This is a genomic window from Sphingomonas sp. IC4-52 (assembly GCF_020707225.1).
In the GTDB taxonomy this organism is placed as follows: domain Bacteria; phylum Pseudomonadota; class Alphaproteobacteria; order Sphingomonadales; family Sphingomonadaceae; genus Sphingomonas.
This window is the reverse complement of the sequence record NZ_JAJFEU010000001.1, coordinates 1,241,486-1,297,116: the sequence shown is the minus strand read 5'-3', so window position 1 is coordinate 1,297,116 and position 55,631 is coordinate 1,241,486. Positions and strand designations below refer to the sequence as shown.

Sequence of the window (55,631 nt, the reverse complement as noted above, 5' to 3'; positions counted from 1 at the left end):
GCGCGGGCAGCCGATCGACCGGATCGCCAGCGTTGCCAGCTTCTTCATCAGCCGTATCGACAATGAGATCGACAAGAAGATCGACGCCGGCACGGGCGGCGAGGAAGCGAAGGCGCTGAAGGGCAAGGTGGCAATCGCAAACGCGAAGCTCGCCTATGCCTGGTATCAGGAGTTCATCGCCTCGGACCGCTGGCAGGCGCTCGCTGCCAAGGGCGCGCAGCCGCAGCGGCTGCTGTGGGCCTCGACCGGAACGAAGAACCCGGACTATCCGGATACCCTCTACGTCGACACGCTGATCGGCCCTGACACGGTCAACACCATGCCGCCGAAGACCCTGGACGCGTTCCGCGAGCGCGGAACCGCTCGGGTCACGCTAACCGAAGACGTTGAGGGCGCCCGCCAAATCCTGGCCGATGTCGAGCGGCTCGGGCTTGATCTTGCCGAGGTCACAGAACGGTTGGTGGAAGAGGGCGTGGCATCGTTCAGCAAGTCTTTCGATGACCTGCTCGGCTCTATCCAGGCCAAGCATCCCGCGGAGGCTTGATCAGCCTGCGGAACGGAAACCTGTCCTCCACCGTTCGCGATGAACCCGGCGAAAGGCGTGCAAAGGGCCACGTGGCCCGGCTTGCGCTTTTCGGTGGATTTGGCCCAACCGGCAAAATCACGTGGAGCCTGACAGTATGAAGATCGGCATCATCGGCCTCGGCCGCATGGGCGGCAACATCGCGCGTCGCTTGATGCGCGGAGGCCACGAGGTGGTCGTATGGGATCGCAACACCGATGCTGTTGCCGGTCTGGGCAGCGAAGGTGCGGTGGCGGCAGAGTCGCTGGCCGATATGAAGAGCAAGCTCGACACCCCGGCAATCTTCTGGGTCATGCTGCCCGCTGGCGCGCCGACCGAGGAGACGATTGAGGCGCTGTGTGGCGGTGAGTGTGCCGCGGGCGATATCATCATCGATGGCGGTAACACCTTCTGGAAGGATGACGTCCGCCGCGCCAAGATGCTTTCCGAGAAGGGCGTGCACTATGTGGACGTCGGGACGTCCGGCGGTGTCTGGGGGCTTGAACGCGGCTATTGCATGATGATCGGCGGCGACAAGGAAACCGTCGACCTGCTGGATCCGATCTTTGACACGTTGGCCCCTGGTCTTGGCAGTGTGCCACGTACGCCCAACCGGGGGGACGCTTGCGATCCGCGGGCGGAGAAAGGCTATATTCACGCCGGCCGCGCTGGTGCCGGGCACTTCGTTAAGATGGTGCACAACGGGATCGAATATGGCCTCATGCAGGCTTACGCTGAGGGCTTCGATGTCTTGTGGGGACGCAACGTTCCGCATCTGCCTGAGGACGAAAGATTCGATTTCAACCTGGCCGAGATTTCCGAGGTGTGGCGCCGCGGTTCGGTGATCTCATCCTGGCTGCTCGATCTCACGGCATCTGCGCTGGCCCAGGATCAGAAGCTGGAACAATTCTCGGGCAAGGTGGCGGACTCCGGCGAAGGGCGCTGGACGATCGAGGCGGCGATGGAACAGGCGACGCCCGTCGCCGTGCTCACGACGGCGCTGTTCGCGCGCTACCGCAGCCGGATCGACGAGATGTTCGGGGACAAGCTGCTATCAGCCATGCGTTATGGCTTCGGCGGCCACGTCGAAATTCCGCAGTGAGGGTGCATCAGTGACGCTTGTCATCAGCGATGTCGACGGCACGCTGGTCGACAAGGAGAAGAGGCTGACCCCTGGTACGATTGAGGCCGTGAAGCGCCTGCGCGAGGCCGGTTTCGGCTTCACGATGATCAGTGCGAGGCCGATGTCGGGGCTCCTGTCACTCGCGGACCAGCTTTCGCTGGACGTGCCGATGGGCGCGTTCAACGGCGGCCTTGTCTTTCGGCGCGATGGCGAGATTCTGTGCCGCCACTTCGTCGATGAGGCCGTCGCCCGCGGCGCACTGGATCTTGCGCGCGAGGTGCTCGTCGACATTTGGGTGTTCGCCGACGATCAATGGTTCGCCACGTCGGCCAGTGGGCCGCATGTGCCAAGCGAATGCATCGCCTCCGCTCAGGAACCGACGATTTGCGGCGGCTTTGCGGATCTGCTGAACCGTGCCGACAAGATCACCTTCGTCTGCGACGACACCGCGGTGCTCGATGGTCTGCGCGATCGCATCCTTGCCGCGCATGATGGTCAGGCGACGATCGTAAAATCACAGACCTATTACCTCGATATCACGGCGACGACGGCCAACAAGGGGGATGGTATCGCGCGGCTTGCCCACGCGCTTGCCGTGCCGCTCGAGCGCACGATCGCAATCGGGGATCAGGCGAATGATCTGGCGATGTTCGGCCGCGCGGGGCGCGCAATCGCGATGGGCAATGCTCCAGACGATGTGAAGGCCAAAGCGGCCGACGTGACGCTGGCTAATGACGCCGACGGCGTTGCCCATGCTATCGACAAGTTCATTTTGGGGAGAATGATGTGAAGCAACTGGTGGCGTTCGATCTCGATGGTACGCTCGCGGAGAGCAAGCAGGCGATTCAGCCCGACATGGGTGACGCGCTCGCAGACTTGCTGACGGTCGCTCACGTCGCGGTAATTTCGGGCGGGGACTGGCCCCAGTTCGACAAGCAGGTTGCGTCGCGGCTGCCGGAGCGTGCCGACCGATCGAAGCTTTGGCTGATGCCGACCACGGGTACGAAGTTGTACACTTTTCGGGACGGTCAATGGGGCACCGTCTATGCGGAGCTGTTTTCGGACGAGCAGAAGCAGAAGATCCTCAAGGCTTTCGATGAATCGCTGGAGGCCACCGGCTTCGTTCCGGAGCAGACCTGGGGCGAACGGATCGAGGATCGTGGCAGCCAGATCACTTTCTCGGCTCTGGGGCAGCAGGCGCCTATCCACGCAAAGGAAGTGTGGGACCCGGACTTCGCCAAGCGCAAGGTGATCCAGGCCGATCTGAAGAAGCGGCTGCCGGGTCTGTCGATCAACATGGGCGGCGCCACGTCGATCGATATCACGCAAGAAGGTGTGGACAAGGCGTATGGCCTGAAGCGTTTGCGTGACGAGAGCGGCATTCCGCTCGACGCAATGATGTTCGTAGGCGATGCCATCTTCCCCGGCGGGAACGACTATCCCGCGAAGGAACTGGGGCTGGATATCGTCCGCGTTCGTGATCCACAGGATACGCTGAGCGTCATCGCCACGGTGGTCGCCTGCCAGAAATGAGGGACGGCGCCGGTTCTTGCCGGCGCCACCGCTTCGCGACGACTGGGCCGGCCGTCGGGTTTGTACCAATCGCGGCAACCCGGACACGCGACCAGGATCATGGGCGCGACTGATGGTGACTTGCGCCCCTGATACATGCACAGGCTCTTCAGGAGCTCTTCGGCGGCCCCATCACCGACTGCGCGCGCGCTGATAGTCTCTCCAGCGCAGCCGGGTGAATGCCGCGGCTGCTGGTGATCACGCCAAAGGCGCAAGGATCGGGCTTATTGAAGGCAAGATCCGCGCCGAGCGCATCGGTAACCATGCCGCCAGCTTCCGTCGCAATCAGGGCTGCAGCGGCGATGTCCCATTCGTTGCCCCAGCGCAGCGTGGCGACCAGATCGGCACGGTCGTCCGCGACCATGGCCATGCGCAGTGCGATGGAGTTGGGCTTTTCAACCATCGTCAGGTCGCGATCTGCCTTCGGCAGTGCATCGGTGGGTACGCGTGCGCCCGCGAATTCGTCGCGGCGGCTGGCGACGAGCGGTCGCCCGTTCAGTGTTGCTCCGCGCCCGGCGCTGGCCTGCCACACTTCGTCGCGCACGGGTGCATCGAGTACCCCGATTACCGGGCGCCCGTCCTCAACCAGGGCGACTGACACGGCCCAACCGGCTCGACCGCGAATATAGTCCCGCGTCCCATCGATTGGGTCGACCACCCAGATCCGACGGTGAGCGAGGCGATCGGAATTGTCCGCGGTTTCTTCGGAAAGCCAGCCGGCATCCGGCAGGAGCACGGACAGGCGCTCGCGCAGCATCCTGTCAACGGCAAGATCAACCTCGCAGACCGGGTTACCCGGCACCTTTTCCCACCGGGCAAAATCAGTGCGGAACCGCGCCATGGCGAGTTGCCCCGCCTCACGCGCGATATCCGCAACCGATTGCGCCAAGTCATCCACCGGCGACGGTCATCCCATCAATTCGCACGGTTGGTACGTTCGTCCCGTAGCGGAACTCAAGATCGTTCGCGGGGGTGAGGTTGGCGTACATTTCCTTGAGATTGCCTGCGATCGTGAACTCGGCGACCGGCGAGGTGATCTCACCATTCTCGATCAGGAAACCGGCCGCGCCGCGGCTGTAATCGCCGGTGACGCCATTGACGCCCTGTCCGATCAGCTCGGTGACGTACACGCCCCGAACGATGTCGCCGATCAATGTCGCCACGGGGACGTGGCCAGCGTGCATGTAGAAGTTGCTGGTAGTGACGCCGGGCGCACCACCTACGCCACGCGCGGCGTGTCCGGTGGGGGACATCCCCAGTTGCCGTGCCGACGCGCTGTCAAGCAGCCAGGTCTGCAGAACGCCATCCTCCACCACGGCGCAGGGCGACACCGGCAGGCCCTCGCCATCGAAAGGGCGGGAGCGAAGGCCGTGAGGGCGATGCGGATCGTCCGAGATGGCGATGCCGCGCGCGAATACGGCACTGCCCAGTGATTCGAGCAGGAAGGACGTGCGCCGGGCGATCGCCTGGCCGGAAATGGCGCCGGTGAGATGTCCGAGCAGCCCCGACCCGACCCGCGGGTCGAACACCACCGGCAATGCGGCACTTTCCATTCGAGCCGGGTTCAGGCGGGCGACGGCGCGTTCGCCAGCCTGCGTGCCGACCGTCTCTGGCGAATCCAGCCGATCGCGGTGCCGCGCCGAGTGGAAGCCGTAGTCGCGCTGCATGCCGCTGCCCTCGCCGGCAATCACGCTCGCCGAAATGCCATATCCGGTAGTGGCATAGCCGCCCGCGAAACCGTGGCTGGTGGCGAGCGCCCACACGCTTCGCGATGCGCTTGCGCCGCCGCCCTCGCTGTTGGTGACGCCGCGAACCGCGCGAGCTGCTTCCTCAACCGCTAGCGCGGCTTCGCGAAGGTCGGCAGGAGAAACTTCGCCGCCGTCGTCGAGATCCAGAAGGGGCGGGGCACCGTGCATCAGGCGATCCTGTGGTGCGAGCCCGGCCCACTTGTCCTCGGGTGCCTCACGCGCCATTGCCACGGCCCGCTCGACCAGCGCGTCCAGCGCTTCGGAAGAGAGGTCGGATGTGGAGACAGTGGCCGAGCGCTGTCCGATAAAGACCCGCAGACCCAGATCCTCGCTTTCGGAGCGGCCGACATCCTCCAGCTTCCCAAGGCGAACGGATATTTCGGTGGAAGCGTCAGCAGCGAAAACGGCATCTGCGGCGTCGACCCCGGCCTTCCTGGCGCGGGCGACGATGTCTGCGGCGCGCTCTTGCGCCTGGGTCGGAGTCAGCATGGAAGCGACTTAGGAGGGGTACGCTTCGGTTGCTAGAGTGCAACTTCGGGGTTGGCGCCGGCCAAAGCCGGAGACCGGCCGAGAAATGGAGCCGGGCGTTAGAGTGGTGTGCCCACGACCAGGCAGGCAAGGAACATCAGCAGCCCGGTGAAGCGGTTCGCGCGAAAGCGAGCGAGCGCGCCGGCTCCGTCGTTCGGACGGAGGGTCATAACTTGCCAGAGCAAGTGCAGCGCGGTCGGAAGAAGCGCCAGCCAGACGAGCGGATCGGGGCGATGCAGCCACAATGCACTCGCCCACAGCAGCAAGGCGGAGCCGTAGCAGATGCCGGTGCCAGCGCGGACATGGCGACCCATCCGCAGGGCGGAGGATCGCACCCCGACCAGCGCGTCATCTTCGCGGTCCTGCAATGCATAAATGGTGTCATAGCCGATCACCCAAAAGATCGATCCCGCATAGAGCAGGAGGCCGGGCAGAGTGAGAGTGCCCCAGATTTCGAGCCAGCCGACCAGCGCCGCCCAGGAGAAGACGAGGCCGAGCCAAGCCTGCGGCCACCAGGTGATCCGCTTCATGAAGGGATAAGCGGCAACGAGAACAAGGCTCGCGACGGCAAGGATCGCGGTATCCACGCGCAATTGGAGCAGCACCAGAAGGCCGATGAGGCAGAGGATAGATAGCCAGAGCCACGCGGCCTTCACCGATACGGCGCCCGACGCAATCGGGCGGGAGCGCGTGCGTGAGACGCTTGCATCCAGGTCACGATCCACGATGTCGTTGTAGACGCAGCCCGCGCCGCGCATCGCAATGCTGCCGAGCAGAAGCCAGCAGACCAGCGGCCAGCGCGCGATCGCGCCGCCTGCCAGAGCGACCGCCCACGCACCCGGCCAGAACAGCAGCCACCAGCCAATCGGTCGATCGAAGCGGGCGAGCAAGGCAAACGGGCGAATGCTGGCCGGCAGGGCGGCGACGAGGCCGCGGTGCTCGCTGTCCGGCGTAATGTCTGGAGCGGTCGTCACCCGTCCTGCGTACCGCCGCTGCCGTGGTTTCGCCACAGCGCTTTGTTACAAGCTGCGGTGAGGCCTTTCTCCCCGAGGCGCGGTTAGACCGCGCAGGTGGTGGGATCGGGAAGCATTTGACACCAGCGGAGTTAAGCAAAGGCTATGTCAGTGATGCGCGTTTCCCTAGCTGCCGCCCTCGTGCTTGTTGCGATGCCGGCCAGTGCACAGCGCGCAAGCGGGTGGGAAGGCACCTGGCGCAATGCCGCCGATAGCGTGCGGATCAAGGTTGCCCGTTGCGGCCGGGGGCTTTGCGGCACCGTAATTCAGGCGTCCGCCAAGGCCAAGGCGGACGCGGCGGCGGGCGGCACGGATCAACTCGTCGGCACCCAATTGTTCCACGACTTCCGCGAGGGAGAGGATGGATTGTGGTACGGCGAGGTCTATGTGCCGGACATCGGACAGACTTTCGACGGCACGATTGAGCAGGTTGATCGCGATACGATCGTCGGCACCGGCTGCCTGTTTGGAAACTTCGGCTGCAAATCACAGACTTGGCGACGCGTGCGCTGAATGATTCACCTGTCCGTCGCCATCGGCCGCTTCGTAGAGGCGCTGTTCTACGCTATCCTCCGCGTGGCGGGGGTGGTGACGGGAATCGTGCTGCTTGTTGCATTTGCCGGGCTGATCCTGTTCCTCATCGCCCGCTGGCTGATCGCACGTGGGCGGCGTAAGGGCCCGCGCTGATGATAGCCACTCCTGCCTGGCCGCCGCGGTCGACCCCCCGCTTGTTCGTGGATCAGCCATTGGCGGCCGGCCCGCTGCGGATCGAAGGACCTCAGGCGCATTATCTCGCCAGCGTGATGCGCGTGAGGGCGGGCGACCCCGTGCGGCTGTTCGATGACATAACGGGCGAGTGGTTGGCAGTCGTGGCCGCTACGAGCCGGCGCGATGTTGCGCTGGACGTTACGGAGCAGCTGGCGGCGCGTGAAGCGGTGCCCGACCTGTGGCTGGTCGCGGCGCCGTTGAAGAAAGGGCGGGTAGACTGGATGGCGGAGAAGGCGTGCGAGCTAGGCGTCGCCCGTCTCGTCCCTGTCATCACGCACCGAACGGTCGTGGATCGTCCCAAAGTAGAACGGCTGCGCGCCCATATGATCGAGGCGGCGGAGCAATGCGGACGTACCGCGTTGCCGATGGTGACCGAGCCATTGAAGCTTCCGGCGCTGCTGCGCGGCTGGCCCGTTGAGCGCTCCCTGTATTTCGCCGATGAGCTTGGTGGGGCGCCCGCGCAGGCGGTGATGAAGCCGGGTCCGGCGGCCATTCTGATCGGGCCGGAAGGCGGGTTCGACGACGCCGAGCGCGAGGCAATCCGCGCCTTGCCGCAGGCGGTGGGCATGGGGCTGGGGCCGCGGATTCTGCGTGCCGATACCGCCGCTGCAGCCGCGGTGGCAATCTGGATGGCAAACGCCGGCGACTGGTGAAGGGTGACCGCTGCCGGAGCATCTAGCACCGTCAGCAATCCCCCATTAAGGCCGCGCCATGACGACCAAAACCGTTTCAGACAGCAACTCGCCTGTTATCGAGTCGCGCGACCAGCTGATTGCCAGTTTTGCGCGTGGCGAGAAGCCGAAGGAACGGTGGCGGATCGGCACCGAGCATGAGAAGTTCGTCTATGCCCGGAATGATCATCATGCGCCCAGCTGGGACGAGACGGGCGGCATTCGGGCGTTGCTTACCGAGTTGCAGCAGCACGGCTGGCGACCGGTCGAGGAAAACGGCAAGTTGATCGCGCTGACTGGCGCCGATGGGTCAGTCAGCCTGGAGCCCGCCGGCCAGTTCGAGCTGTCCGGCGCGCCGCTCGAGAACCTGCATGAGACGTGCGCGGAGACTGGGCGTCATCTGGATCAGGTGAAGGCCGCGGGCGAGAAGCTGGGCATCGGCTTCCTCGGTCTTGGCATGTGGCCGGACAAGACGCGGGCCGAGCTGCCGATCATGCCCAAGGGCCGCTATGCCATTATGCTGCGTCATATGCCGCGGGTGGGCAGCATGGGCCTCGACATGATGCTGCGCACCTGCACGATCCAAGTGAACCTGGATTATGCGAGCGAAGCGGACATGGCGCAGAAATTCCGCGTCGGCCTGGCGCTTCAGCCGCTGGCAACCGCGCTGTTTGCCAACTCACCGTTCACTGAGGGAAAGCCCAACGGCTATCTCAGTTATCGAAGCCACATCTGGTCGGACACCGATCCCGCCCGGACTGGCATGCTGCCGTTCGTGTTCGAGGATGGCTTCGGCTATGAACGTTACACCGAGTATATGCTCGATGTGCCGATGTACTTCGTTTATCGCGATGGCCAGTATATCGATGCCGCTGGACTTTCGTTTCGCGACTTCCTGAAGGGGGAGCTTTCGGTCGCGCCCGGCGAACTGCCGACGCTGGACGACTGGAACGATCATTTGTCCACCGCTTTCCCCGAAGTGCGGCTCAAGACGTTCCTTGAGATGCGCGGCGCGGATGGTGGCCCGTGGAACCGTATCTGTGCGCTGCCTGCTTTTTGGGTTGGGCTGCTCTATGATCAGGGCGCGCTCGACGCCGCCTGGGATCTGGTGAAGCACTGGACGCTCGATGAGCGGCAGGCGCTGCGCGATGCTGCGCCCCGCCTGGGCCTGGATGCGCCGGTGCCGGGCAGGGGCACGTTGCGCGACATTGCGGGTGAGGTGCTGGACATCGCCAGCGGCGGGCTGGCTGCGCGGGCGAGACTGAACAGCGCTGGCGACAATGAGACCGGCTATCTCGATCCGCTGCGCGAGATCGTGCGTCTCGGGAAAGTGCCCGCCGAACAACTTCTCGATCGCTACCACGGCGCGTGGGGCGGCGATCTGTCCAGGGTTTATGCTGAGCAGAGCTTCTGATTCTCGCCAACGGACCCCGGCGTCCGTCCGTCGCGCCGGGCTTGTCCCGGCAGCTATTGGACCACAGTGGCGAATGATGCTGAGTGCGCCACGGTGTGGAGCCCTGAACAGCTTTCGGGCGACGGAGTGGGCAAGGGCCGCCGCATCCGCGGCTGCAGTCGCTTACCGGTGACTCGTCGCCCACATCGCATCGGTCTGCTCGGTGGATCATTCAATCCGGCGCACGGCGGCCACCGCGCGATTAGTCTGGCGGCAATCGAGGCGTTGGACCTCGATGAAATGTGGTGGCTGGTGTCGCCGGGCAATCCGCTGAAGCCCGCAGCCGGTATGGCGCCACTTGCGGCGCGACTCGCCTCGGCACGCCACGTGGCCCGTGCTGCTCGTATTCGCCCGACCGACATCGAGGCGAGACTGGGTACACGATATACCGTGGACACATTGGCGGCACTCGTCCGCCGCTATCCCAGGCACCGCTTCCTCTGGGTGATGGGCGCGGATAATCTTGGCCAGTTTCATCGCTGGCGCGAGTGGCGGCGGATCGCACATACGGTTCCGATTGCGGTGATCGCACGACCAGGCTATGATGCTGCTGCCCGCGCGGCACCCGCGATGGGTTGGCTGCGGCGCTTCCAGAGGCCCGCACGCCAGGCGAAGAACTGGACCGAGTGGAGTGTTCCAGCCCTGGTGCTGTTACGTTTCCGCCCTGACCCGAGATCCGCGACGCAGCTTCGCGCCGCAAATCCTGCCTGGCATCAGCGCTATGCGCTTCCCATATCAGCAGCCAAACCTTCCACCCAGGAGTGAACTTGCCCGTTTCCGCCAACGCCTATCGATCGTCGGACGCTGACAGCGTCGCGGCATTGCATAAGCTTGTCCTCGACAGCCTGGACGACGATCAGGCCGCCGACACGATTTCTATCCCGCTCGCCGGGAAGTCGTCGATCGCCGATCACATGGTGATCGCCAGCGGCCGTTCGACGCGTCAGGTCGCGTCCATGGCCACCAAGCTGGCCGAGAAGATCAAGGGCGAGACCGGTCGCTCACCGCGGATCGAGGGCCTGCCGACGGCGGATTGGGTGCTGATCGACGCTGGCGACGTGATCGTCCACCTGTTCCGCCCGGAAGTCCGCTCGTTCTACAATCTGGAGCGTATGTGGTCGTTCGGCGATGCGCCGGCTGCTCCGGCCCCCGGGAACGCCTGATCTGATCCTGCACATTGTGGCGCGCGGGCGGATCGGGCGTTCGCCCGAGGCCGAGTTGGTGGACCGCTACCTCAAGCGGATTTCATGGCCGACTCGTGTGACCGAGTTGCCGGATCGCGGCGGCAAGATCCCGGAGGTGGCGCCTGCCATCCGCCGGATCATGCTGGATGAAACCGGCAAGGTGCTCTCTTCCATGGAGTTCGCCCGCATACTCGAGCGCTGGCGCGACGACGGGGTGCGCGAAACGCGCTTCATGATCGGCGCTGCGGACGGGTTCGACGATGCCGAGCGTGCCGGGGCCGACTTGCTGTTGTCGTTCGGCCGCGCCACCTGGCCGCACATGCTGGCCCGCGCCATGCTGGCGGAGCAGCTGTTCCGCGCCACCTCTATCCTTGCCAACCACCCGTATCATCGCGAAGGCTGATCCGCGATGCGGGTGGGGCGAACAGCGATGCTCACGGGAGCGGCGATGCTGCTCGCCAGTGCGACGTCGGCGCCCAGCCCGCTGGCGATCGAGCGCGAGCGGCTGAGGGCGGCGAAGGCTGAGGCCGCACAGGCGGCCGCCCGCGCATCTGATCTGGCGCGCCGCGCCGCTGCCGAGCGGGATGCCGTTGCAAAGGCGCAGGCGGAAGAAGCGGTGATGGGCGCGCGCATTGATCGTGCCGAGGCGACCGTCGCGGCGGCGCGGGCGCGCGTTGCAATCGTCGAGGCACTGCTGGAGCGGCAACGCGCGATCCTGGGGGAACGGCAGAAGCCGGTAGCACGGCTGGTTGCGGCATTATCCTCACTTGCGCGCCGGCCAGTAGCGGCGGCGATCGTCCAACCGGGCTCGGTGACGGACCTGGTTCATGTCCGCGCCGTACTGGGCAGCGCCTTGCCCGCGATCCGACAGGAAACAGCGGGGCTGCGCGAGGAACTGGCGCAAAGCCGCAGGTTGCGCGCTGGCGCGGCAGCGGCAGCCGAAGGGCTGGAGAGGAGCCGGCGGGATCTTATTTCCGAGCGCCGCGCGCTGGCGGCGGTGCGGGCGCGACATGCCAGCGCCGCCGTGCAGCTCAATCGGGATGCGCTTGCCCAGTCTGACCGCGCCATCGCGCTTGGCGAGGAGGCACGTGATATCATCGACCGGATGGCGTTGATCGGGCAGTCTCAGGCGAAGTTGGAAGAACTGGCGGCTCTTCGAGGGCCGCCGCGCTCCATCGTATCGCCCCAGCCGAGCAATTCAGCCTATCGCTTGCCGGTGGGCGGAAGGCTGGTGACCGGGTTCGGGGAAGTATCGGAGAATGGCGTGCGATCACGCGGGCTGACGTTCGCCGTGGGAAGTCGCGCGATCGTCCGCGCGCCTGCAGCCGGCCGAGTGATCCTGTCGCGGCCCTTCCGGCGCTACGGAACGATCGTGATCATCGATCACGGCGCCGGATGGAACAGCCTGGTCACTGGAATAGGCGATCCCGCGGTAAAACGGGGCGACGCGGTTGCCGCGGGCGATCCCGTTGGACGGGCCCCGAATTCGGCTGATCCACTGGTCACAGTGGAACTGCGGCGGCAGGGGCGCCCGGTCGATATGGTGGCCCTGATCGGATGAACGCTGGCCGCTCGCCAGAACCATCGATTTCGCCGCGATGACGAATTTGGCCGCTCAGCCTCCATTCACCTCGTCGCTGCTTTGATCGGCCACGAGAAAGCCGCTAAAGGCGATCAATCCGGTTCGCCCGAGGACGTAATCCACATGAAGTTCCCGCTGCTCTCCGCCACTGCCTTGGTCGCGACGCTCGCGCTGGCGCCGCTTACCACCGGCGCCATGGCTGCCGTGGATGCGAGTGCCTATCGCGAGATGGAGCGCTTCATGGACGTGTATAATCGCGTGAAGGCCGATTATGTCGACAAGGTCACTGATGAACAGCTGATCAAGGGCGCGATCGAAGGGATGCTGGCGGCGCTCGATCCGCATTCGGGCTATGTCGATGCGTCCGATTTCGAAAATCTTCGTATCCAGACGGAGGGCAATTACGGCGGGCTCGGCCTCACCGTCTCGCTTGAGGACGGCGCCGTGAAGGTGATCGCTCCGCAGGAGGATTCACCCGCGTGGCGCGCGGGGGTCAAGACCGGCGACTACATCACCCATATCAATGGCAAACTGATCTACGGCGGTACGCTCGACGAAGCGGTGGCGCAGATGCGCGGAAAGCCAGGGTCCAAGCTGAACATCACCATTATCCGGCCTGGCCGCGACAAGCCAATGGAACTGTCGCTGGTGCGCGAGCTTATCGTTCAGCGCCCGGTGAAATGGGAAGTGAAGGGCGACGTCGGTTACGTCAACATCAACACCTTCTCGGAAACAACGGGTGCCGACACGCGCGCGGCGATGATGGCGATCGAAAAGGCCCTGGGCCATCGTCCGCTAGGCTATGTGGTGGACCTGCGCTCCAATGGTGGCGGGCTGCTGACGCAGGCCATTGAGGTCGCCGACGTGTTCCTCGAGGGCGGCGAGGTTGTGTCGCAACGCGGGCGCGAGAAGGGCGACGTCGAACGTTACTATGCCAAGCCGGGCGACATGGCGCATGGGCTGCCGATCATCGTGCTTACTGACAGTGGCACGGCATCAGCTTCCGAAATCGTCGCTGGTGCTATCCAGGATCATCATCGCGGCCTCGTCATGGGCGAGCGCACCTTCGGCAAGGGATCGGTGCAGACGCTTCTTCAGCTTGGGCCGACCACTGCGCTGCGCCTGACCACGGCGCGTTATTACACGCCATCGGGCCGGTCGGTGCAGGAAGGCGGGATCGAGCCGGATATCGCCGTGCCGCAGATTAGCGATCCTGATTACAAGTCCCGCCCCGTGTTCCGCGAGGCAGACCTGCGCCGTCACCTGATCAATGAAGTGAAGGCTGACGACCGCATTCTTGAAGAAGATACCAAGGATGATCCGCGCTTCACCGCCACGGCGGAAACCTTGAAGAAGGACGGGATCGAAGACTTCCAGCTCTGGTATGCGCTGAAGACGGTCGCCCGGTTGGGTGGGCCCGCGCAGGTAGCGGCGGTAACGGCATCCATGAAGAAGGATCTTGCCGCCAAGTGAGCTCGACTCAATCACGCGCGCGGCTCATTGCGCTGCTGCTGCCATTGCTGTTGCTTGCCGGTGCCTGGGGATCGCAACTCATCGGTGGATTGGTGCCGTGCGAGATGTGCCATTGGCAACGCTGGCCGCATTACGCCGCCGTGCTGGTGGCCGCATTCGCCTTCATTGTGCCGGGCCGGTCTAGCAAGGTAACCATGATCGTCGCGGCGGCATTGCTGGTGGCCGTGTCGGGACTGATCGGTTTCTTCCACGCCGGTGTGGAATATCACTGGTGGCACGGCATCACGGCCTGTTCGACCATGGCGACCGGTGACGGCGTGTCGACGGACGAAATGCTGCGCCGCCTCCTTGCGGCGCCGGTTATCCGTTGCGACTCGGCACAATGGACTTTGCTGGGCGTTTCCCTGGCTGGGTATAATGCGATCCTGTCGCTTGGCGGCGCGGCGCTGATCCTCTGGCTGATCGGAAGAAGGGCGAGATGAACTGGAAACCGGGCGACCGCCGTCACGACACCAAGTCAATGATCCGTGTCGACCAGGCAGGCGAATATGGTGCGACCCGCATTTATGCGGGTCAGCTCGCCATCATGGGGCATCGTTCTCCGCTGGCTCGTGAGATTGCCGGAATGGCGCTCCAGGAAGAGCGGCATCGCCGGTTTTTCGACCGGCTGATTGTGGAACGCGGCGTGCGACCCACCTTGTTGCAGCCGTTCTGGGACGTGGCAGGCTTTGCATTAGGGGCCGTAACGGCGACCATCGGACCGGAAGCGGCCATGGCTTGCACCGCCGCCGTCGAGACCGAGATCGACAAACACTATGCCGATCAGCTGGTCGAACTGGGCACGGAAGAGCCCGAATTGCGCGAAGCTATTGCGGAGTTCCAGGCCGAGGAGTTGGAGCATCGCGATACCGCGCTGGCCAGCGGTGCGGAGAATGCGCCGGCCTATCCGCTGCTGTCCGCCGTCATTCGGCTCGGCTGCCGCTTCGCCATCGCCACGGCAAAGCGGATCTGAGAGGAGGGGACAAGCGTGCGTTTCATCGGATCATCGGTGCTGGCGATGTTGGCGATCGCAGCGCCGCTTTCCGCGCAGAATACTGCCGAGGGAGTGGTCTCGCCGTCCAAGGTCGTGATCCTTCCGCCGCCTTCCAAGCCGGTCGCGCTGCCCGGCGCGCCACGCACCAGCCGCCAGACCATCTCGGCGGAAACCTCCCGCAATGCGCCGGTGAACGGCGTTGTCGTGCTGTACGGCAATGAACGCTGCCCGACCAACAGCAACGGCGAGGAGATCGTCGTCTGTCAGCGGCGCAGCGCAGAAGAGCAGTTTCGCATTCCCAAGGAAGTGCGCACGCTGGAGATCACGCCCGAGAACGAGAGCTGGGCAGCACGCGAAAAAGGCAACCAGGACGTCGGCAATGTCGGGATCGGTAGCTGCACCACAGTTGGGCCGGGCGGCGGCACCGGCTGCTTTGTTCAGGGGGCGAAGCGTGCAAAGCGTGAGGCTCAGGCACGTGATGACGCAGCGACGCCCGATCTGAGCCCGTTCTGAGCGGCCTTGGCGCACCCGGCGAACTGAGCGCCGCCGACCCTCTCTATTCGGGCTATTGATACCCGCGGCGAGCCGGCTAATCCTGTTGCTGGTCGTGTGACTGGCGCAAGCGGAGCACCGCGAGGAAGCGCGACCGCTGTTGCCGCGCGCCTGGGCATGTCATCTCGGATAAGGAGAGGCCCGATGCGTGTTGCGTTTCTGCTGTTCCCATCGCTGACCCAGCTTGATCTCACCGGACCGGCGCAGGTGCTCGCCCGGCTTGGCGGCGATGCCAGGCAGGATCTGGTGTGGCGTAGTCGCGATCCAGTCATGACGGATGCAGGCTTCGCCATCGTACCGACCGCCACCTTCGATGAAGTCGCGTCCGTAGACATCCTGTGCATCCCCGGTGGAGTGGGGGTGAATGCCGTCATCGCCGACGATGAGGTAATGGGATGGGTGCAGGAGGTCGGCGCCAAGGCGACCTGGGTGACGAGCGTATGCACCGGATCGCTCATCCTCGGCGCAGCCGGCCTGTTGCGCGGCTATCGAGCGACTTCGCATTGGGCGTGGCGCGACATGTTGTCCCTCTTCGGCGCAACACCCACGACAGAACGAGTGGTGATCGATCGAAATCGCGTGACCGGCGGGGGCGTCACCGCAGGGATCGACTTTGCCTTGTCACTCACCGCTTTGTTGCGCGGTGAGGCACATGCACGCGCGGTGCAATTGAGCATGGAATATGACCCTGCGCCGCCGTTCGATGCGGGATCGCCTGACCGTGCAGGTGAACCTTTGGTTTCGTTGTTTCAGGAACGGATGGAGCGGCTGGCACCGGGACGTGAGAAGGAACTGCGCGCTCTGGCAATCAAGCGGGGCTTTGCCGCTGGTTAAAGCGATAATCAGCCGGCGCCGGACACGGCATCCGTCCAGCGCGGATTGCTGCAGAACTCGGCCCTCTTAGCGGACGATTGCCGCACAAGCGCGCGGAAACTCGGGTAAATACGACAAGGCCAAGCCGTTCGGTGGTCTGTTCCATGATCGAAGCTTGTGGAAAACCCAGTATTGCCCTTCCGCATTGCTCGGCTAAGCCGTGGTGTTTGATGGAACAGCAAGCACTCCCCCGCCGTAACGGCAGCGCAGATGGTCAGGTGACGCATAGCAGGCAGCGCCCTCTATCGTCGCTGGTGACGGTTCCGGTTGTGACCGTGGGCGCTGTTTGCCTGCTGCCGGTTGCTGTCGCAGCTTTCGGCATCAATCGCCTGGCGAGAGGGCGAGTGGATGGGCTCGGCGCCGACTCCGTGGCAGCAGCCCGATCATTGTGGCGGGCGACCAATGCGGCTGTAGAGGCCCTGACTAGCCCCTCTGCACCTCGGACCTGAGCGCGCCGGCCGAACTCCGACTGCGTGCGGCTGCCCAACTTGTCAGAAGGCCGGTGAGGTACCGCCGGAGGGCAGCAGGCTCGGTCGTTGCCATCACTGGCTCCTGAGCGCGGACCTTTGCAAGCGCAGCCGCGAAACTGTGGTTCTGATCCACCACTGCCAGCAAGCCTCGCTCCGCAAAGGCAGAAGTGATTTCCAATTGGTGATCGTCATAATGTTCACCCAGGTCGAACAGTCGGGGCACTGCGATAACGCGGCATCCGTTCTGCAAGGCCGTGATCAGTGAACCAGTGCCCCCATGACAAACAACAATGTCGGCGCGCCGCAGGATCTCCTTCACCTCGGCGAAGGGGAGTGATGCATGTACCTCCTCAATACCTTGAGGAATGTAGGTCGACTCCCCAACCTGCAGAATGACCCGTTCCGGAAGCAAGCCGTCCCGCTTGGCTTCCTCCACCATCCGCACCAACCGGTCGAACGGCAGGGTGGCTCCCACGGTTGCGAAAACCAGAGGCTCCTTCGCCGGACGCGGGCCGTCCAGCACGCGCAGGGGATCAAAGGTTTCCGTTGCGTTCCACAGCCTGGCCGACGCCGCCGATTGTGACACGCGCACATCCGCCAGCGGTCCCGCGATCCGGGCAAAGGCGGAGGGCGCGCGAAAGCGCGCGAAGCTGTCCACCAGCACGATCTTTGCGCCCCAGAGTCGCGCAAACAAGAGCACGAAAAACATCGAGCCCGCGCCCGTAGTGAGCACCACATCTGGACGCTCGCGGAAGATGATCAGGAAGGATTGCAACAAGTTTCGAAGAGCAGCGAAGAGCATCCGAAAGGGAGCGCCAAGTCGCGCTTGGCCAAGAGCGTAATGAGCGACAAAGAAGGTGCGATGTTGTTCGGCAATCGAGCGTCCAAGCGCCAGATCCTCTGACACGAAGAATGAGTCGTGCGGACGCCAGACATCCTCAAGATCTAGAAGCTGGCGAACATGTCCGCCACCCGAAGCGCATAGAGCTATTCGCAGCCTTTGCGGTGTCTCGCCGCTGTTTCGCGTTGATCGAGCAGACGCCAATGACGAAATGTCGCGAGTAGATGCGCGCAGTTGCAGCACGAGAACTACACTCCTCCAGAAGTATCGCGGGAGATCACCGTCTTGACTGGCGAATATCTCGTCATTGTCATAGCGGGGGTCGGTGGCCCGGTGTACGAAGAAGCGTCCGAAATGGTGACGTCGAGGGTAAGGAGTATTGCTCTCACAGAGAACAAGCGCCTTTGTTTACGTGGAGGGCGCTCATCGGCGCAGTTAACCTGTTCGCTGTGAGGACCGATTGGTTGCCATGAAAAGCTGGGCCTCAGGCAGCACTGATCACCGCCTCGCGCCCATCATGCCGCTGCTTCGGCGTACATTCCTGGGCATAGGGGTCGTTAGCGCGTTTCTGAACGTCTTGTTGCTCGCGGGCTCGCTCTACATGATGTTGGTCTATGACTTCGTCATACCCGGCCGGAGCATTCCCACGCTGATCGGGCTGCTGCTGATGGTGGTGGCAGCCTATGTGTTTCAGGGATTGCTCGATGCAGTCCGCGGACAGTTGCTGGTCCACCTCGCCAGCAACGTCGACTCACAGCTGGAGGCGAAAGCGCATGATCTGGTGGTGACGCTCGCCCGTCTTTACCCCGCGCAGGATCCCGCCCAGCCAATCCGGGACATTGATCAGGTTCGCGGCTTCCTTGGCGGTGCTGGGCCAACCGCGCTGGTGGATCTTCCGTGGGTGCTTTTCTTCGTCGCGGTGCTGTTCCTGCTGCATCCATGGCTGGGCGTGACGGTGCTCGCCGGGGCGGCGGTGCTGATCGCGCTGACGCTCCTTACCGACCGTGTGACACAATCGACCATGGCGGAGATCGTCCGACTGAATCGGGAGCGACAGCAGGCGATCGACACCAGCAGGCGCCACGCGGAGGCAATCCATGCCATGGGCATGCAGGATCAGCTCAAGTCGATCTGGCGAACTGCTAACGGTGCTTACCGAAATGCCCAGGTGAACCTGAGCGCCAGAGCGAGCTTGCTGGTGACGGCAGGGCGGATATTCCGCCTGTTCCTTCAATCAGGCGTGCTCACGGTTGGCACGCTGCTGGTGCTCAGCGGTAAAGCGAGCGGGGGCGTGATCTTCGCGAGTTCGATCCTTTCGTCGCGTGCGCTCGCGCCGATCGAGTCGGCGATTGCGAACTGGCGCGGCTTTGTCGCGGCCCGGCAGAGCTGGCAGCGGTTGGGTGACATCATGTCCTTTGACGGGGAGCGTCGCCCACAGCAATTACTGCCGCTGCCCAGCCAGTCGCTTGCGGCCGAAGCCCTGACGCTTGCGCCCCCTGGCAGCAGCGAGCCCACCGTGCGGGGTGTCTCGTTTCTCGCCTATGCGGGTGAGGCGGTTGCCGTTCTCGGCCCGAGCGGGTCCGGCAAGTCCACGCTGTTGCGAGGGTTGGCTGGCGGCCTTCCGCCCGTCAGCGGCGATGTGCGACTGGATGGCGCGACCATGACGCAATGGTCGCGCGACAGGCTCGGGCGAGACATCGGGTATTTGCCGCAGAATGTCGAACTGCTGCCGGGAACGATCGCCGAGAACATCGCCCGCTTTGATCCGGCCGCGTCCACTGACCTGGTTCTCACGGCGGCCGAGCAGGCGGGGGTGACTGGCATGATCCAGGCGCTTCCCGAAGGGTACAGCACCCAGGTCGGTATCGATGGTCGCCGACTGTCTGGCGGGCAGCGGCAGCGGATTGCGCTTGCCCGTGCGCTTTACGGAGCGCCCTTCCTGATCCTGCTTGATGAGCCGAATGCGAACCTGGACGCGGATGGAGAAGCTGCACTCATCAACGCGATTCGCGGTGTAAAGGCGCGGGGCGGCATCGTAGTATTAGTCGCGCACCGGCCTTCGGTTCTGGTCGCTGTGGACAATGTGCTGGCGCTGCGAGATGGAAAGGCTGTTTCTTACGGACCACAGCGCGTCGTCCTGCTTGAAAAAACATGAAGGCATAAGGGCTGCCTCGCTCAGGCCACATTGAGTTCTCCCGCAGTTAATGTAACTCGCAGAGAGTTGATCCATTTCCGTTTAGTCTCGTGATGCTCCGTAACCGCTTCCTCTCCATAGTGCTTCTAGAGACTCGGGGCAGGCCGGGCCTCGAACGGAGAACCGTTCATTTGCATGGTTCAGGAGGGCGGAATTATGGATTATATTGCAGGAAGCAACCAGACGGACGATGATCTTAGCGCGACCTCCACGGGCGCTATGCTCGTCGGTGGCGGGGGGAACGACATCCTTCGCGGTGGGAAAAGCGACGACATTCTCATCGGCGGCAAGGGAGATGATAAGCTGTACGGCGGTGCCGGTGCCGATCAGTTTCGCTTTTTCGGCGACCAGATCGACGGATCGTCAGATGTTGACGCGATCTACGATCTGAATTTCAGTGATGGCGACACGCTGGTCTTCGGCAAGTATAACGGCTTGTTTAGCTCGGACGCGCCCGGCCTTGACGGCTTCGCTGCTGGGGACTCAGCGATCATCTCGAGCTTCGCGGGCCTCGCTGCTGCCTATGAAGCATCGGGCGGCCGCATCAGCTTCACCGGCAACGCAAACGCGGATCTGCTGGTGATCAGCTTCGAAAATGGGAGCGGCGCTACCCAGACCATCCGCATCAGCCAAGGTTATAACGCCTTCGTGAACGAGCTGTCGCCCATCTAAGCCACGATTGGTCCCCCGGGGAGGGTCGCTGTCTCGGGCAGCGTCCCTCTTCGCTGCGTAGACGACACGGCTTCTCCGAGGCGCGGGAGTTAAAGATTGCTGATGTCGCGGCTGGATAGGCCCGGACTTGAAAGTGGATCGTCGGAAATCCCCGGCGTGCGCGTCGCGTTCCGCTCCGCTGTGTTCGCCTTGGCGATCCTGGGCCCGGCCCTTTGGGTCATCCCTGTCGCCGCTTGCTTGTATCTGATGCTGCTTCTCGATGTTGCGCTGCCCGGGCGAAGCGGTGAGACGGTAGCGGGGCTCTTCGCGATGTCGGCTGCGCTTGTGGCCTTTTACGCGCTGCTGCTGAGCAAAAGGCAGCAGGTGCTGACGGCTTTCGCCGACGCCTGCGACGCCGCCGGAGAGGAGCTGCACAATCTGGAGCAGGACTCGTTGCGAGCCGTCCTGCTGGACGGCGGAGTGGCTGCCCTGAGTGATGCGGCTTCAGTGCCGCTTCTGATCTGCACGCTCGCGCTGATCACAGGTTGGTTAGCGGTCATCCCGCTCTTCGGCGTCGCCATAGCGCTGGTGATCCTGACTGCCGAGGCGCGCGCCATGAAGCGTCAGCCGACGCCGTACGAGGACCGTCGCGCGCGCGATGTCTCGACGGCAGTCATTACCGCCTGGCGTGAACGGCTCGGACTGCTTCGCCTCGCCGGTCGCGCCGAAGCGTTGATCACCGCTCAACGTCATGGGGCCGCGGTCTCCGATGCAGCGTCTGCCAGCCGAGCGGCGAAAACGAGACTCGCCCTCTTTGTGCTGTCTGCCCTATGTTTGGCCGGCGTCGCGGGGGCGGCGACGTGGTTGGCCGCTACCGATGACGCGAGTATCGGTGCTGTTGGCGCGGCATTGCTCCTGACGGCGTTCATTTTCCATCCACTCTGTCGAATTGGTGGCGACATCCGCGCGTTCGAACTCGCTGCCGGCGAGTGGCAGGCGCTGCTGCGGGCGCTGGACCAAAGGCGTGCTATCAACATGCTGGTCGCTCTTCCGGCACCGCAACGCGACCTAGACGTGACTGGCGTCGGGGTTCCGCTGGCCGGGACGCGACAGCCGCTGTTTCGGGATCTCACGTTCAAGGCCAAAGCGGGGGATGTGCTGGCAGTGATCGGGCCAGCAGATGCCGGAAAATCTACGCTGCTGAAGGTGCTGGCAGGGCACGTGCCGGAGTCAGTCGGCACGGTTCGGCTCGACGGAGCTGCGCTAAGCCAGTGGGGGCGGGAAGCCCTCGACCGGCACATCGGTTACCTCCCGCAGGTACCGGAGCTGATGCGTGGAACGGTAGCACAGAACATCGCCGGCTTCATTTCGGCGCCAGACGCTGCGGCGATTACGCGCGCGGCGGAGGCGGCTGGCGCTCACGACGCAATCGTCCGGTTGCCGGCGGGTTACGACACGATGGTAAGCATTTCGGGGCACCCATCGCTCGCTCTGTCCGTGCAACAACGGATCGCATGCGCACGCGCCCTATATGGTGATCCGTTCCTCGTACTGCTCGACAATCCCGGAACCTTTCAGGACAATGACGGGCATCTGGCGCTGCGCCGTTGTCTCTCCAGCCTCCAAGCGCGCGGCGCCGTAACCGTTGTGGTGGGAGATGCCCCCTCCATTATCGAAAGCGCGAACTTGGTCCTCGTCATGCGCAAGGGCGGAATGCTCGACTTCGGGCAGAAGGAAGAGGTGAGAGCCCGGCTTTCCGAACGGCAGCGTCGTGAGGCCGAGCGCCTCGCAGAGATGTCGGTATATGCCGAGCCGCGGAACGCGCCGGCCGACGCGCCAACGGTGGAGTGACGATCGTGTCGCAGGAACTCGTGCTGGATCTCGGCCAAGCGCCGCTGTTCGAGGCTCGCCAAGGACATGATCCGCAACAAGCGCTGGATCGCACCCTGCGCCACGCCGTGATGCTGGTGTCGACGCTGGCCGTGGTGATCGTGCTCATGGCATCCGTGATCAAGGTCACGGGCGCGGTGATCGGCAGCGGGCGGCTGTCGGTTGAGTCCAGCGTGAAGCGGGTGGCGCATCCAACCGGCGGGGTAATCGCGGAGCTCTTCGTGCGTGAAGGCGATCGGGTGCGAAAGGGGCAGCCGATCATGCGCTTCGACAATCGGGTGAGCGGCGACAGTGCTGCCACCTTGGGCCAGTCACTTGAGCAACTCCTTGCGGCGCAGGCGCGGCTGGCGGCAGAGCGGGATGGGGACGCGGTGATCCGCTACCCGCAGGCTCTTACGTCGAGCACCGCTGCCTCAGCGCGCCTAGCGATGGCTGAGGCGGATCGCTTGTTTGCCGAGCGGCGGTCGCTACGGGCGACCGAGCAGGACGCCATACGCGAGCGCATCTTCCAGGCTCAGCAGGACGTAGCCGCAACCAGTGCGCAACTTCAGGGCGCCGAGAACCAACGCTCGTTCCTGACCCCTGAACTTGAGGCATTGCGGGGGTTATACGCGCGCCAGCTCGTCACCGTCGCGCGTGTAAATCAACTGGAGCGAACGGCAGCCGAGCTGAACGGGACGATCGCTTCTCTCCACGCACGCATCGCCGAGAAGCGGGCGCGCATCGCGGAACTCCGCCAATCGAGCCTTGAGGCAGAGCGCAACGCGCGGGTGCAAGCCGGGCAGGAACTGGCCGCGGTGACTGCGCAACTCGGCGATCAGCGCGTGCGATCCATTGCCGCAAGCGATGCATCCGAGCGCTCGTTAGTGCGCGCGCCCTACGATGGAATAATCGACAATCTGGCCTATCAGACCATCGGCGGCGTCGTACCAGCGGCACAGACGATCATGGAAATCGTGCCCGATTCCGAGCCCTTAATCGTCAACGTCGCGGTGAGCCCCGCAGACATCGACCAGCTTCACCAAGGGCAAAGAGCGACAATCCGCTTCTCTGCCTTCAGCGCGCAAACGACGCCCGAGCTTGAAGGCAGGGTCTTCTACATTGGCGCCGACCGTAAAAGCGACGAACGATCCGGAGCGCCGTTCTACGATTTGCGTCTCAAGGTCTCGGAAGCCGAGGCTCGCAAGCTGGGCGGCCTTAAGCTCAAGGTCGGCATGCCGGTGGAGGCTTATATGCAGACGCAGCGCCGCTCGCTGTTAAGCTATATCGTGAAGCCGCTGACGGATCAGTTCAATCGCGCCTTCCGGCAATGATGAGTTGCGCCCGATGAAGGTCAATAGAAGTGCTGAAGCACGAGCTGGCGCTCCACCCCATTGCACAAACGCAGGCGTACAAGGCGCCCGGGTTTGTCCGCGGACCAGGTTGCGAGAGGGCTGGCCGCATAATCCCTCGGGATCGGCTGCCCGTCGACTGCGCAGATCGTCTCGCCGGCGACCCAGCCTGCGCGCTCGGCCGGCCCTCCGCGCATGACGTGGAGGACCCGAAGACGATCACGATCGATGCCGACCAGTAAGCCGCTGGTAGAACGTAGTGGCGGCTGATCAGCGGTGGCGCCCGGCGCGAGGATCATGCGTCGCGCGGTGGGGTCCAGCAGCACCCGGTAGTTCTGGAGGAAGCCCGAACCGATCCTGCCCGCGGACTGGATCGTCTCCGAAAAACCGCCGGCTGGTTCTACTCGTACCTCCACGTTGCGCGCGGTCAGCTCGCCCATTCGCAGTGTTGGCACGATACCGATCGTGCTCGTCACGGTGCCCGCCAGGCCGAACGAGACGGTGGTGGTTGTCCGAACCCCATTGATCTTCGCTGCAGCCCAGCCGTCGGCGGTGACAGTGATGGAGGAGCCGTCCCCGGTATCCACGATCATCGGCCGCAGACGCGCTGCGCCGAGGCTCACCTCGCTCACATATACTAAGCGGTCCCGCGAGATGGAAAGCTGCGCGGTAAAGCCGCGAAACGGCATCCGGCCGCTCGGCAGCAGGCGGAAGCGGCTGGCGGCGAAGTCGATGTCGAGAGCAAAGCGTTCGGTAAGATCGCGGCCTACGAGCAGATCCACCGGCTCTGCGCTGCCCGTGGCAAGAGCGGGGAGGGTGGCGACGGCCAATCCGCCGCCATGTCGTATGAGGCTGCCGAAGCTTACCTTGCGAGTGGCCGTCCAGCCGATCGGCACCATGCCGCCGATTGCGGTGGCGCTGCCCCCTGATGACACCTTGAGCGCCGCTTGCTCGGCAAACCGTCGGGAAAGCACCGAATAGCTGACACCTGTGTCGAGAATGGCAGTGGCGGGGCGCCCGTCAATTTCCAGCGAGAACCGCAGCTGATTGCCAGGCGTCAACTCGAACGGAACCCAGCGGTTCTCGGCATCGGACGCCAACACCGATGTACCCCGCGGCTGCAGCGCGGGCGAAGCAGCGGCCGGCGGTGCCGCGACGATTGCGGCTGCGATGATCAGAAACAGGGACACAGGCTTGCTTAGCGGCGCAACCGGCCGCCACCATAGGGAATTCAGGGCAGGCCACAAACGTCTGCGCTGTGGCCCGCCCAACGGTGCGGCCGATGATCGCGCGAGCGAACGCCGCGCGTCATCGACGCGGGCGATTAGCCCTTGTTGGCCTGACGCTTAGCCATGAACGCTAGCCGTTCGAACAGCATGACGTCCTGCTCGTTCTTCAGCAATGCGCCGTGGAGCGGCGGGATAGCCTTCGTTGGATCGCGGTTCTGCAACACTTCCAGCGGCATGTCCTCGTGCAGCAGCAGCTTCAACCAATCCAGCAACTCGCTGGTCGACGGCTTCTTCTTCAGCCCTGGTACGTCGCGGACTTCATAGAAGATATCCATGGCCTTGCTCACCAGCATGCGCTGAATGCCAGGGAAATGGACATCGACGATCGCCTGCATCGTCTCGCGATCGGGAAACTTGATATAGTGGAAGAAGCAACGACGGAGGAACGCGTCAGGCAGTTCTTTTTCGTTGTTGGACGTGATCACCACGATTGGCCGCTCGGTCGCGCGGACGGTTTCTCTCGTCTCATAGACGTGGAACTCCATGCGATCGAGTTCCTGCAACAAGTCATTCGGGAACTCGATATCTGCCTTGTCGATCTCATCGATCAGCAGAACCGGGAGCTGCGGCGCCGTGAACGCCTCCCATAGCTTGCCCTTGCGGATGTAGTTGGAGATGTCGTGAACGCGCTCGTCGCCAAGTTGACCGTCGCGAAGACGCGCCACCGCGTCATATTCGTAGAGGCCCTGCTGTGCCTTGGTCGTGGACTTGACGTTCCATTCGATGAGCGGGGCGCCCGTCGCCTTGGCGATTTCGTAAGCGAGTACGGTTTTGCCCGTTCCGGGCTCACCCTTCACGAGCAGCGGCCGCCGCAGCATGACAGCGGCATTTACGGCGACCTTAAGATCATCAGTCGCGACATAGCTCTGCGTGCCTTCGAAACGCTTCATGCCCTCATCCCGTCTCGTTCGAATATCGGGTTTGGGATGAGCGAAAACGCCGGCAGGTGCAAGCGGCTTGCCGCCGGACCGTAATCAAAGCGCGGCGCGCGCCTCCGCCCGCGCGACGAGCAATTGCCACAGGCCGTGGTGTTGAAATGCAAGCTGCTGCGCACCAAACGCCAGTGCGCGGCCATGCGACGCAACGGCCGCAACCGCGTCTGTTTCGGCGATGATAGCGGCGCGACTGGGCAGGGTGTGCGGGAGCAGGGCGACACCTGAGCGTCCGGCCGCAGCGGCCAGCACGCGGCGGATGGCATGCCATTCGAGGAGCAAGGCCAAGGCGGCGCCGAACGAACAGCCGGCGCGGCTCGATTGCGCCAACGTGCAGAGGGCATGGCGCTGCGCATTGATAGCCGCTTCCGATTGCGCGTGCCGCGGCGTGGAAGGGATGGGCCCTACGGCGGCCGTCAGCGTGACAAGCATCGCGCGCTCTTGATCAAATGCCGCCGCGACCTTCCTCAGCCAAGGTCCGGCGGAACCAGCGCCTTCAGAGTGTGACGCCAGCTCGATGATGCTGGGCGCCGGACCGTGGAGCTGACACAAGGCATGGACAGCATCGGCTAGGTCCAGCGCGGCGGCACCGGGCGCGCATAGCGCAGCAACGCTCGGGCAGGAGAGCGTTCCCTCCTGATCAACGATGTCACTGATGGAACAGCGCTTGCTCGCGATTCCCGCACTCGAAACCAAGTCTTGTCACCCTTCCCCGCCACGCCGGGGAGAGTTTCTGCCGCATTAAGGTAAACAGCTCGTTAAGACTCGGCCGCGTTGATGATGACGGTAACACCCACGACGTGACCAGCGCTGAGTAGCGGGGCAAGGCCGATCGCTACCCGGCGCAGCGCGGCGCCGCCGACGAGCAGGGAAGCCTCCAACGATTGCGGGCTCCGCTGGTCGATTGCCGCTTCAAACGCATCTCCCAGCTTGCTGCGATCACCAACAGCCACCAGCGACACGATGCGGGCCGCGGTCAGGGCTTCTACCGTCGCTCCCGTCAGCACTGTTACACGGTGCGAGGCATAATCGATACGCCCGCGTAGATTGACGATCGCCGCCGCGCCGCCGGCCGCCTCCACCGCACGGAAGATCGACTCGTGCCTGTCCCGCCAATGCTGAAGTTCCTCCAGCGCCGTTGCGTCCTGAACCTGCAGAACGCAGCCGCTCGGCCCGCTGTTGATGGAAAAGGCGAGCAGCCGATCGGGAAAGCGGGGTGAGCGACACTCGATGGTTTCCGGAAGGCCGGAGCCAGTGACGCGCAGCACGGCAGCGTGCAGCGCTTCGTCACCAACCGCGCACAACCCGGCAAGCGGCGCGCCATTGTCCACCATCTCGCCGAAATAGCCCCGGGCCCCTCGACTGGCGCCAACCACATTATTGTCCTGGCCGAGCAGGATGATCATGTCGCCGACCGCCTCGAGCAGCGTCTTGAGATGGCTGCCATTCACCGGACGCGCCGTGTGGGGGGCGCACAAAGCATCCATGACGTCCAGCGAGGTCAGCACCAAGCGAGGGCGACCGCGATGCAGGATATATACCGGCGCGCGGGTCGCCCGATCCTGCCAGATACCGAAGTGCCGGACGAGATCGGAGGCAGTTACCTGCTGTTCGACCCCGGCGGGGTTGGAAGCGTGCTTGGCCATTCGCGCAGATTGTGGCCATGCCGCATCGCCGGCAAGTAGATCATGCCGAATTGGCAAGAGCTGGGCACGTATTTCGCGAATATCAGCCAATCTGGCTCAGAAAATGCCTTGGTTCGGACGAAAGCAGTCGTGAAGGCTCTGCATGTTTCACGATGATGCGTCGGAACGGACGTGCAGAAAAATCGTAAGCCGTTGTCGCCACATTGGTACGGGGAGCGGATCCTTACCCGCTCTCCTTGCCAGTGAACACGTCGGCCCACCCAAGTCCCCCGCCGGTCCGCCGTGTTCATCGCCAACAGAAGCGCCCTTGTAGCGGTTCTGCTTCGTTCCGGTGGTCGATGGTCCCTTCGGCTGGAACGTTTCGGCAAGTGGCGCGGCGACGATCTCCCACCCATGTCGCCGCGCCACAGGTGGCCTTATTGCCGGTGGATCACGGCCGCGATCGCTGATCTGGCGTAAACGCCCGGCACAGCAAAGAAAGGGGCGGGAAGATCACTCTTTCCGCCCCCCCTTTATATCATTTCAGCCGTCGCCTTACTGGTCGAGGAAGCTGCGCATCTTCCGGCTGCGGCTCGGGTGCTTCAGCTTGCGGAGCGCCTTCGCCTCGATCTGACGGATGCGTTCACGCGTAACCGAGAACTGCTGACCGACTTCCTCCAGCGTGTGATCGGTGTTCATGCCGATGCCGAAGCGCATGCGAAGCACGCGCTCCTCACGCGGTGTCAGGCTGGCGAGGACGCGGGTAACCGTTTCCTTGAGGTTCGCCTGGATTGCCGCATCGACCGGGATGACGGCGTTCTTGTCCTCGATGAAATCGCCGAGGTGGCTGTCTTCCTCGTCGCCGATCGGCGTTTCGAGGCTGATCGGCTCCTTGGCGATCTTCATCACCTTGCGAACCTTCTCCAGCGGCATGGAGAGGCGCTCGGCCATCTCCTCCGGGGTCGGCTCGCGGCCCTGCTCGTGCAGGAACTGGCGGCTGGTGCGGACCAGCTTGTTGATCGTCTCGATCATGTGGACCGGGATACGGATCGTGCGCGCCTGGTCCGCGATCGAGCGGGTGATCGCCTGCCGGATCCACCACGTGGCGTAGGTGGAGAACTTGTAACCGCGGCGATACTCGAACTTGTCCACCGCCTTCATCAGGCCGATGTTGCCCTCCTGGATGAGATCCAGGAACTGCAGGCCGCGGTTCGTGTACTTCTTGGCGATCGAGATCACGAGGCGCAGGTTCGCCTCGACCATCTCCTTCTTGGCGATACGCGCCTCGCGCTCGCCCTTCTGCACCATGTTCACGATGCGGCGGAATTCGCCCAGGGCCATGCCGGTCTGCTGCGAAATCTCGGCGATTTCGCTGCGGATCCGCTCGACGGCAGCCGCCTCGTTGGTCGCGAAAGCGGTCCACTTCTTGTCGAGGCCATTGACGGTCGCCAGGAACGTATCGTCGAGCTCATGGCCCATGTAGCGATCGAGGAAGTCCTTGCGGCTCACCTTGTGCCGCTCGGCCAGGCGCAGCATCTGCCCGCCCAGCGCGGTGAGGCGCCGATTGTAGCTGTACAGCTGGTCGACGAGATATTCGATCTTTGCGTTGTGGAACTGGACGCTCTCGACCTCGGCCGTCAGCTCCTCGCGCAGCTTCTGGTACTTGCGCTCGTCCGCCGCGGTCAGCTCGGTCCCGCCGCCCATGGCGTCGAGCCGGCCCTGCTGCATCTTCGAAAATTTCTTGTAGATCGACGTGATGTTGGCGAACTTCTCAAGCGCCATCGGCTTGAGCGTCTCCTCCATCTGCGCGAGGCTGAGGGTGTTATCCTCCTCTTCGTCATCTGACGGGCGCGGGGCGCGGCGCTCGGTCATGTCATCGTCGTCGTCCGACGATGCTTCCTCCGGCTCGTCCTCTTCCTTGAAGCTCGCCCCGGCGGTCTTCTCGCTGATCTCGCCGTTGTCGTCCTCGGCACCCTCGACCTGCTCAGCCGACGGACCCTTGGAAAGCATCGCGTCGAGATCGAGGATCTCGCGCAGCTGCATTGTGCCGTCGTTGAGCTGGGTGGACCAGTCGATGATCGCGTTGAAGGTGATCGGCGATTCGCACAGGCCCATGATCATCGTGTCACGGCCGGCTTCGATGCGCTTGGCGATCGCGATTTCGCCCTCGCGGCTGAGCAACTCCACGGCGCCCATCTCGCGAAGGTACATGCGCACCGGATCATCGGTGCGGTCGACCGTTTCCTTCTTCTTCTCGAGGACGGGCGCGTTGTCCTGTTCGCCGTCGACCGATTCGACTTCGTCCTCGGCCTGCTCCTGCTCTTCGCCGTCCTCGCCCTGTTCCTCGTTCTCGACGATGTTGACGCCCATTTCGTTGAGCGCGGACATGATGTCCTCGAGCTGATCGCTCGACATCTGATCCTGGGGCAGGGCGGCATTAAGCTGGTCGTACGTGATGTACCCGCGCTTCTTCGCGCGGGCGATCAGCTTCTTGACGTCCGCATCGTTGAGGTCGATCAGCGGGGCATCGGCCACTTCTGCGCCTTCATCTGCACCGCTACCGTTCACCTTCGCCATCAATCGTCCTCGGAATCAAAAGCGCGGGCGTCTTCGTTCGACTGAACGAGATTTGCAAGCCGAAGCTCCAGCGCCTGTTTCTCTCTCACCAACGCCACCTGCCGTTCAAACGCTTCATCGGTGAAGCGCGCCTGCATGGCGGACGTTGCATCAGCCAGTGCCGCATCCACTTCGGGCCGCGCGACAAGGATGGCGATCGCTTCGTCAAGGTCTTCCCTGGCGCGCGCTTCGTCCCCCGTCGGTTGAGTGAAGGAATAGGGCATCGTATCTGCTCTCAGCAGGTCGCGAGCGACCGCCTCGAAACCACTATGCGCCAATATGGTGACAAGGCGCGCGCTATCAAGCTCCCGATCTTCCAACGCGACATCGACAACGGCCTCGAACAATCGGCCGAGCGCGCCATCGGCCATCCGCAGCGATCCCAGCACCTCCATATGGCGGGCGATTTCGGCGGGGTGGCGGATCAATCCGGCGAGCACTGCCTTTGCAAGAACGCGATCGATACCGGCCGCGCTGAACGCCTTCGCATCTTCCGTCACCGGGGCGGGAGGGGGCGTCCATTTCTGTCCCGGACGCCGCGGGGTGAACGGCTGCCGCGGCTCAAAGGCGCGGTTTCGATCGAACGGACGGCGCTGGGAGCCGAACTGATCGTCATAGCGGCGGCGAAACTCCGCCTGATATTCCGATCGCACCACCGGATCGCCGATCGTCTTGGCAAGCTCCCCCATGCGTGCGCGAAAACCCGCTCGCTGCTCCGGCGTGCTTAGTGGTTCGGCCGCAAGCTCGTGCGTCCAGAGCCGATCGACCAGCGGCGTCGCGTCGCGGACCAGCGCTTCGAACGCCCCGACGCCCTTGGCACGGATCAGGTCGTCCGGATCCTGTCCGTCCGGCAGAGTCACGAACTGGAGGCTGCGGCCGGGCGCAAGCAGAGGCATGGCGCGATGCGCGGCACGGATCGCGGCCTTCTGCCCCGCGCTGTCGCCATCGAGGCAGAGCGTCGGTACGTCGCTGATTCGCCAGAGCCGTTCCAGCTGGTGCTCGGTGAGTGCGGTGCCGAGTGGCGCAACAACTTCTCCGATCCCGGCCTGTGCCAATGCGATCGCGTCCATATAGCCTTCGACGACGAACACGCGGTCCGCCTTGCGCGCAGCGGGCAAGGCACGATCGAGATTGTAGAGCGTGCGGCCCTTGTCGAAGAGCGGTGTGTCCGGCGAGTTCAGATACTTCGGCTCGCCCTCGCCGATGATCCGCCCGCCAAAAGCGATCACGCGGCCACGAGCGTCCCGGATCGGGATCATCAGTCGGCCGCGAAAGCGATCATAGGGCTCCTTGCCCTCTACGCTGATTAGCAACCCGGCCTCGATCAGCATCGCGTCGCCAAATTGCTTCAACGCAGCACGCAGCTTGCCACGGGCGTCGGAAGCAAAGCCGAACCCGAACGCGCGTCTGGTCGAGTCGGAAATCCCGCGCTTGTCCAGCAGCGCGCGCGCCGGTGCACCTTCGATGCCGTCGAGCTGCTGGCGGAACCATTCCGCGGCGGCAGCCATCACGTCGTGAAGCGATTGCGCCTTTTCCGCGCGCTCGGCAGCGCGCTTGTCCGGAGCCGGCATCTCCATGCCGGCGGCCTGCGCGAGCTCCTTTACCGCATCGATGAAGGGTAGCCCACGCTGATCGGTCATCCAGCGAATCGCATCGCCATGCGCCGAGCAGCCGAAGCAGTGGTAAAAGCCCTTGTCGTCGTTGACGTAGAAGCTCGGCGTCTTCTCGTTGTGGAAGGGGCAGCAGCCCTTATACTCGCGACCTGCCTTGGTAAGCTTGGTGGTTTTGCCGATCAGGGCCGACAACGACGTGCGCGCGCGCAATTCGTCGAGGAAGGCAGGGGTCAGCGACATGGATCTGCAGATGTGGACATGCGCTTCCCATGTCCCTCCCGCAAGCGGGAGGGACGTTCAGATTACGCGAGGGCTGCCTTAACCAGCCCGCTCGCCTTGGACATGTCGAGCACGCTGCCATGGCGCGCCTTTAGCTCCGTCATCACGCGGCCCATGTCCTTCATGCCGGCGGCGCCGATATCGGCCTTGATCGCCTCGATCGCAGCGGTGGTCTCCGCCTCGTCCATCTGCTTCGGCAGAAAGCGGTCGATGACAGCAACCTCGGCCTCCTCGGCCTTGGCCAACTCCTCGCGGCCGCCGCTACGGAACATCTGGATCGATTCGGTCCGCTGCTTCTTCATCTTCTGCAGCACCTCAACAACCAGCGCGTCATCGTCGGGCGCGTTTGACTGGGTGCGTGCTTCGATGTCGCGATTCTTGATCGCAGCCTGGATCAGGCCGATCGCGGCGCGGGTTTCCTTGTCGCCTGCCTTCATGGCGGCGATCTGGGCTTGCTTGATATCGTCTCGAATCATGATGCCGCGAGCCCATATCAGATTGACGCGGCGGAGGGGCGAGTTTAGCGCGCCCCACTTAACGTACATCGCCGCTTACCCAGGAGTGCCCGCCACCATGGCAGACGCAATACCGTCGCACGCGCCCCAGCCCGATGGGGCAACGGGTGTCCTCGTTCTCGCAACGGGCGACGTGCTATGGGGGCGTGGCTTCGGCGCGGAAGGGCAGGCGGTCGGCGAGGTGTGCTTCCACACCGCGATGACTGGCTATCAGGAGATCATGACGGATCCGTCCTTTGCCGGCCAGATCATCACCTTCACCTTCCCGCACATCGGCAACGTCGGCGCGAACCCCGATGACGTGGAGGCCGACGAACCGCACGCCCTCGGGATGATCGTGCGCGAGGATCCCACTGGGCCGTCGAACTTCCGCGCGGCCGAGAATCTCGAAGGCTGGATGAAACGCCATGCGCGTATTGGCCTGGCGGGGATCGACACCCGCGCACTCACCCGGCGCATTCGGGCCGGAGGTGCGCCGAATGGTGTCGTCGCCCATGCCGCTGACGGCCGATTTGACCTCGATCTGTTGCTGAAGATGGCGCGCGAATGGCCGGGCCTTGAGGGCATGGACCTTGCAAAGGAAGTGACGCGCGAGACGCACGGCACTTGGGGCGAGGATCGCAACGGTGGCATCTGGCGCATCGGCTTCGGCTATAATGGCGTCGAGGGCGAGGGGCGCCCGCACGTTGTGGCGATCGATTACGGCAGCAAACACAACATCTTCCGCAACTTGGTGCAGGCCGGGGCGAAGGTATCCGTCGTGCCGGCAGAGACCGATTACGACACGATCATGGCGCTCAATCCCCACGGCATCTTCCTGTCGAACGGCCCGGGCGATCCCGCCGCGACCGGTGAATATGCGGTCCCGGTGATCCAGAAGCTGCTGGAGACCGGAAAGCCGCTGTTCGGCATCTGCCTTGGGCACCAGCTGCTCGGCCTTGCGGTCGGTGCGCGCACGACCAAGATGTTCCAAGGCCATCGTGGTGCAAACCACCCGGTGAAGCGCCTCGCGGATGGCGCAGTCGAGATAACCAGCATGAACCACGGGTTCGCAGTCGAACGCGAAAGCCTGCCGGCGAACGCGCGCGAGACCCACGTATCACTGTTCGACGGCAGCAATGCCGGCCTGGAGCTGACCGACAAGCCCGCGTTCAGCGTGCAATATCACCCCGAGGCGAGCCCGGGTCCGCAGGACAGCTTCTACCTGTTCGAACGGTTCGTGGGCTCGCTGCGTTGATCACCACGGGCCGGCTTGCTGCTCCGGTGCTGATCCTCGCCTTGGCTGCCTGTTCGCAGGCTGCCCCGGCGAACCAGCACCAGTTGCAGGCGCGGCTTTCCTCGATCCCGAACAAATGCGGGGTGGAGAAAGCGCGGCTCAAGGCGACGTCCGCCGCGAACGTGACGATGAAATTGCCGGGCGAGATGCCACGCGCGGAGGCCGAGCAAGCCGCCGCCTGCATCGCCGCCGAAGTGAAGAAGATTTCGGGAGCCAGCCTCACGCCGATCGGCGCGACGGCTGGCGCCGCCGAGTAGGACCAAGAGAGACATAATGCCCAAGCGCACCGACATCTCCTCCATCCTCGTCATTGGCGCCGGACCGATCGTGATCGGTCAGGCGTGCGAGTTCGATTATTCGGGCACGCAGGCGATCAAGGCGCTCAAGGAAGAGGGCTATCGCATCGTCCTGGTCAATTCGAACCCGGCGACGATCATGACCGATCCCGAGCTGGCGGACGCCACCTATGTCGAGCCGATCACGCCGGAGATCGTCGCGAAGATCATCGAGAAGGAGCGGCCCGACGCCGTCCTGCCGACGATGGGCGGGCAGACCGCGCTAAATACTGCGCTGGCGCTGTTCCGCGACGGCACGCTGGAGAAGTACGGCGTGACGATGATCGGCGCCGACGCGGAAGCGATCGACAAGGCGGAGGACCGCCAGAAATTCCGCGACGCGATGGACAAGATCGGGCTGGAAAGCGCTCGCTCGGCCGTCGCGCATACCGAGGCGGAGGCGCTGGAGGCCCTGGAGAAGACCGGGCTTCCCGCGATCATCCGGCCGAGTTTCACTTTGGGCGGCACCGGCGGCGGCGTCGCGTACAATCGCGAGGAGTTCCTCGAGATCGTCCGCAAGGGGCTCGATGCCTCGCCGACCACCGAGGTGCTGATCGAGGAATCGCTGCTCGGCTGGAAGGAATATGAGATGGAGGTGGTCCGCGACCGTGCGGACAATTGCATCATCATCTGCTCGATCGAGAATATCGATCCGATGGGCGTCCACACCGGCGATTCCATCACCGTCGCGCCGGCGCTGACGCTGACCGACAAGGAATATCAGATCATGCGCAACGCCAGCATCGCGGTGCTGCGCGAAATCGGTGTGGAAACAGGCGGTTCGAACGTTCAGTTCGCGGTTAATCCGAAGGACGGCCGCCTGATCGTGATCGAGATGAACCCGCGCGTGTCGCGCTCCTCGGCGCTCGCCTCCAAGGCCACCGGCTTCCCGATCGCCAAGGTCGCGGCGAAGCTGGCGGTCGGCTACACGCTGGACGAGATCGAGAACGACATCACCGGCGCTACCCCGGCTTCGTTCGAGCCGACGATCGACTATGTCGTCACCAAGATCCCGCGCTTCGCCTTCGAGAAGTTCAAGGGCGCCGAAGCCGTGCTGTCGACCGCGATGAAGAGCGTCGGCGAAGTCATGGCGATCGGGCGCAATATCCACGAATCGATGCAGAAGGCGCTGCGTGGCCTGGAGACCGGGCTCAGCGGCTTCGATCGCGTCGAGCGACTCGTCGGCGCGCCGCGCGCCGAGATCGAGGCGGCGCTTGCCGTAGCCTCGCCCGATCGCCTGCTGGTCGCCGCCCAGGCGCTGCGCGAGGGTTTTACCGTCGCCGAAGTGCACGCGATCGCCAAATACGATCCCTGGTTCCTGGAGCGGATCGAGGAGATCGTTCGCGCTGAGGAAGAAGTGTGCCGCAACGGCCTGCCGATCGACGCGGCCGGCATGCGCCGCCTGAAGGCGATGGGATTCAGCGACAAGCGGCTTGCCTGGCTCGCGCTCCAGTCGGCGAACCTTCGCGGCATGCGTCGTGGCATCGCGCAAGGGTCGGGCCTGATCCATGAGGCGGTGAAGGCGATGACCGGCGGCGTCACCGAGCAGGAGGTGCGCGAACATCGCCACAAGCTTGGCGTGCGCCCGGTGTTCAAGCGGATCGACACTTGCGCGGCCGAGTTCGACGCCAAGACGCCCTACATGTATTCGACCTATGAGGCGCCCAGCTTCGGCGAGCCCGAGAATGAGGCAATGCCGTCCGATCGCCGCAAGATCGTGATCCTGGGCGGTGGACCGAACCGGATCGGGCAGGGGATCGAGTTCGATTACTGCTGCTGTCACGCCTGTTTCGCGCTGGCGGATGCCGGGTTCGAAACGATCATGGTCAACTGCAACCCGGAGACGGTTTCCACCGACTATGACACCTCGGATCGCCTGTATTTCGAGCCGCTGACCGCGGAGGACGTGCTCGAGATCCTGCATGTCGAGCAGTCGAAGGGCGAGCTCGTCGGCGTCATCGTCCAGTTCGGCGGACAGACCCCGCTGAATCTCGCGCGGGCGATCGAGGCGGCAGGCATCCCGATCCTCGGTACCTCGCCGTCGGCCATCGATCTGGCGGAGGATCGCGAGCAGTTCGCCGCGCTGGTGGACAAGCTGCGGCTGCTCCAGCCCAACAACGGCATCGCGCGCAGCCGCGAAGAGGCGCTGAACGTCGCCGAGCGGGTCGGCTATCCGGTGCTGATGCGTCCGAGCTTCGTCCTCGGCGGCCGTGCAATGGAGATCGTCGACGGGCCGCAGCAGCTGGAGGATTACATCCAGACCGCGGTCCAGGTGTCGGGCGATGCCCCGGTGCTGATCGACCAGTATCTGCGCGACGCGATCGAGGTTGACGTGGATGCGATCTGCGACGGCGACGATGTCGTAGTTGCCGGCGTGCTGCAGCATATCGAGGAAGCCGGCGTCCATTCGGGCGATAGCGCCTGCTCGATCCCGCCTTATTCGCTGCCGGTGGAAATCATCGCCGAGATCGAGCGACAGGCGGAAGCGCTGGCGCATGGCCTTGGCGTGCGCGGCCTGATGAACATCCAGTTCGCGGTGAAGGACGGTAAGGTCTATCTGATCGAGGTGAATCCCCGTGCCAGCCGCACGGTGCCGTTCGTCGCCAAGGCGATCGGTGCCCCGATCGCCAAGATCGCGGCGCGCGTGATGGCGGGTGAGAAGCTGAAGGACCTGCCGCCGATCAATCGCAACATCGATTATGTTGCGGTGAAGGAAGCCGTGTTCCCCTTCAACCGCTTCCCGGGGATCGATCCGGTCCTGTCGCCGGAAATGAAGTCTACCGGCGAAGTGATGGGAATTGATCGGGACTTCACCACTGCTTTCGCGAAGTCACAGCTGGCCGCGGGCAACGTGCTGCCGAGCAGTGGCAAGGTGTTCGTCAGCGTGAAGGACAATGACAAGGCGGCCATTACGCCCGCAATCCGCGAGCTCGTGGACGCTGGCTTCACCATCGTCGCCACCGGCGGCACCGCCGATCACCTGCAGCGCGCGGGGCTGCCGGTCGAAGTGGTGAACAAGGTGGCGCAGGGGCGGCCGCACATTGTCGACCGGATCAAGGACGGCGACATTGCGCTGATCTTCAACACCACGGAAGGCTGGCAGAGCCTGAAGGACTCGCAGCCGATCCGAGCATCGGCGGTAAACCAAAAGATCCCGTATTTCACGACGGCGCAGGCCAGCTTGCAGGCGGCTAAGGCGATCGGGTCCGCCACGCGGAACCTTGAAGTACGTCCGCTTCAATCCTATTATTCGCAGCCGCACAATTGACCCCTGACAACTTACGATGACGTGCGATGCGGCCGAAATTAGGCCGCTCGGGGTTCAAGGCTTTGACGAAGGATAAGGCGCACATGGCGACCGTCGAGAAGATGCCGATGCTGCAGGAAGGCTATGAGAAGCTGACCGCAGAACTGAAACGGCTGAAAATCGAACGGCCTCAGATCGTGGATGCGATCGAGGAAGCCCGTGCGCATGGCGATCTGTCGGAAAACGCCGAGTACCACGCCGCTAAGGAGCGTCAGGGCCAGATCGAGGCGACTATCGCTGATATCGAGGACAAATTGTCGCGCGCGCAGATCATCGATCCACGCGACCTGTCGGGCGACAAGATAGTATTCGGCGCGACCGTGACCTTGATCGACGAGGACGACAAGCCGATCAAGTATCAGATTGTCGGTCAGACCGAAGCCGACGCCAAGCTTGGCCGGATCAGCTACAATTCGCCGATGGGCCGGGCGCTGATCGGGCGCAGCGTAGACGACGAAGTTGAAGTGTCGGTGCCCGCCGGAGAGCGGTACTACGTCGTCTCGAAGATCGAGTTCATCTGACCCGGAGCGGGCTTGCGAAGCGAAGCGGTCGCAGCCCCGCTGAAATGTTCATCCCGGCCATAGGCCGGGATGTTAGTTGTGAGCGTGTTGTCTAAGCCGCCTGCAGAGGCGGCGAATGGCCGGGCCTGAAGCCGCGTTTATTGGCCCGCAGGCTTCAGAAGATCCGGTTCGAGCAGCCGGTGCAGATGCACCACGACGTACTTCATTTCAGCGTCGTCTACTGTGCGCTGTGCGGCTGCGCGCCAGGCCTTTTCGGCAGAAGCGAAATCAGGAAACACCCCGACGATATCGATCGATTTCAGATCGGCAAAATCAAGGGTGCGCGGATCGGAAACCCGACCGCCGAAGACGAGGTGAAGCTTGCTCATGGCGGCTCCCTTACCGTCTAGGCGCTCGGGTTTGAACCCTTCAATGCGCCGTTTTGATCTGCTCGCGACCCGCTTCGGCCGCCGCATTACCCGCGTTTGAAGCGGCAGTGGCGACGCCCTGCAGCAGGGATTTGGCCTGCTCCTTCGCGCCGTCCTTGGTGAGTCCAAGTTCCTCGAGCTCGCCGCGCCCAGCTTCCTTGGCCGCCGCGAGGGCCGCGACCGCTGCCATGCCGATCTTCTTGCCCATCGGGGCGAGGATCTGCTTCTCCCGCTCGCTACGGGGCACCAGCGCGCCTACCAGGGCACCCAGCACCAGCCCGCCGGCGAGAACGCCAAGCGGATTGGTGTCGACGAAATCACCGGCTTGATGCGCTGCATCGCGCACCGCCTCGCGGGAACTGCCGGCAGTGTCGCCGGCGCGCGCCACCGCGTTCTCATACGCGTGGGTCGCGCGGTCGCGTAGCGACTCGTGCTGATCGTTGCTGGCAGACGTATTGGCGGTCTCTTTACGGGCGTCGGTCATCTGTTTTTCCTCTCGGCCGATTGAGGCCAGTCACCTGGAATTGAACGCGCCAGCTGGGCCGCGGTTTCGGCGTCATGCGGGCGCTTGCGGGTAAGAGCGGCCGCGATCTGCCGGCGGGTAAGCCAGGCAATCGCGAGCGCCACCGCCCAAATAACGCGATCGGGATGGGCGCGGGCGCTCTGCACGCCTGTCCGTAAGGCTTTCTCGCCGCTTTCCTGCAGGTTCTCGACCGCGTCTCGCGCTACAACCCGCGGATTCAGGCGCGCCTGGAGCGTGGCGAAGCTGTCGCCGAGCCTCTGCCGGGCCGCAGCGGCGCGCTCCTCCGCGAGAGCGACAGTTGCCGCCTGTGGATCGGTGCTCAAGATGTCACCTTCCTGGCCAGCTGCGCCTTGCCCATAAATCCGAGGACGCCGGCAATCACCAGCACGCCGAGCACGACGGCTAGGGTGGCGAGGCCAGGCCCGATCAGCGTCGCAAGCGACATGATCAACCCGACAAGCAGGGCGATCAATGCCGCCAGTGCAAGCACGCCCGCTGTTCCGAAGTAGATGGCGGCCCATTTGTAGCGCGTAACGGCAAAGGCAGCCCGCGCTTTGACGAGCGCGACTTCAGCTTGCGCCGCCTCTCGCGCATCGCCGGCGAGCTGCGAGACAAGCTGGCTGATGCCGGCCTCTTCAGGGCCGGATCGTTCCAGCAGCATCAGAGTTACGCCTTGTCGCGGTGGTCGAGTCCGGCAGAGACCAGGCGGGCTGCCACGAAACCGACCGCTGCGGCAACGCCGAGGGCAGCAGTCGGGCTCTTGCGAACCAGTTCGCGTGCATCATCCAGCAGTTCCTCGACGCTGCGATCAATCAGCGAGGAGGAAAAGCCCTGCACCTGCTCCGCAGCCGTGCGGGCATACTGACCGTATTGCTCGCCCAGCTTTTCATCGACCTGGCCGGCAGCATCGTTCAGCATTGCCACCAGCTGATCGAGCGCGCCGGTCGCCTTGGTCTTGCCCTGGTCGGCGTAGGTGCGGGCACGATCGCCTGCTTCGCTCTTGAGCTTGACGATGCCATCGCTGATCGCCTGGCGGGCGGAGGTGGGGCCGCCTTCCTTGGCGCCACTGCTGGTCTCTTCGTCTTTTGCGCCGCGCTCGCTACCCGTCGGTGAGGGCGTCGACAGCGGATCGCCAGCATCGCTGTCCATGCCCTTTAGCGGATCGCTGGGCTGGAGCGCGTCCGTCGCCGCGAACGGATCGGCGACCACGGGCGCGACGTCTTTGTCGGTCATCGGCTTGAGGGTGTCGTCGGCCATCGGGAATCCTTCCTTGATCGATCGGGAGAACCCCGCGGCACGTATCGAGGTTCCATCCCGAATTGCCGCAGCGCTCCGGGCTCGTTATCGGGCGGGGCTAACCTGTCCTCGCCATCGTAGAAGGATCGTTACGTGACCGCAATCATCGACCTGCAAGGCCGTCAGATCATCGACAGCCGGGGTAACCCCACGGTGGAAGTTGACGTGTTTCTGGAGGACGGCAGCTTCGGTCGCGCAGCGGTGCCGTCGGGCGCGTCGACCGGCGCGCATGAGGCGGTTGAGAAGCGTGACGGTGACAAGAGCCGCTGGCTTGGCAAGGGCGTTGATGCGGCGGTGGAAGCCGTGAACGGCGAGATCGCCGACGCCATTCGCGGGCTTGAGGCTGAGGATCAGATCGAGATCGACGCCGCGCTCATCGAGTTGGACGGTACGGAGAACAAGGGCCGGCTTGGCGCCAACGCGATCCTGGGCGTCAGCCTTGCGGTGGCGAAGGCCGCCGCTGATGCCCGTGGCCTCCCGCTCTATCGCTATGTCGGCGGCGTTGGTGCGCATGTCCTGCCGGTGCCGATGATGAACATCATCAACGGCGGCGAACATGCCGACAATCCGATCGACTTCCAGGAATTCATGATCATGCCGGTGGGTGCCGACAGCATCCTGGAGGCAGTCCGCTGTGGCTCGGAGATCTTCCACACACTGAAGAAGGGCCTGCATGAGAAGGGCTTGGCAACGGCGGTTGGCGACGAGGGTGGCTTTGCGCCCAATCTTGCCAGCACGACGGACGCGCTCGACTTCATCATGCAGTCGATCGAAAAGGCCGGCTACACGCCGGGCGACGACGTGATGCTGGCGCTCGATTGCGCAGCGACCGAATTCTACAAAGACGGCAAATATGTGATCTCGGGCGAGGGGCTGACGCTCGAGCCTGGCGCCATGGCCGACTATCTCGCTGACCTCGTTGCCCGGTACCCGATCCTTTCGATCGAGGACGGCATGGCCGAGGATGATTTCGAGGGCTGGAAGGCGCTGACCGACGCTGTCGGCGGCAAGGTTCAACTGGTCGGGGACGATCTGTTCGTCACCAACCCGGCACGTCTGCGCGACGGCATTTCGCGCGGCCTTGCCAATTCTTTGCTGGTGAAGGTCAACCAGATCGGCACGCTTAGCGAAACGCTTGAGGCGATCCGGGTGGCCGAGCGGGCCGGCTACACCGCGGTGATGAGCCACCGCTCCGGCGAGACTGAGGACTCGACGATCGCCGATCTGGCGGTTGCCACGAACTGTGGGCAGATCAAGACGGGTAGCCTCGCGCGCTCCGACCGGCTCGCCAAGTACAACCAACTCATCCGCATCGAGGAAGAACTTGGAACAATCGCGGCCTATGCTGGCCGGGATGTGCTGCGTTCGCGGTAAAAGCGCTTGAAACAGCGAGGGCTTTCGGCGAAAATTGGCCGGTGAGCCGCCGTAAGCCCTCGTCCTTTGCTGCTATCCTGAAGCGCGCTGCCTGGCCGGCTGCGGCGCTGCTGGTGATGGCGTTCTTCGGCGGCTATGCGGTGCTTGGCGCCAATGGACTGCTGGCCTTTGGCGATTACAAGCGCCAGGTCGCGAAACGAGAGCGCTATTACGCCGCACTCGATCAGAAGCGCGAGATGCTGCGCAACCGGGTCGCTCTGCTCGACCCGCGTCATGCGAACCCTGACATGGTCGATGAACTGGTTCGGCGTGAATTGAACGTCGCCCATCCCGATGAAGTGATCGTCCCGCTGAAGTAATCGCATCCGCCGCGTGTGTGTGCCGGCGAACTGAAATTGCAGAAGCTCCCGCATCGACATTCCGGCCGACCTTCGCCCCGCTACCGCGGCTCTTTTCCCCGTTTGCGAATCAGGTCATGCTGAACTCTTCGAAGGGGAAGGGCATGGCAGTTATTGAGCTTCTGTGGCCGACGTTCGCGTTGGTGGCCTTGATATTCGTGGTCTGGTTCACGCTGTTCATCCAGCGCTTCACCCACATGCGTCGCCACCCGCCCGGCCCGCGGGATTTCGCCGACGGTGAGGCCGCGCTGCGTTACTTCCGCCCGGTGGAAATGCCGGCGAACAATCTCGCCAATCTGTTTGAAATGCCGGTGCTTTATTTTGCGCTTGTGCCGCTGCTGATCCTGACCGGACAGGCAAATCATGTGCAGGTCGCGCTCGCCTGGATGTTCGTTCTTGCACGATCTATCCACAGCTTTATCCACATAGGTCCGAAGAAGGTGCAATGGCGCTTTTTCGCCTATCTTGCCTCGGTGATCGTGCTGATGGCGATGTGGATCGGGTTTTTCGTCGATATACTTCGCGTCGCGCGTGAATACAGCCGCGTGATCGGCGCTTTGGGGGGTGTTCTTTGAAGTCCATGCTGATTGCAGCGGCCGCCGTCGCCGCTACGCCGGTGGCTGCCGAGACGGTGGTCGTAACTGCGGCGCGGATGCTCGATGTGGAGATGGGCAGGATCGTGGAGCGCCCGGTGATCACGGTCACCGACGGCCGCATCACCGCCATTGGCGCTGCGGCGCCGGCGGATGCCAAGCAGCTTGATTTGGGTGATGTGACGCTCGTTCCCGGCCTGATCGACATGCACGTCCATCTCGACAGCACGCCGCTATACGGCGGCTACACCGGTCTGCAGTTCACCGATAATTTCTGGGCGGTGCAAGGCGTCGGCAATGCGGCCTCGATGCTGCGCGCGGGCTTCACCACCGTGCGCAATGTCGGGTCGGAAAACTACAACGACGTCGCCTACAAGCAGGCGATCGAGGAGGGGCTGATGATCGGCCCGCGGATCGTCCCTGCCGCACACGCGCTTGGCGCGACCGGCGGGCATTGCGATAGCACATTCTTCCCGCCGTCCTTCGATCAACACGGCAAGGCAGTCGGCGACACGCCCGATCAACTTCGCTTCCGTGTGCGTGAACAGCGGAAGTACGGCGCCGAGGTCATCAAGGTTTGCGCAACAGGCGGCGTCTTCAGCCGCAATACCGAGCCGGGTCAGCAGCAGCTCTCGGAAGCAGAGCTGAAGGGCATCGCCGACGAGGCGCATCAATGGGGCCTGAAGACGGCCGCCCACGCGCATGGCGCGGCCGGGATCAAGGCGGCGATTCGCGCAGGGATTGATACCATCGAGCACGCCAGCCTGATCGACGACGAAGGCATCCGCCTGGCAAAGGAACGCGGCGCCTATCTGTCGATGGATATCTACAATACGGAATACACCCAGGCCGAAGGCAAGAAGAACGGCGTGCTCGAAGATAACCTGCGCAAGGACCGCGAGGTCGCGCAGATCCAGCGAGACAATTTCCGCAAGGCCAATGCGGCTGGCGTGAAGATGGTGTTCGGCACCGACGCCGGCGTCATGCCGCACAAGGATGCGGCGAAGCAGTTCCGCGTCATGGTTCGATATGGGATGACGCCGCTGCAGGCCATTCGCGCCGCCACGGTTACCGCTGCCGAAGCGCTAGGGCGCAGCAAGGATGTTGGCACGATTGCGGTCGGCCGCTTTGGCGACATGGTGGCAGTGGCGGGTAATCCGCTCTTCGATGTCACGGTGCTGGAGCGACCGGTTGCCGTCATCAAGGGTGGTGCGCGAGTCGACTGACGTGCCGACGCTCACGCGTTGGCATGGTATCGTGAACGAAACAAAGTTAACGGCGTCCATCTTTCGACCGGGGGATGGGTGATGCGGAGCGGAACGGTGATCGGAGTGCTGGCTGGCGCCGCCATGCTGATAGGGGCGGCGCCTGACGGCCCTGACCTTGGCGCGAACCTCGAGCGCTTCACCTACCCGTGGCCCCTCCAGAACATGACGGTTGATGTCGTCGGGCAGCCGGCCAGCATGGCGTTCATGGATATCGCGGCAGAGCGGCCAAACGGGCGCGTCGTCGTTCTGCTGCATGGCAAGAATTTCTGCGGCGTGACTTGGGCTTCAAGCGCCCGCGCGCTTGCAAAGGCCGGCTACCGCGTGATCATCCCCGATCAGATCGGGTTCTGCAAATCCTCGAAGCCGCAGGCCGCGCAATATAGCCTCGCGATGCTGGCTAATAACACGCGCCGCCTGCTGGCGTCGCGCGGGGTGAGCCGGGCAACGATCGTCGGGCACTCCATGGGCGGCATGCTGGCGATGCGATACGCCATCATGTTCCCGGATGCGGTTGAGCGGTTGGTGCTGGTCAATCCGCTTGGTCTGGTCGACCGATCGGAGGAGGGCGTGCCCTATGTCGATCTCGACACGCTTTGGGCGACCGAGAGGAAGACCAGCTACGCTTCGATCAAGGCGTACCAGCAGGCCAATTACTACCATGGCACCTGGAAGCCGTCTTATGACCGGTGGGTCTGGATGCAGGCGGGAATGTATGCGGGGCAGGGCCGCAACATCGTCGCGCTCGCGCAGGCGAAGACCAGCGAGATGATTCGCACCCAGCCGGTCGCCCACGAGCTGTATCGGCTGAAACCGTCCACCACGGTGATCATCGGCACGTTGGATCGGACCGCGTTCGGCCGCGGCCAGGCGCCCGCGTCGCTCCAGCAATTCTTGAAGGCGATTCCGCAGGTGGCGCCCGATGCGGTTCGCAAGATCCCGAAAGGCAAGCTGGTCCGCATGGAGGGGCTCGGTCATTCGCCTCAGATCGAAGACCCCGTTAGGTTCGAAACGCTGCTGCTCGAAACAGTGGCGTGACGCGTATCACCGCCGGCGGGTGAGGGCGCCCGGCCGGCGTTGACGGCTAAGCGTCCGATGCGTATAGCCGCGCCCGTTCGTGGCGGGTGTAACCTGCCGCGGGCAAGCTTGAACATTGCTGGATGCTTAGAGGACCCGGGAGGCTGCATGGCCGCCCAAGGTCCTTTTCGTATTCCAAGTGCTGTCAGGGCTCCAGCAAAGTAACCTATACGAAAGGTGAAGGCTTCAATGCCGACGATCAACCAGCTGGTCCGCAAGGGCCGCGAACCGCAGAAGGCCAAGAGCAAGGTCCCTGCGATGGAGCAGAACCCGCAGAAGCGCGGCGTCTGCACCCGTGTGTACACCACGACCCCGAAGAAGCCGAACTCGGCGTTGCGCAAGGTTGCAAAGGTTCGCCTGACCAACCAGCGCGAAGTCATCAGCTACATCCCGGGTGAAGGCCACAACCTGCAGGAGCACTCGGTGGTGCTGATCCGCGGCGGCCGTGTGCGCGACCTTCCGGGCGTGCGCTATCACGTGCTGCGCGGCGTTCTCGACACGCAGGGCGTGAAGGACCGCAAGCAGTCCCGCTCGAAGTACGGCGCGAAGCGTCCGAAGTAAGCCGGCATCCCGGCTGGTCCGGGGTTTCGAGGTTTGTGTCCCGCACCATCGTCAGGCGGCTCCGGCAAACGCGGGGGCAGGGCGGACAGGAGCGGTTGATCTGAGAAGGAATTCCAAATGGCGCGTCGTCGTCGTCCCGAGAAGCGGGAAATCCTGCCTGATCCCAAGTTCGGGGATGAGGTTCTGTCCAAGTTCATGAATTCGGTGATGCTGGACGGCAAGAAGTCCGTCGCCGAAGGCATCGTCTATTCCGCGCTCGACACCGTCGAGACGCGCGCCAAGCGCGATCCGCTCGGCGTGTTCCATGATGCGCTGAACAACATCAAGCCGGGGATCGAGGTCCGCAGCCGCCGTGTCGGCGGTGCGACCTATCAGGTTCCCGTCGAGGTTCGTCCGGAGCGCGCGCAGGCACTGGCGATCCGCTGGCTGATCTCCGCGGCCCGCGGCCGCAGCGAGAACACCATGTCGGCTCGTCTGTCGGGTGAGCTGCTCGACGCTTCCAACAACCGCGGCAACGCGGTGAAGAAGCGCGAAGACACCCACCGCATGGCGGAAGCGAACCGCGCCTTCAGCCACTACCGCTGGTAGTCTTGGAAGCGTCTCGAACGTAAACTATATCGTGGGGAGCCGGCCAAGGGCCTGCTCCCCACATCGCTAAGGAAAGCCCGACCATGGCCCGCAGCCATCCGCTCGAGAAGTACCGTAACATCGGCATCATGGCGCACATCGACGCCGGCAAGACGACGACGACCGAGCGCATCCTTTACTACACCGGCAAGTCCTACAAGATCGGCGAAGTGCACGAAGGCACTGCGACGATGGACTGGATGGAGCAGGAGCAGGAGCGCGGCATCACCATCACCTCCGCAGCGACCACGTGCAAGTGGCGCGCGAACGAGGGCAAGGGTGACGAGCACCTCATCAACATCATCGACACCCCCGGCCACGTCGATTTCACCATCGAGGTGGAGCGTTCGCTGCGCGTGCTCGACGGCGCGGTCACCTGCTTCGACGGCGTTGCCGGCGTTGAGCCGCAGTCCGAGACCGTGTGGCGCCAGGCGGACAAGTATCGCGTTCCGCGTCTCTGCTACGTCAACAAGCTGGACCGCACCGGTGCTAACTTCGACCGTTGCGTTCAGATGATCAAGGATCGTCTGGGTGCGCGCACGGCCGTTCTGTACTTGCCGATCGGCATCGAGAGCCAGTTCGTTGGTCTCGTCGACCTCGTCGAGAACCGTGCAATCGTGTGGCTGGACGAATCGCTGGGCGCGAAGTTCGAATATCGCGAGATCCCGGACGATATGAAGGACGTGGCTGCGGCTGCGCGTGCCGAGCTGGTCGAGATCGCAGTCGAACAGGACGAGGAAGTTCTGGAAGCGTACCTGGAGGGCAACGAGCCCGACACGGCGACGCTGAAGCGTCTGATCCGCAAGGGCACGCTGGCGTTCGACTTCGTGCCGGTGCTGTGCGGTTCGTCGTTCAAGAACAAGGGCGTTCAGCCGCTGCTCGACGCGGTGGTCGATTATCTGCCGAGCCCGCTCGACATTCCTGACGTTCAGGGCGTGAAGCTCGACGGTGAAACCGTCGACACCCGTCCGCCGTCGGATGACGCGCCGATGTCGCTGCTCGCGTTCAAGATCATGAACGATCCGTTCGTCGGCTCGCTCACCTTCGCGCGCATCTATTCGGGCAAGCTGACCAAGGGCAGCTACCTGAACTCGGTGAAGGACAAGAAGGAAAAGATCGGCCGTATGCTCCTGATGCACGCGAACTCGCGTGAGGACATCGAGGAAGCGCGCGCTGGCGACATCGTCGCGATCGCGGGTCTGAAGGAGACCACGACCGGCGACACGCTGTGCGATCCGGCGAACCCGATCATCCTCGAGCGGATGGAATTCCCCGAGCCCGTCATCGAGCTCAGCGTGGAGCCGAAGACCAAGGCCGACCAGGAAAAGATGGGCATCGCGCTCAATCGTCTGGCTGCCGAGGATCCCTCGTTCCGCGTGTCGACCGATCACGAATCCGGCCAGACGATCATCAAGGGGATGGGCGAACTCCACCTCGAGATTCTCGTCGACCGCATGAAGCGTGAGTTCAAGGTCGAGGCGAACGTCGGTGCGCCGCAGGTGGCGTATCGCGAATATCTGAAGAAGCCGGTCGACATCGACTTCACCCACAAGAAGCAGTCGGGTGGTACGGGTCAGTTCGGTCGCGTGAAGGTGAAGCTGACGCCGGGTGAGCGCGGCGCTGGCATCATCTTCAAGGACGAGATCAAGGGCGGTAACATTCCGAAGGAATATATCCCCGCGATCGAGAAGGGCTTCCGTGAGACCGCGGCGACCGGTTCGCTGGTCGGCTTCCCGATCATCGACTTCGAGATCACGCTGTACGACGGCGCGTACCACGACGTCGACTCGTCGGCCCTCGCGTTTGAAATCACCGCCCGTGGCGCCATGCGCGAAGCGGCGCAGAAGGCCGGCATCACGCTGCTTGAGCCGGTGATGAAGGTCGAGGTCGTGACGCCTGAGGATTACCTGGGCGACGTGATCGGTGACATGAACTCGCGTCGTGGCCAGATCCAGGGCACCGACACGCGCGGCAACGCGCAGGCGGTGACGGCGATGGTCCCGCTGGCGAACATGTTCGGCTACGTGAACTCGCTGCGTTCCTTCACGCAGGGCCGCGCGAGCTACTCGATGCAGTTCTCGCACTATGACGAAGTGCCGCAGAACGTTGCCGACGAAGTGAAGGCCAAGATGGCCTGACCCGTTTCTCCGTCATCCGGCACTGCCGGGTGGCGGAGAGGGTTTGCGAAACCGCAATTCAGCCGCTATGGGGCCGCCTTCACGGCGAGTCCTCGTGCGGCTCAAGTGGAAATCCAGAAGGTAGGACAACAATGGCTAAGGCTAAGTTTGAGCGGACCAAGCCGCACCTGAACATCGGCACCATCGGTCACGTCGACCACGGCAAGACCTCGCTGACCGCAGCGATCACCAAGGTTCTGGCTGACCAGGGTCTGTCGGAAAAGGTCGACTTCGAAAACATCGACAAGGCGCCGGAAGAGCGCGCTCGCGGCATCACCATCTCGACCGCGCACGTCGAGTATGAGACCGCAAACCGTCACTACGCGCACGTCGACTGCCCGGGTCACGCTGACTATGTGAAGAACATGATCACCGGCGCGGCGCAGATGGACGGCGCGATCCTGGTTGTGTCGGCCACCGACGGCCCGATGCCGCAGACCCGTGAGCACATCCTGCTCGCCCGCCAGGTTGGCGTGCCGGCGATGGTCGTGTTCATGAACAAGGTCGACCTTGTCGACGACGAAGAGATCCTGGAGCTCGTCGAGCTCGAGGTTCGCGAGCTGCTGTCCTCGTACGAGTTCCCGGGCGACGATATTCCGATCATCAAGGGTTCGGCCACGGCCGCTCTCTCGGGTTCGGACGAGAAGCTCGGCAAGAACGCCGTTCTCGAGCTGATGCAGGCGGTTGACGACTACATCCCGCAGCCGGAGCGTCCGCTGGACAAGCCGTTCATGATGCCGATCGAAGACGTGTTCTCGATCTCGGGCCGCGGCACCGTGGTGACCGGCCGTGTCGAGACCGGCGTGATCAAGGTTGGTGAGGAAGTCGAGATCGTCGGCATCCATCCGGAAGTCCGCAAGACGACCGTCACCGGCGTTGAGATGTTCCGCAAGCTGCTCGACCAGGGCCAGGCTGGCGACAACGTCGGCGCGCTCATCCGCGGTGTTGCTCGCGACGAAGTCGAGCGTGGCCAGGTGCTCTGCAAGCCGGGCTCGATCAAGCCGCACACCGACTTCTCGTCGGAAGTGTACGTGCTGTCGAAGGAAGAGGGTGGCCGTCACACGCCGTTCTTCGCCAACTATCGTCCGCAGTTCTACTTCCGTACCACGGACGTGACCGGCACCGTCGAGCTGCCTGAGGGCACCGAGATGGTGATGCCGGGCGACAACGTCGCTCTGGGCATCAAGCTGATCGCTCCGATCGCTATGGACGTCGGCCAGCGCTTCACGATCCGTGAGGGTGGTCGTACCGTCGGCGCCGGTGTCGTCAGCGGCATCAGCAAGTAAGATCTTCCTCTAAGATCTAGCGGTTCGCCGCAAAGCTGCCGCCCGGCACGCCATTTGGCGTGTCGGGCGGTTGCCTTTTTATGAGGGCATGGCTATTGGCCGCGCCTTCAACAGTTTCACGAACAGCAAGAGCCGCGTTCACGTGGCCCGCTCTTTCGCATCGGTAGGGATTATGGACAGCAACATCCGCATTCGCCTGAAGGCGTTCGATCATCGCGTGCTCGATCAGGCTACCGGCGACATCGCCGACACCGCCCGACGCACGGGTGCCCTTATCCGCGGTCCGATCCCGCTTCCGACGCGTATCGAAAAGTTCACGGTCAACCGTGGCCCGCACGTCGACAAGAAGAGCCGCGAGCAGTTCGAAGTGCGTACCTACAAGCGTATGCTCGACATCGTGCAGCCAACCCCGCAGACCGTCGACGCGCTGATGAAGCTCGACCTGGCCGCGGGCGTTGACGTTGAGATCAAGCTGGCGTAATGGCCCGCATCCCGCGGTTGACGTGAGTCCCGCGGGTTTGTCGTTCCCGTGGTGAGGGAATGGTTGGGAAGCCCCAAGGGCCCCTGACAAGCAAGAGATACCGCCAGTCGTTCGCGGCTGGGACAGCGTCTCCCGTCTGCTTCCGCGAGGAAGCAAGCAGCCCGGGACGGGGGCACGTTTCGCATTTTCCGGGCTGAGGGATTTTGTCAAAGTTGTGCTTTGGCGGGGTCCCGATTGGGATGTCTCCTTTCAGGAGGCGTCACAAGCACCTTGGGGATGGGCCTCAGGGTGCCTCTGTTGAGGAGCTACGGATCATGCGTACCGGCGTGATCGCGAAGAAGATGGGCATGACCCGCCTGTTCCAGGACGACGGCCGCCACGTGCCCGTCACTGTCCTGCAGCTGGAAGGGCTTCAGGTCATCTCTCGCCGCGAAACAGAACGTGACGGCTATACGGCCGTCCAGCTTGGTGCAGGCGTCGCCAAGGCAAAGAATGTCGCCAAGCCGCAGCGCGGCCACTTCGGCAAGGCCGAAGTCGAGCCGAAGGCGATCGTCCACGAATTCCGCGTCAGCGAGGACAACCTCCTCGACGTCGGCGCCGAGATTTCGGCTGATCACTTCGTTGCTGGCCAGTTCGTCGATATCCAGGGTCGTACCCAGGGTAAGGGTTTCGCTGGCGCCATGAAGCGCTGGAACTTCGGCGGTCTGCGTGCGACGCACGGCGTTTCGGTTTCGCACCGTTCGCACGGTTCGACCGGTAACCGTCAGGATCCGGGCCGCGTCTTCAAGAACAAGAAGATGGCTGGTCACATGGGTGACAAGAACCGCACCCAGCAGAACCTCGAGATCGTCGGCACCGACGTCGAGCGTGGCCTCATCTTCGTCAAGGGCTCGGTCCCTGGCTCGAAGGGCGGCTGGCTGTTCGTCAAGGACGCCGTGAAGCTGAAGCCGCATGCCGACGCGCCGCGTCCGGCCGGCTTGAAGGCTGCCAATAGCAACAACGCAGCGGCTGCTCCGGCAACCGAAGCGACCGACGGCCAGGAGGGCTGAACGTGAAGGTCAAGGTTTCCTCCTTCGCCGGGAACGAAGCGGCGGACGTCGAGCTGTCGGACGAGGTCTTCGGCCTCGAGCCGCGCGCCGACATCCTGCACCGCGTTGTGACCTGGCAGCTCGAGAAGCGTCGCGGCACTGCCCGCGGCACCCGCGAGCGTTCGGACGTCGCGCGTTCGGGCAAGAAGCTCGGTCGCCAGAAGGGCGGCGGTGTGGCTCGTCACGGCGATCGCCGCGCTCCCGTCTTCATCGGCGGTGGTAAGGCTCACGGTGCTCGCGTTCGCGACTTCAACCCGTCGCTGAACAAGAAGGTTCGTGCGCTGGGCCTGAAGATGGCGCTTTCGAGCCATGCGAAGGCCGGCTCGCTTATCGTGCTCGACGGTTTCAAGGTCGCCAAGACCAAGGAACTGAAGGGTCACTTCGAGGCGCTCAACGTTGGCAAGCGCACGCTGGTCATCGACGCCGAGACGGCTGAGGGCTTCCGCGCCGGCTACAACCTGCCGGGTGTGGATCTGCTCCCTGCGGTTGGCGCCAATGTCTATGACATCATCAAGGCCGATACGCTGGTGCTGACCCGCGCTGCGGTCGAGAAGCTGGAGGCTCGCTTCAATGGCTAAGCAGCAGCAGAAGGCGATCGACAACCGTCACTATGACGTGATCGTCGCGCCGCACATCACCGAGAAGTCGACCCTTCTCTCCGAGCAGAACGCCGTGGTGTTCAAGGTCGCGCAGAACGCGTCCAAGCCGGAGATCAAGGCGGCGGTTGAAGCGATCTTCGACGTCAGCGTCGTTGGCGTGAACACCATCGTCCAGAAGGGCAAGACGAAGCGCTGGAAGGGCAAGCCCTATTTCCGGTCGGACATGAAGAAGGCGATCGTCACGCTCAAGGACGGGCAGACGATCGACGTCACCGAGGGGGCCAAGTAAGATGGCACTCAAGCATTATAACCCGACCAGCCCCGCGATGCGCGGGCTGGTGCTGATCGACCGGTCGGGCCTGCACAAGGGCGCGCCTGTCAAGGCGCTGACCGAAGGCAAGCGCAAGACCGGCGGTCGCAACAACAAGGGTCACGTGACCAGCCGCGGCATCGCGGGCGGCCACAAGCAGAAGTATCGCTATATCGACTTCAAGCGTCGCAAGTGGGACGCCGAGGGTACGGTCGAGCGGCTCGAGTATGACCCGAACCGTACGGCGTTCATCGCGCTGATCAGCTACGCCGACGGCGAGCAGGCCTACATCATCGCGCCGCAGCGCCTGAATGTTGGCGACAAGATCATCGCCGGCAAGAAGACTGACGTGAAGCCGGGCAACGCCATGGAGCTGGGCCAGGTCCCGGTCGGCACCATCGTCCACAATGTGGAGATGAAGCCGATGAAGGGTGGCCAGATCGCCCGTTCGGCCGGCACCTATGTGCAGGTCGTTGGTCGTGACCGCGGCCTGGTGATCGTTCGCCTGAACTCGGGTGAGCAGCGTTACCTGCGCAGCGATTGCATGGCGACGGTTGGTGCGGTGTCGAACCCCGACAACCAGAACCAGAACTTCGGCAAGGCTGGTCGCAGCCGCTGGATGGGCAAGCGTCCGCTTACCCGTGGCGTTGCGAAGAACCCGGTCGATCACCCGCACGGCGGCGGTGAAGGCCGCACCTCGGGCGGCCGTCACCCGGTCACCCCGTGGGGCAAGCCGACGAAGGGTGCGCGCACCCGCCACAACAAGGCGACGGACAAGATGATCATCCGTAGCCGCCACGCGAGGAAGAAGTAATGGCTCGCTCCGTCTGGAAGGGTCCGTTCGTGGACCTTCATCTGCTGAAGAAGGCAGAGGTGGCGCAGGATCAGGGCACCCGTGCAGGTCCGATCAAGACCTGGTCGCGTCGTTCGACGATCCTCCCGCAGTTCGTCGGTCTGACGTTCAACGTCTACAATGGCCGCAAGTTCGTGCCGGTGTCGGTGAACGAAGAGATGGTCGGCATGAAGCTGGGTGAGTTTGCGCCGACGCGCTACTTCCCGGGTCACGCCGCTGACAAGAAGGGCAAGCGCTGATGAGCAAGCCTCAGTCCCCCCGCAAGGTCGGCGAGAAGGAAGCCCTCTCGGTCGGCACGCAGATCCGTGGTTCGGCGCAGAAGCTGAACCTCGTCGCGGGTCTGATCCGCGGCAAGAAGGCCGGCGACGCGATGAACATCCTGGCCTTCTCGAAGAAGGGCATGGCGGTCGACGCGCGCAAGGTGCTCGCCTCCGCGATCGCCAACGCCGAGAACAACCACAACCTCGACGTCGACGCGCTCGTCGTCGCCGAGGCGTCGGTCGGCAAGTCGATCACCATGAAGCGGTTCGCGACGCGCGGCCGCGGCAAGTCCACCCGCATCCTGAAGCCGTTCTCGCGGCTGCGGATCGTCGTGCGCGAGCAGGAAGAAGCCTAATGGGTCATAAGAGCAACCCGATCGGTCTGCGCCTGCAGATCAACCGCACCTGGGACAGCCGCTGGTACGCCGACGGCGCTGACTATGGTCGCTTGCTGCTGGAGGATCTGAAGATCCGCCAGTACATCCTGAAGACGCTGCCGCAGGCGGCGATCTCCAAGGTGGTGATTGAGCGTCCGGCCAAGCTGTGCCGCATCTCCATCTTCGCTGCGCGCCCCGGCGTGATCATCGGCAAGAAGGGCTCGGACATCGAGAAGCTGCGCAAGACGCTCGGCGCGATGACCAGCTCCGACGTGTCGCTGAACATTGTCGAGATCCGCAAGCCGGAAGTCGACGCGAAGCTCGTCGCCCAGGGCATTGCTGATCAGCTCGAGCGCCGTATCGCCTTCCGCCGCGCCATGAAGCGCGCGGTGCAGTCGGCAATGCGCCTGGGTGCCGACGGCATCCGCGTTGCGTGCGGCGGTCGCCTTGGCGGCGCCGAGATCGCGCGTTCGGAGAGCTATCGCGAAGGCCGCGTTCCGCTCCACACGCTGCGTGCGAACATGGACTATGCCGAGGCGCAGGCCCACACCGCTTATGGTGTGTGCGGCGTCAAGGTCTGGATCTTCAAGGGTGAGATCCTGGGCCATGATCCGACTGCGACCGATCGCCTGATGATGGAGGCCCAGACCTCCGGCGTGCGCCCTGCGCGCGATGACCGCCGCTAAGGAGTAGAAGAAGTGCTGCAACCAAGGCGCACCAAGTTCCGCAAGGCGTTCAAGGGCCGCATCAGCGGCGACGCCAAGGGCGGTACCGCGCTCAACTTCGGGTCCTACGGCCTGAAGGCGATGGAGCCGGAGCGCATCACCGCGCGTCAGATCGAGGCGGCTCGCCGTGCGATCACGCGTCACATCAAGCGCCAGGGCCGTCTCTGGATCCGCGTGTTCCCGGACGTGCCCGTGTCGGGCAAGCCGGCCGAAGTCCGCATGGGCTCGGGTAAGGGCTCGCCGGAGTTCTGGGCGGCTCGCGTCAAGCCGGGCCGTATCCTGTTCGAGCTGGACGGCGTTCCCGGGCCGCTCGCTGCCGAGGCGTTTGAGCGCGCGGCAATGAAGCTGCCGATCAAGACCAAGGTCGTGGCGCGCCTCGGCGACACGTCGCACCTCGGAGGCGAGTAAGATGGCGAAGACTGACTACAACGGCCAGAGCGACGACCAGCTCGTCGAGGCGTTGGGCAACCTGAAGCGCGAGCAGTTCAACCTGCGCTTCCAGGCCGCGACCAACCAGCTCGAGAAGCCGAGCCGCGTGCGCGAGGTCCGCAAGGACATCGCCCGCATCAAGACCCTGCAGGCGCAGCGCACCGCTGCCGCCGGCAAGTAAGAGGACCACAGCCATGCCGAAGCGCGTGCTGACCGGGCTGATCGTCTCCGACAAGGGCGACAAGACGGTGGTCGTGAACGTTGAGCGCAAGGTGAAGCACCCGCTCTACGGCAAGATCATCCGCCGTTCGAAGAAGTATCACGCCCATGACGAGGCGAACGAGTACAAGCAGGGCGAGACCGTGCGGATCGAAGAAACCGCGCCGATCTCCAAGCTGAAGACCTGGAAGGTTGTCGATCGGGTGAACACCCACGCGACGCCTGAGCGGGTCGAGATCGACGAGCCGGCCTCGGCGTAAGCCGCAGGTCCGGGTCGAAGACCAGGGCGCTCTTGTCAGTATCGGCCAGGGTCCGGATTGTCCGGAGACCAGTCGAGGGGCGGGGGCGATCGAGAGCAGGCAAGGGAGGGGCCCCACGGGGCATTGCCTTTTGTCTGTGGAGCGGCTAACGGGCCGCTCCCCCTGGACGCGATTATCGCGCCCGGGGTCATTTTTTTAAGGCGGGGTTGGGTCGGTATCCACCCCATAGCGAGAAGGAAGCGGATCAATGATCCAGATGCAGTCCAATCTCGACGTCGCTGACAACAGCGGCGCGAAGCGGGTGCAGTGCATCAAGGTGCTTGGTGGTTCCAAGCGCCGCACGGCCAGCGTCGGCGACATCATTGTCGTGTCGATCAAGGAAGCTCAGCCGCGGGGCAAGGTGAAGAAGGGTGACGTGCATCGCGCCGTCATCGTGCGCACCGCCAAGGACATTCACCGTGCGGACGGCTCGACCATCCGTTTCGACGGCAACGCCGCCGTGCTGGTCAACAAGAACGAGGAGCCGATCGGCACCCGTATCTTTGGCCCGGTGGTGCGTGAACTTCGTGGCAAGAAGCACATGAAGATCATCTCGCTGGCTCCGGAGGTGCTGTAATGGCTGCCGC

At 63.8% G+C, this 55,631-nt stretch carries 63 protein-coding genes and 1 riboswitch (2 of these 64 running past the window's edge); of the genes, 47 read left to right on the top strand and 16 right to left on the bottom strand.

The window, feature by feature from the left end; genetic code table 11:
- The 4 genes from tal to LK535_RS06415 form a co-directional block, all read left to right on the top strand.
- A protein-coding gene (tal, locus tag LK535_RS06430; RefSeq protein ID WP_227770998.1) for a transaldolase crosses the window boundary here: on the top strand, nt 1-544 show its 3' portion. It extends 566 nt beyond the left edge of the window; the window shows 544 of its 1,110 coding nt (coding positions 567-1,110); the start codon falls outside the window, past its left edge; the stop codon is at nt 542-544.
- Nucleotides 545-641: 97 nt separating this feature from the next.
- A complete protein-coding gene (gnd, locus tag LK535_RS06425) occupies nt 642-1,664 on the top strand; it encodes a phosphogluconate dehydrogenase (NAD(+)-dependent, decarboxylating) (protein ID WP_227771101.1) in 1,023 nt (340 codons plus the stop codon).
- Between the two features lie 10 nt (nt 1,665-1,674).
- Nucleotides 1,675-2,475, top strand: coding sequence for a Cof-type HAD-IIB family hydrolase (locus LK535_RS06420; RefSeq protein ID WP_227770997.1), 801 nt, complete (start codon nt 1,675-1,677; stop codon nt 2,473-2,475).
- On the top strand, nt 2,472-3,218 hold the full coding sequence (locus LK535_RS06415) for an HAD-IIB family hydrolase (protein ID WP_227770996.1): 747 nt from the start codon (nt 2,472-2,474) through the stop codon (nt 3,216-3,218). The genes LK535_RS06420 and LK535_RS06415 overlap by 4 nt, the downstream gene beginning before the upstream one ends.
- 148 nt (nt 3,219-3,366) lie before the next feature.
- Here LK535_RS06415 and LK535_RS06410 read toward each other — a convergent pair whose 3' ends face one another.
- The 3 genes from LK535_RS06410 to ubiA all read right to left on the bottom strand — a co-directional run bounded on the left by LK535_RS06410 (nt 3,367) and on the right by ubiA (nt 6,507).
- Nucleotides 3,367-4,155: a 3'(2'),5'-bisphosphate nucleotidase CysQ gene (locus tag LK535_RS06410; RefSeq protein WP_227770995.1), complete on the bottom strand. Its 789-nt coding sequence runs from the start codon at nt 4,153-4,155 to the stop codon at nt 3,367-3,369.
- Nucleotides 4,148-5,494: a TldD/PmbA family protein gene (locus tag LK535_RS06405; RefSeq protein WP_227770994.1), complete on the bottom strand. Its 1,347-nt coding sequence runs from the start codon at nt 5,492-5,494 to the stop codon at nt 4,148-4,150. The genes LK535_RS06410 and LK535_RS06405 overlap by 8 nt, the downstream gene beginning before the upstream one ends.
- Before the next feature lie 98 nt (nt 5,495-5,592).
- Complete coding sequence (gene ubiA, locus LK535_RS06400) at nt 5,593-6,507, bottom strand: 4-hydroxybenzoate octaprenyltransferase (RefSeq protein ID WP_227770993.1); 915 nt, start codon at nt 6,505-6,507, stop codon at nt 5,593-5,595.
- A gap of 153 nt (nt 6,508-6,660) precedes the next feature.
- Here ubiA and LK535_RS06395 point away from each other — a divergent pair, with 153 nt between their 5' ends.
- From LK535_RS06395 to LK535_RS06335, 13 genes are all read left to right on the top strand, one after another.
- Entirely contained in the window at nt 6,661-7,059 is a 399-nt protein-coding gene (locus tag LK535_RS06395) for a DUF2147 domain-containing protein (RefSeq protein WP_227770992.1), read from the top strand.
- Nucleotides 7,060-7,233, top strand: a complete 174-nt coding sequence (locus LK535_RS06390) for a hypothetical protein (RefSeq protein WP_227770991.1) — start codon at nt 7,060-7,062, stop codon at nt 7,231-7,233.
- The gene (locus LK535_RS06385) at nt 7,233-7,967 is read left to right on the top strand and encodes a 16S rRNA (uracil(1498)-N(3))-methyltransferase (RefSeq protein ID WP_227770990.1); all 735 of its coding nucleotides are present in this window, start codon (nt 7,233-7,235) and stop codon (nt 7,965-7,967) included. The genes LK535_RS06390 and LK535_RS06385 overlap by 1 nt, the downstream gene beginning before the upstream one ends.
- 58 nt (nt 7,968-8,025) lie before the next feature.
- A complete protein-coding gene (locus LK535_RS06380) occupies nt 8,026-9,399 on the top strand; it encodes a glutamate--cysteine ligase (RefSeq protein ID WP_227770989.1) in 1,374 nt (457 codons plus the stop codon).
- A gap of 168 nt (nt 9,400-9,567) precedes the next feature.
- On the top strand, nt 9,568-10,203 hold the full coding sequence (locus LK535_RS06375) for a nicotinate-nucleotide adenylyltransferase (protein ID WP_227770988.1): 636 nt from the start codon (nt 9,568-9,570) through the stop codon (nt 10,201-10,203).
- A gap of 2 nt (nt 10,204-10,205) precedes the next feature.
- The gene (gene rsfS / locus LK535_RS06370) at nt 10,206-10,601 is read left to right on the top strand and encodes a ribosome silencing factor (protein ID WP_227770987.1); all 396 of its coding nucleotides are present in this window, start codon (nt 10,206-10,208) and stop codon (nt 10,599-10,601) included.
- 1 nt (nt 10,602) lies between these two features.
- Nucleotides 10,603-11,025, top strand: a complete 423-nt coding sequence (locus tag LK535_RS06365) for a 23S rRNA (pseudouridine(1915)-N(3))-methyltransferase RlmH (protein ID WP_227771100.1) — start codon at nt 10,603-10,605, stop codon at nt 11,023-11,025.
- Nucleotides 11,026-11,052: 27 nt separating this feature from the next.
- Nucleotides 11,053-12,183, top strand: a complete 1,131-nt coding sequence (locus tag LK535_RS06360) for a murein hydrolase activator EnvC family protein (RefSeq protein ID WP_227770986.1) — start codon at nt 11,053-11,055, stop codon at nt 12,181-12,183.
- Nucleotides 12,184-12,327: 144 nt separating this feature from the next.
- Complete coding sequence (locus tag LK535_RS06355; protein ID WP_227770985.1) at nt 12,328-13,677, top strand: S41 family peptidase; 1,350 nt, start codon at nt 12,328-12,330, stop codon at nt 13,675-13,677.
- Nucleotides 13,674-14,159: a disulfide bond formation protein B gene (locus tag LK535_RS06350; protein ID WP_227770984.1), complete on the top strand. Its 486-nt coding sequence runs from the start codon at nt 13,674-13,676 to the stop codon at nt 14,157-14,159. Before LK535_RS06355 ends, LK535_RS06350 begins: the two co-directional genes overlap by 4 nt.
- A complete protein-coding gene (locus LK535_RS06345; protein WP_227770983.1) occupies nt 14,156-14,689 on the top strand; it encodes a demethoxyubiquinone hydroxylase family protein in 534 nt (177 codons plus the stop codon). Before LK535_RS06350 ends, LK535_RS06345 begins: the two co-directional genes overlap by 4 nt.
- A 15-nt stretch (nt 14,690-14,704) precedes the next feature.
- The gene (locus LK535_RS06340) at nt 14,705-15,223 is read left to right on the top strand and encodes a hypothetical protein (protein WP_227770982.1); all 519 of its coding nucleotides are present in this window, start codon (nt 14,705-14,707) and stop codon (nt 15,221-15,223) included.
- An 86-nt stretch (nt 15,224-15,309) separates the two neighbouring features.
- Nucleotides 15,310-15,386: riboswitch (ZMP/ZTP riboswitch) on the top strand.
- Between the two features lie 20 nt (nt 15,387-15,406).
- Nucleotides 15,407-16,096, top strand: coding sequence for a DJ-1/PfpI family protein (locus LK535_RS06335; RefSeq protein ID WP_227770981.1), 690 nt, complete (start codon nt 15,407-15,409; stop codon nt 16,094-16,096).
- A 462-nt stretch (nt 16,097-16,558) separates the two neighbouring features.
- On the opposite strand, the gene welK is transcribed toward LK535_RS06335, so the two are convergent.
- Nucleotides 16,559-17,689 carry a beta-1,4-glucuronosyltransferase WelK gene (gene welK / locus LK535_RS06330; protein WP_415837090.1) on the bottom strand — a complete coding sequence of 377 codons (1,131 nt, stop codon included), beginning with the start codon at nt 17,687-17,689 and terminating at the stop codon, nt 16,559-16,561.
- A gap of 226 nt (nt 17,690-17,915) precedes the next feature.
- Here welK and LK535_RS06325 point away from each other — a divergent pair, with 226 nt between their 5' ends.
- The 4 genes from LK535_RS06325 to LK535_RS06310 all read left to right on the top strand — a co-directional run bounded on the left by LK535_RS06325 (nt 17,916) and on the right by LK535_RS06310 (nt 23,494).
- Nucleotides 17,916-19,601 (top strand): type I secretion system permease/ATPase, encoded by a 1,686-nt coding sequence (locus LK535_RS06325; protein WP_227770979.1) that lies wholly within the window; start codon nt 17,916-17,918, stop codon nt 19,599-19,601.
- 195 nt (nt 19,602-19,796) lie between these two features.
- Nucleotides 19,797-20,312: a calcium-binding protein gene (locus LK535_RS16900; RefSeq protein ID WP_321576541.1), complete on the top strand. Its 516-nt coding sequence runs from the start codon at nt 19,797-19,799 to the stop codon at nt 20,310-20,312.
- Between the two features lie 102 nt (nt 20,313-20,414).
- Nucleotides 20,415-22,142 carry an ATP-binding cassette domain-containing protein gene (locus tag LK535_RS06315; protein ID WP_227770978.1) on the top strand — a complete coding sequence of 576 codons (1,728 nt, stop codon included), beginning with the start codon at nt 20,415-20,417 and terminating at the stop codon, nt 22,140-22,142.
- A gap of 5 nt (nt 22,143-22,147) precedes the next feature.
- The gene (locus tag LK535_RS06310) at nt 22,148-23,494 is read left to right on the top strand and encodes an HlyD family type I secretion periplasmic adaptor subunit (RefSeq protein WP_227770977.1); all 1,347 of its coding nucleotides are present in this window, start codon (nt 22,148-22,150) and stop codon (nt 23,492-23,494) included.
- Nucleotides 23,495-23,514: 20 nt separating this feature from the next.
- Here the strand turns inward: LK535_RS06310 and LK535_RS06305 are convergent, their stop codons facing one another.
- From LK535_RS06305 to LK535_RS06275, 7 genes are all read right to left on the bottom strand, one after another.
- Entirely contained in the window at nt 23,515-24,702 is a 1,188-nt protein-coding gene (locus LK535_RS06305) for an aspartyl protease family protein (RefSeq protein ID WP_227770976.1), read from the bottom strand.
- Between the two features lie 134 nt (nt 24,703-24,836).
- A complete protein-coding gene (locus tag LK535_RS06300; RefSeq protein WP_227770975.1) occupies nt 24,837-25,691 on the bottom strand; it encodes an AAA family ATPase in 855 nt (284 codons plus the stop codon).
- A gap of 84 nt (nt 25,692-25,775) precedes the next feature.
- Nucleotides 25,776-26,429, bottom strand: coding sequence for a DUF6975 family protein (locus LK535_RS16985; RefSeq protein WP_415837089.1), 654 nt, complete (start codon nt 26,427-26,429; stop codon nt 25,776-25,778).
- Between the two features lie 62 nt (nt 26,430-26,491).
- Entirely contained in the window at nt 26,492-27,379 is an 888-nt protein-coding gene (locus LK535_RS06290; protein ID WP_227770973.1) for a PAS domain-containing protein, read from the bottom strand.
- 534 nt (nt 27,380-27,913) lie between these two features.
- A complete protein-coding gene (gene rpoD / locus LK535_RS06285; RefSeq protein ID WP_227770972.1) occupies nt 27,914-29,935 on the bottom strand; it encodes an RNA polymerase sigma factor RpoD in 2,022 nt (673 codons plus the stop codon).
- On the bottom strand, nt 29,935-31,827 hold the full coding sequence (gene dnaG, locus LK535_RS06280) for a DNA primase (RefSeq protein WP_227770971.1): 1,893 nt from the start codon (nt 31,825-31,827) through the stop codon (nt 29,935-29,937). The genes rpoD and dnaG overlap by 1 nt, the downstream gene beginning before the upstream one ends.
- A 62-nt stretch (nt 31,828-31,889) precedes the next feature.
- Entirely contained in the window at nt 31,890-32,342 is a 453-nt protein-coding gene (locus LK535_RS06275) for a GatB/YqeY domain-containing protein (protein WP_227770970.1), read from the bottom strand.
- A 97-nt stretch (nt 32,343-32,439) separates the two neighbouring features.
- On the opposite strand from LK535_RS06275, the gene carA reads away from it, so the two are divergent.
- The 4 genes from carA (at nt 32,440) to greA (ending at nt 37,820) form a co-directional block, all read left to right on the top strand.
- Nucleotides 32,440-33,618, top strand: a complete 1,179-nt coding sequence (gene carA / locus LK535_RS06270; RefSeq protein WP_227770969.1) for a glutamine-hydrolyzing carbamoyl-phosphate synthase small subunit — start codon at nt 32,440-32,442, stop codon at nt 33,616-33,618.
- Entirely contained in the window at nt 33,615-33,914 is a 300-nt protein-coding gene (locus LK535_RS06265) for a hypothetical protein (RefSeq protein ID WP_227770968.1), read from the top strand. The genes carA and LK535_RS06265 overlap by 4 nt, the downstream gene beginning before the upstream one ends.
- 16 nt (nt 33,915-33,930) lie before the next feature.
- Nucleotides 33,931-37,260, top strand: a complete 3,330-nt coding sequence (carB, locus tag LK535_RS06260; RefSeq protein ID WP_227770967.1) for a carbamoyl-phosphate synthase large subunit — start codon at nt 33,931-33,933, stop codon at nt 37,258-37,260.
- 83 nt (nt 37,261-37,343) lie between these two features.
- A complete protein-coding gene (gene greA / locus LK535_RS06255; RefSeq protein ID WP_227770966.1) occupies nt 37,344-37,820 on the top strand; it encodes a transcription elongation factor GreA in 477 nt (158 codons plus the stop codon).
- Nucleotides 37,821-37,957: 137 nt separating this feature from the next.
- Here greA and LK535_RS06250 read toward each other — a convergent pair whose 3' ends face one another.
- Genes LK535_RS06250 through LK535_RS06230 form a run of 5 tightly spaced genes read right to left on the bottom strand, consistent with a single transcriptional unit; the run spans nt 37,958 to nt 40,007 of the window.
- Complete coding sequence (locus LK535_RS06250) at nt 37,958-38,188, bottom strand: DUF4170 domain-containing protein (RefSeq protein ID WP_227770965.1); 231 nt, start codon at nt 38,186-38,188, stop codon at nt 37,958-37,960.
- 40 nt (nt 38,189-38,228) lie between these two features.
- A complete protein-coding gene (locus tag LK535_RS06245; protein WP_227770964.1) occupies nt 38,229-38,711 on the bottom strand; it encodes a hypothetical protein in 483 nt (160 codons plus the stop codon).
- Nucleotides 38,708-39,073 (bottom strand): hypothetical protein, encoded by a 366-nt coding sequence (locus LK535_RS06240; protein WP_227770963.1) that lies wholly within the window; start codon nt 39,071-39,073, stop codon nt 38,708-38,710. The genes LK535_RS06245 and LK535_RS06240 overlap by 4 nt, the downstream gene beginning before the upstream one ends.
- Nucleotides 39,070-39,411, bottom strand: a complete 342-nt coding sequence (locus tag LK535_RS06235; RefSeq protein WP_227770962.1) for a phage holin family protein — start codon at nt 39,409-39,411, stop codon at nt 39,070-39,072. Before LK535_RS06235 ends, LK535_RS06240 begins: the two co-directional genes overlap by 4 nt.
- A 5-nt stretch (nt 39,412-39,416) precedes the next feature.
- On the bottom strand, nt 39,417-40,007 hold the full coding sequence (locus tag LK535_RS06230) for a hypothetical protein (RefSeq protein ID WP_227770961.1): 591 nt from the start codon (nt 40,005-40,007) through the stop codon (nt 39,417-39,419).
- A 132-nt stretch (nt 40,008-40,139) separates the two neighbouring features.
- Here LK535_RS06230 and eno point away from each other — a divergent pair, with 132 nt between their 5' ends.
- The 22 genes from eno to rplX form a co-directional block, all read left to right on the top strand.
- On the top strand, nt 40,140-41,420 hold the full coding sequence (eno, locus tag LK535_RS06225; RefSeq protein ID WP_227770960.1) for a phosphopyruvate hydratase: 1,281 nt from the start codon (nt 40,140-40,142) through the stop codon (nt 41,418-41,420).
- Nucleotides 41,421-41,461: 41 nt separating this feature from the next.
- Complete coding sequence (locus LK535_RS06220; RefSeq protein ID WP_415837088.1) at nt 41,462-41,779, top strand: FtsB family cell division protein; 318 nt, start codon at nt 41,462-41,464, stop codon at nt 41,777-41,779.
- A 143-nt stretch (nt 41,780-41,922) separates the two neighbouring features.
- Nucleotides 41,923-42,393 carry an MAPEG family protein gene (locus LK535_RS06215; protein WP_227770959.1) on the top strand — a complete coding sequence of 157 codons (471 nt, stop codon included), beginning with the start codon at nt 41,923-41,925 and terminating at the stop codon, nt 42,391-42,393.
- Between the two features lie 5 nt (nt 42,394-42,398).
- A complete protein-coding gene (locus tag LK535_RS06210) occupies nt 42,399-43,637 on the top strand; it encodes a metal-dependent hydrolase family protein (protein ID WP_227771098.1) in 1,239 nt (412 codons plus the stop codon).
- An 81-nt stretch (nt 43,638-43,718) separates the two neighbouring features.
- Nucleotides 43,719-44,714, top strand: a complete 996-nt coding sequence (locus LK535_RS06205) for an alpha/beta fold hydrolase (RefSeq protein WP_227770958.1) — start codon at nt 43,719-43,721, stop codon at nt 44,712-44,714.
- A 228-nt stretch (nt 44,715-44,942) separates the two neighbouring features.
- Nucleotides 44,943-45,314, top strand: a complete 372-nt coding sequence (rpsL, locus tag LK535_RS06200) for a 30S ribosomal protein S12 (protein WP_019831557.1) — start codon at nt 44,943-44,945, stop codon at nt 45,312-45,314.
- Between the two features lie 117 nt (nt 45,315-45,431).
- Nucleotides 45,432-45,902 (top strand): 30S ribosomal protein S7, encoded by a 471-nt coding sequence (rpsG, locus tag LK535_RS06195; RefSeq protein WP_227770957.1) that lies wholly within the window; start codon nt 45,432-45,434, stop codon nt 45,900-45,902.
- A gap of 83 nt (nt 45,903-45,985) precedes the next feature.
- A complete protein-coding gene (gene fusA, locus LK535_RS06190) occupies nt 45,986-48,079 on the top strand; it encodes an elongation factor G (RefSeq protein ID WP_227770956.1) in 2,094 nt (697 codons plus the stop codon).
- A 131-nt stretch (nt 48,080-48,210) separates the two neighbouring features.
- Entirely contained in the window at nt 48,211-49,404 is a 1,194-nt protein-coding gene (tuf, locus tag LK535_RS06185; protein WP_227770955.1) for an elongation factor Tu, read from the top strand.
- Between the two features lie 172 nt (nt 49,405-49,576).
- On the top strand, nt 49,577-49,885 hold the full coding sequence (gene rpsJ / locus LK535_RS06180; RefSeq protein WP_066776796.1) for a 30S ribosomal protein S10: 309 nt from the start codon (nt 49,577-49,579) through the stop codon (nt 49,883-49,885).
- 314 nt (nt 49,886-50,199) lie between these two features.
- Entirely contained in the window at nt 50,200-50,934 is a 735-nt protein-coding gene (gene rplC, locus LK535_RS06175; protein WP_227770954.1) for a 50S ribosomal protein L3, read from the top strand.
- Nucleotides 50,935-50,936: 2 nt separating this feature from the next.
- Nucleotides 50,937-51,551 carry a 50S ribosomal protein L4 gene (rplD, locus tag LK535_RS06170; RefSeq protein ID WP_227770953.1) on the top strand — a complete coding sequence of 205 codons (615 nt, stop codon included), beginning with the start codon at nt 50,937-50,939 and terminating at the stop codon, nt 51,549-51,551.
- Nucleotides 51,544-51,861, top strand: coding sequence for a 50S ribosomal protein L23 (locus tag LK535_RS06165; protein ID WP_227770952.1), 318 nt, complete (start codon nt 51,544-51,546; stop codon nt 51,859-51,861). The genes rplD and LK535_RS06165 overlap by 8 nt, the downstream gene beginning before the upstream one ends.
- Before the next feature lies 1 nt (nt 51,862).
- A complete protein-coding gene (gene rplB, locus LK535_RS06160; protein ID WP_227770951.1) occupies nt 51,863-52,696 on the top strand; it encodes a 50S ribosomal protein L2 in 834 nt (277 codons plus the stop codon).
- Nucleotides 52,696-52,974: a 30S ribosomal protein S19 gene (gene rpsS, locus LK535_RS06155; RefSeq protein WP_066776785.1), complete on the top strand. Its 279-nt coding sequence runs from the start codon at nt 52,696-52,698 to the stop codon at nt 52,972-52,974. Before rplB ends, rpsS begins: the two co-directional genes overlap by 1 nt.
- On the top strand, nt 52,974-53,351 hold the full coding sequence (rplV, locus tag LK535_RS06150; RefSeq protein ID WP_227770950.1) for a 50S ribosomal protein L22: 378 nt from the start codon (nt 52,974-52,976) through the stop codon (nt 53,349-53,351). The genes rpsS and rplV overlap by 1 nt, the downstream gene beginning before the upstream one ends.
- Nucleotides 53,351-54,058: a 30S ribosomal protein S3 gene (gene rpsC, locus LK535_RS06145; protein WP_066776782.1), complete on the top strand. Its 708-nt coding sequence runs from the start codon at nt 53,351-53,353 to the stop codon at nt 54,056-54,058. The genes rplV and rpsC overlap by 1 nt, the downstream gene beginning before the upstream one ends.
- Before the next feature lie 12 nt (nt 54,059-54,070).
- Nucleotides 54,071-54,505, top strand: coding sequence for a 50S ribosomal protein L16 (rplP, locus tag LK535_RS06140; RefSeq protein ID WP_227770949.1), 435 nt, complete (start codon nt 54,071-54,073; stop codon nt 54,503-54,505).
- A 1-nt stretch (nt 54,506) separates the two neighbouring features.
- Entirely contained in the window at nt 54,507-54,707 is a 201-nt protein-coding gene (gene rpmC / locus LK535_RS06135; RefSeq protein WP_227770948.1) for a 50S ribosomal protein L29, read from the top strand.
- Nucleotides 54,708-54,720: 13 nt separating this feature from the next.
- The gene (rpsQ, locus tag LK535_RS06130; protein ID WP_046408562.1) at nt 54,721-55,005 is read left to right on the top strand and encodes a 30S ribosomal protein S17; all 285 of its coding nucleotides are present in this window, start codon (nt 54,721-54,723) and stop codon (nt 55,003-55,005) included.
- Between the two features lie 247 nt (nt 55,006-55,252).
- Nucleotides 55,253-55,621 carry a 50S ribosomal protein L14 gene (gene rplN, locus LK535_RS06125; RefSeq protein WP_017979484.1) on the top strand — a complete coding sequence of 123 codons (369 nt, stop codon included), beginning with the start codon at nt 55,253-55,255 and terminating at the stop codon, nt 55,619-55,621.
- Nucleotides 55,621-55,631, top strand: the start of a protein-coding gene (gene rplX / locus LK535_RS06120; RefSeq protein ID WP_227770947.1) for a 50S ribosomal protein L24. 307 nt of this gene lie beyond the right edge of the window; 11 of the gene's 318 nt are visible here — the first part of the coding sequence; it begins with the start codon at nt 55,621-55,623; the stop codon falls past the right edge of the window. The genes rplN and rplX overlap by 1 nt, the downstream gene beginning before the upstream one ends.

What these genes read in the sequence shown, in the direction of transcription:
- LK535_RS06405 (WP_227770994.1), bottom strand. Translation starts at nt 5,494, where the DNA reads ATGCTGACTCCGACCCAGGCGCAAGAGCGCGCCGCAGACATCGTCGCC.
- LK535_RS06395 (WP_227770992.1), top strand. Translation starts at nt 6,661, where the DNA reads ATGCGCGTTTCCCTAGCTGCCGCCCTCGTGCTTGTTGCGATGCCGGCC.
- LK535_RS06390 (WP_227770991.1), top strand. Translation starts at nt 7,060, where the DNA reads ATGATTCACCTGTCCGTCGCCATCGGCCGCTTCGTAGAGGCGCTGTTC.
- LK535_RS06385 (WP_227770990.1), top strand. Translation starts at nt 7,233, where the DNA reads ATGATAGCCACTCCTGCCTGGCCGCCGCGGTCGACCCCCCGCTTGTTC.
- LK535_RS06380 (WP_227770989.1), top strand. Translation starts at nt 8,026, where the DNA reads ATGACGACCAAAACCGTTTCAGACAGCAACTCGCCTGTTATCGAGTCG.
- LK535_RS06360 (WP_227770986.1), top strand. Translation starts at nt 11,053, where the DNA reads ATGCTCACGGGAGCGGCGATGCTGCTCGCCAGTGCGACGTCGGCGCCC.
- LK535_RS06355 (WP_227770985.1), top strand. Translation starts at nt 12,328, where the DNA reads ATGAAGTTCCCGCTGCTCTCCGCCACTGCCTTGGTCGCGACGCTCGCG.
- LK535_RS06345 (WP_227770983.1), top strand. Translation starts at nt 14,156, where the DNA reads ATGAACTGGAAACCGGGCGACCGCCGTCACGACACCAAGTCAATGATC.
- LK535_RS06335 (WP_227770981.1), top strand. Translation starts at nt 15,407, where the DNA reads ATGCGTGTTGCGTTTCTGCTGTTCCCATCGCTGACCCAGCTTGATCTC.
- LK535_RS06325 (WP_227770979.1), top strand. Translation starts at nt 17,916, where the DNA reads ATGAAAAGCTGGGCCTCAGGCAGCACTGATCACCGCCTCGCGCCCATC.
- LK535_RS16900 (WP_321576541.1), top strand. Translation starts at nt 19,797, where the DNA reads ATGGATTATATTGCAGGAAGCAACCAGACGGACGATGATCTTAGCGCG.
- LK535_RS06315 (WP_227770978.1), top strand. Translation starts at nt 20,415, where the DNA reads ATGTCGCGGCTGGATAGGCCCGGACTTGAAAGTGGATCGTCGGAAATC.
- LK535_RS06300 (WP_227770975.1), bottom strand. Translation starts at nt 25,691, where the DNA reads ATGAAGCGTTTCGAAGGCACGCAGAGCTATGTCGCGACTGATGATCTT.
- LK535_RS06290 (WP_227770973.1), bottom strand. Translation starts at nt 27,379, where the DNA reads ATGGCCAAGCACGCTTCCAACCCCGCCGGGGTCGAACAGCAGGTAACT.
- rpoD (WP_227770972.1), bottom strand. Translation starts at nt 29,935, where the DNA reads ATGGCGAAGGTGAACGGTAGCGGTGCAGATGAAGGCGCAGAAGTGGCC.
- dnaG (WP_227770971.1), bottom strand. Translation starts at nt 31,827, where the DNA reads ATGTCGCTGACCCCTGCCTTCCTCGACGAATTGCGCGCGCGCACGTCG.
- LK535_RS06275 (WP_227770970.1), bottom strand. Translation starts at nt 32,342, where the DNA reads ATGATTCGAGACGATATCAAGCAAGCCCAGATCGCCGCCATGAAGGCA.
- carA (WP_227770969.1), top strand. Translation starts at nt 32,440, where the DNA reads ATGGCAGACGCAATACCGTCGCACGCGCCCCAGCCCGATGGGGCAACG.
- carB (WP_227770967.1), top strand. Translation starts at nt 33,931, where the DNA reads ATGCCCAAGCGCACCGACATCTCCTCCATCCTCGTCATTGGCGCCGGA.
- greA (WP_227770966.1), top strand. Translation starts at nt 37,344, where the DNA reads ATGGCGACCGTCGAGAAGATGCCGATGCTGCAGGAAGGCTATGAGAAG.
- LK535_RS06250 (WP_227770965.1), bottom strand. Translation starts at nt 38,188, where the DNA reads ATGAGCAAGCTTCACCTCGTCTTCGGCGGTCGGGTTTCCGATCCGCGC.
- LK535_RS06245 (WP_227770964.1), bottom strand. Translation starts at nt 38,711, where the DNA reads ATGACCGACGCCCGTAAAGAGACCGCCAATACGTCTGCCAGCAACGAT.
- LK535_RS06235 (WP_227770962.1), bottom strand. Translation starts at nt 39,411, where the DNA reads ATGCTGCTGGAACGATCCGGCCCTGAAGAGGCCGGCATCAGCCAGCTT.
- LK535_RS06230 (WP_227770961.1), bottom strand. Translation starts at nt 40,007, where the DNA reads ATGGCCGACGACACCCTCAAGCCGATGACCGACAAAGACGTCGCGCCC.
- LK535_RS06215 (WP_227770959.1), top strand. Translation starts at nt 41,923, where the DNA reads ATGGCAGTTATTGAGCTTCTGTGGCCGACGTTCGCGTTGGTGGCCTTG.
- LK535_RS06210 (WP_227771098.1), top strand. Translation starts at nt 42,399, where the DNA reads ATGCTGATTGCAGCGGCCGCCGTCGCCGCTACGCCGGTGGCTGCCGAG.
- LK535_RS06205 (WP_227770958.1), top strand. Translation starts at nt 43,719, where the DNA reads ATGCGGAGCGGAACGGTGATCGGAGTGCTGGCTGGCGCCGCCATGCTG.
- rpsL (WP_019831557.1), top strand. Translation starts at nt 44,943, where the DNA reads ATGCCGACGATCAACCAGCTGGTCCGCAAGGGCCGCGAACCGCAGAAG.
- rpsG (WP_227770957.1), top strand. Translation starts at nt 45,432, where the DNA reads ATGGCGCGTCGTCGTCGTCCCGAGAAGCGGGAAATCCTGCCTGATCCC.
- fusA (WP_227770956.1), top strand. Translation starts at nt 45,986, where the DNA reads ATGGCCCGCAGCCATCCGCTCGAGAAGTACCGTAACATCGGCATCATG.
- tuf (WP_227770955.1), top strand. Translation starts at nt 48,211, where the DNA reads ATGGCTAAGGCTAAGTTTGAGCGGACCAAGCCGCACCTGAACATCGGC.
- rpsJ (WP_066776796.1), top strand. Translation starts at nt 49,577, where the DNA reads ATGGACAGCAACATCCGCATTCGCCTGAAGGCGTTCGATCATCGCGTG.
- rplC (WP_227770954.1), top strand. Translation starts at nt 50,200, where the DNA reads ATGCGTACCGGCGTGATCGCGAAGAAGATGGGCATGACCCGCCTGTTC.
- LK535_RS06165 (WP_227770952.1), top strand. Translation starts at nt 51,544, where the DNA reads ATGGCTAAGCAGCAGCAGAAGGCGATCGACAACCGTCACTATGACGTG.
- rplB (WP_227770951.1), top strand. Translation starts at nt 51,863, where the DNA reads ATGGCACTCAAGCATTATAACCCGACCAGCCCCGCGATGCGCGGGCTG.
- rpsS (WP_066776785.1), top strand. Translation starts at nt 52,696, where the DNA reads ATGGCTCGCTCCGTCTGGAAGGGTCCGTTCGTGGACCTTCATCTGCTG.
- rplV (WP_227770950.1), top strand. Translation starts at nt 52,974, where the DNA reads ATGAGCAAGCCTCAGTCCCCCCGCAAGGTCGGCGAGAAGGAAGCCCTC.
- rpsC (WP_066776782.1), top strand. Translation starts at nt 53,351, where the DNA reads ATGGGTCATAAGAGCAACCCGATCGGTCTGCGCCTGCAGATCAACCGC.
- rpmC (WP_227770948.1), top strand. Translation starts at nt 54,507, where the DNA reads ATGGCGAAGACTGACTACAACGGCCAGAGCGACGACCAGCTCGTCGAG.
- rpsQ (WP_046408562.1), top strand. Translation starts at nt 54,721, where the DNA reads ATGCCGAAGCGCGTGCTGACCGGGCTGATCGTCTCCGACAAGGGCGAC.
- rplN (WP_017979484.1), top strand. Translation starts at nt 55,253, where the DNA reads ATGATCCAGATGCAGTCCAATCTCGACGTCGCTGACAACAGCGGCGCG.